This window comes from Paraburkholderia sp. Cpub6 (assembly GCF_014201065.1).
Lineage (GTDB): Bacteria > Pseudomonadota > Gammaproteobacteria > Burkholderiales > Burkholderiaceae > Paraburkholderia > Paraburkholderia tuberum.
Window position 1 is genome coordinate 1 of record NZ_JACHDM010000034.1, and the last position, 57,671, is coordinate 57,671.

Annotated in this window: 49 protein-coding genes and 2 pseudogenes; 26 read left to right on the forward strand and 25 right to left on the reverse strand. The window is 60.7% G+C overall.

What is annotated here, in order from left to right; translation table 11 throughout:
- The first annotated feature begins 428 nt into the window (after positions 1–428).
- Positions 429–653, forward strand: coding sequence for a hypothetical protein (locus HDG33_RS32875; RefSeq protein ID WP_184039398.1), 225 nt, complete (start codon positions 429–431; stop codon positions 651–653).
- Positions 654–1,214: 561 nt separating this feature from the next.
- Here HDG33_RS32875 and HDG33_RS32880 read toward each other — a convergent pair.
- From HDG33_RS32880 to HDG33_RS32910, 8 genes and pseudogenes are all read right to left on the reverse strand, one after another.
- Complete coding sequence (locus tag HDG33_RS32880) at positions 1,215–2,081, reverse strand: hypothetical protein (RefSeq protein WP_260330666.1); 867 nt, start codon at positions 2,079–2,081, stop codon at positions 1,215–1,217.
- Between the two features lie 4 nt (positions 2,082–2,085).
- Positions 2,086–2,868 (reverse strand): hypothetical protein, encoded by a 783-nt coding sequence (locus HDG33_RS32885; RefSeq protein WP_184039401.1) that lies wholly within the window; start codon positions 2,866–2,868, stop codon positions 2,086–2,088.
- A 778-nt stretch (positions 2,869–3,646) separates the two neighbouring features.
- Positions 3,647–4,351, reverse strand: a complete 705-nt coding sequence (locus HDG33_RS32890) for a hypothetical protein (protein ID WP_184039404.1) — start codon at positions 4,349–4,351, stop codon at positions 3,647–3,649.
- Positions 4,352–4,395: 44 nt separating this feature from the next.
- Entirely contained in the window at positions 4,396–6,165 is a 1,770-nt protein-coding gene (locus HDG33_RS32895) for a zinc ribbon domain-containing protein (protein WP_184039407.1), read from the reverse strand.
- Between the two features lie 18 nt (positions 6,166–6,183).
- On the reverse strand, positions 6,184–6,834 hold the full coding sequence (locus tag HDG33_RS37810; RefSeq protein ID WP_260330667.1) for a hypothetical protein: 651 nt from the start codon (positions 6,832–6,834) through the stop codon (positions 6,184–6,186).
- Positions 6,835–7,566: 732 nt separating this feature from the next.
- A pseudogene (locus tag HDG33_RS38505) lies at positions 7,567–7,860 on the reverse strand (zinc-ribbon domain-containing protein); the annotation flags it as partial.
- 9 nt (positions 7,861–7,869) lie between these two features.
- The gene (locus tag HDG33_RS32905) at positions 7,870–9,018 is read right to left on the reverse strand and encodes a zinc-ribbon domain-containing protein (protein ID WP_184039412.1); all 1,149 of its coding nucleotides are present in this window, start codon (positions 9,016–9,018) and stop codon (positions 7,870–7,872) included.
- On the reverse strand, positions 9,018–10,139 hold the full coding sequence (locus tag HDG33_RS32910) for a hypothetical protein (protein WP_184039414.1): 1,122 nt from the start codon (positions 10,137–10,139) through the stop codon (positions 9,018–9,020). The genes HDG33_RS32905 and HDG33_RS32910 overlap by 1 nt, the downstream gene beginning before the upstream one ends.
- 1,121 nt (positions 10,140–11,260) lie before the next feature.
- On the opposite strand from HDG33_RS32910, the gene HDG33_RS32915 reads away from it, so the two are divergent.
- The gene (locus tag HDG33_RS32915; RefSeq protein WP_184039416.1) at positions 11,261–12,064 is read left to right on the forward strand and encodes a hypothetical protein; all 804 of its coding nucleotides are present in this window, start codon (positions 11,261–11,263) and stop codon (positions 12,062–12,064) included.
- A gap of 209 nt (positions 12,065–12,273) precedes the next feature.
- Here HDG33_RS32915 and HDG33_RS32920 read toward each other — a convergent pair whose 3' ends face one another.
- On the reverse strand, positions 12,274–13,152 hold the full coding sequence (locus tag HDG33_RS32920) for an NmrA/HSCARG family protein (protein WP_184039418.1): 879 nt from the start codon (positions 13,150–13,152) through the stop codon (positions 12,274–12,276).
- Positions 13,153–13,267: 115 nt separating this feature from the next.
- On the opposite strand from HDG33_RS32920, the gene HDG33_RS32925 reads away from it, so the two are divergent.
- Both HDG33_RS32925 and HDG33_RS32930 read left to right on the forward strand, forming a co-directional pair.
- Positions 13,268–14,191, forward strand: coding sequence for a LysR family transcriptional regulator (locus HDG33_RS32925; RefSeq protein WP_184039420.1), 924 nt, complete (start codon positions 13,268–13,270; stop codon positions 14,189–14,191).
- A 102-nt stretch (positions 14,192–14,293) separates the two neighbouring features.
- Complete coding sequence (locus HDG33_RS32930) at positions 14,294–14,503, forward strand: hypothetical protein (RefSeq protein WP_184039532.1); 210 nt, start codon at positions 14,294–14,296, stop codon at positions 14,501–14,503.
- A gap of 83 nt (positions 14,504–14,586) precedes the next feature.
- Here the strand turns inward: HDG33_RS32930 and HDG33_RS32935 are convergent, their stop codons facing one another.
- Positions 14,587–16,308 (reverse strand): dihydroxy-acid dehydratase, encoded by a 1,722-nt coding sequence (locus HDG33_RS32935; RefSeq protein WP_184039509.1) that lies wholly within the window; start codon positions 16,306–16,308, stop codon positions 14,587–14,589.
- Positions 16,309–16,513: 205 nt separating this feature from the next.
- On the opposite strand from HDG33_RS32935, the gene HDG33_RS32940 reads away from it, so the two are divergent.
- The 4 genes from HDG33_RS32940 (at position 16,514) to HDG33_RS32955 (ending at position 22,710) form a co-directional block, all read left to right on the forward strand.
- On the forward strand, positions 16,514–19,279 hold the full coding sequence (locus HDG33_RS32940) for an MGH1-like glycoside hydrolase domain-containing protein (RefSeq protein WP_184039422.1): 2,766 nt from the start codon (positions 16,514–16,516) through the stop codon (positions 19,277–19,279).
- Between the two features lie 169 nt (positions 19,280–19,448).
- Positions 19,449–20,771 (forward strand): DUF2254 domain-containing protein, encoded by a 1,323-nt coding sequence (locus tag HDG33_RS32945; protein WP_184039425.1) that lies wholly within the window; start codon positions 19,449–19,451, stop codon positions 20,769–20,771.
- A 10-nt stretch (positions 20,772–20,781) separates the two neighbouring features.
- Entirely contained in the window at positions 20,782–21,459 is a 678-nt protein-coding gene (locus tag HDG33_RS32950; protein ID WP_184039512.1) for a carbonic anhydrase, read from the forward strand.
- Between the two features lie 174 nt (positions 21,460–21,633).
- Positions 21,634–22,710 carry a hypothetical protein gene (locus HDG33_RS32955; protein ID WP_184039428.1) on the forward strand — a complete coding sequence of 359 codons (1,077 nt, stop codon included), beginning with the start codon at positions 21,634–21,636 and terminating at the stop codon, positions 22,708–22,710.
- 460 nt (positions 22,711–23,170) lie between these two features.
- On the opposite strand, the gene HDG33_RS32960 is transcribed toward HDG33_RS32955, so the two are convergent.
- From HDG33_RS32960 to HDG33_RS32975, 4 genes are all read right to left on the reverse strand, one after another.
- Complete coding sequence (locus HDG33_RS32960; RefSeq protein ID WP_184039431.1) at positions 23,171–23,596, reverse strand: glycine zipper 2TM domain-containing protein; 426 nt, start codon at positions 23,594–23,596, stop codon at positions 23,171–23,173.
- A gap of 326 nt (positions 23,597–23,922) precedes the next feature.
- Positions 23,923–24,555: a malonic semialdehyde reductase gene (locus HDG33_RS32965; RefSeq protein ID WP_184039434.1), complete on the reverse strand. Its 633-nt coding sequence runs from the start codon at positions 24,553–24,555 to the stop codon at positions 23,923–23,925.
- Positions 24,556–25,123: 568 nt separating this feature from the next.
- Complete coding sequence (locus HDG33_RS32970) at positions 25,124–25,912, reverse strand: hypothetical protein (RefSeq protein ID WP_184039515.1); 789 nt, start codon at positions 25,910–25,912, stop codon at positions 25,124–25,126.
- Positions 25,913–26,508: 596 nt separating this feature from the next.
- Complete coding sequence (locus HDG33_RS32975) at positions 26,509–27,399, reverse strand: AraC family transcriptional regulator (protein ID WP_184039437.1); 891 nt, start codon at positions 27,397–27,399, stop codon at positions 26,509–26,511.
- 141 nt (positions 27,400–27,540) lie between these two features.
- On the opposite strand from HDG33_RS32975, the gene HDG33_RS32980 reads away from it, so the two are divergent.
- Both HDG33_RS32980 and HDG33_RS32985 read left to right on the forward strand, forming a co-directional pair.
- Positions 27,541–28,317, forward strand: coding sequence for an SDR family NAD(P)-dependent oxidoreductase (locus tag HDG33_RS32980; protein WP_184039439.1), 777 nt, complete (start codon positions 27,541–27,543; stop codon positions 28,315–28,317).
- A 354-nt stretch (positions 28,318–28,671) separates the two neighbouring features.
- Positions 28,672–29,079, forward strand: a complete 408-nt coding sequence (locus HDG33_RS32985) for an NUDIX domain-containing protein (protein WP_260330668.1) — start codon at positions 28,672–28,674, stop codon at positions 29,077–29,079.
- Between the two features lie 9 nt (positions 29,080–29,088).
- On the opposite strand, the gene HDG33_RS32990 is transcribed toward HDG33_RS32985, so the two are convergent.
- The gene (locus HDG33_RS32990; RefSeq protein WP_184039442.1) at positions 29,089–30,108 is read right to left on the reverse strand and encodes a radical SAM protein; all 1,020 of its coding nucleotides are present in this window, start codon (positions 30,106–30,108) and stop codon (positions 29,089–29,091) included.
- Positions 30,089–30,487: a hypothetical protein gene (locus HDG33_RS32995; protein ID WP_184039446.1), complete on the reverse strand. Its 399-nt coding sequence runs from the start codon at positions 30,485–30,487 to the stop codon at positions 30,089–30,091. Before HDG33_RS32995 ends, HDG33_RS32990 begins: the two co-directional genes overlap by 20 nt.
- 735 nt (positions 30,488–31,222) lie before the next feature.
- Here HDG33_RS32995 and HDG33_RS33000 point away from each other — a divergent pair.
- Positions 31,223–32,206: a hypothetical protein gene (locus tag HDG33_RS33000; RefSeq protein ID WP_184039449.1), complete on the forward strand. Its 984-nt coding sequence runs from the start codon at positions 31,223–31,225 to the stop codon at positions 32,204–32,206.
- Positions 32,207–34,189: 1,983 nt separating this feature from the next.
- On the opposite strand, the gene HDG33_RS33005 is transcribed toward HDG33_RS33000, so the two are convergent.
- Complete coding sequence (locus HDG33_RS33005; protein ID WP_184039452.1) at positions 34,190–35,503, reverse strand: hypothetical protein; 1,314 nt, start codon at positions 35,501–35,503, stop codon at positions 34,190–34,192.
- Between the two features lie 156 nt (positions 35,504–35,659).
- On the reverse strand, positions 35,660–37,210 hold the full coding sequence (locus HDG33_RS33010; protein ID WP_184039455.1) for an alpha/beta hydrolase: 1,551 nt from the start codon (positions 37,208–37,210) through the stop codon (positions 35,660–35,662).
- 119 nt (positions 37,211–37,329) lie between these two features.
- Between HDG33_RS33010 and HDG33_RS33015 the strand changes: the two genes are divergently transcribed.
- The gene (locus HDG33_RS33015; RefSeq protein WP_184039458.1) at positions 37,330–38,721 is read left to right on the forward strand and encodes an NAD(P)/FAD-dependent oxidoreductase; all 1,392 of its coding nucleotides are present in this window, start codon (positions 37,330–37,332) and stop codon (positions 38,719–38,721) included.
- Positions 38,722–38,833: 112 nt separating this feature from the next.
- Positions 38,834–39,130 carry a YdhR family protein gene (locus tag HDG33_RS33020; protein ID WP_018422424.1) on the forward strand — a complete coding sequence of 99 codons (297 nt, stop codon included), beginning with the start codon at positions 38,834–38,836 and terminating at the stop codon, positions 39,128–39,130.
- Between the two features lie 38 nt (positions 39,131–39,168).
- Here the strand turns inward: HDG33_RS33020 and HDG33_RS33025 are convergent, their stop codons facing one another.
- The 3 genes from HDG33_RS33025 to HDG33_RS33035 all read right to left on the reverse strand — a co-directional run bounded on the left by HDG33_RS33025 (position 39,169) and on the right by HDG33_RS33035 (position 41,212).
- On the reverse strand, positions 39,169–39,837 hold the full coding sequence (locus HDG33_RS33025) for a response regulator transcription factor (RefSeq protein WP_184039460.1): 669 nt from the start codon (positions 39,835–39,837) through the stop codon (positions 39,169–39,171).
- 18 nt (positions 39,838–39,855) lie between these two features.
- Positions 39,856–40,761: a S1C family serine protease gene (locus HDG33_RS33030; protein ID WP_184039521.1), complete on the reverse strand. Its 906-nt coding sequence runs from the start codon at positions 40,759–40,761 to the stop codon at positions 39,856–39,858.
- Between the two features lie 241 nt (positions 40,762–41,002).
- Positions 41,003–41,212 carry a hypothetical protein gene (locus HDG33_RS33035; protein WP_084754273.1) on the reverse strand — a complete coding sequence of 70 codons (210 nt, stop codon included), beginning with the start codon at positions 41,210–41,212 and terminating at the stop codon, positions 41,003–41,005.
- A 163-nt stretch (positions 41,213–41,375) separates the two neighbouring features.
- Between HDG33_RS33035 and HDG33_RS33040 the strand changes: the two genes are divergently transcribed.
- Together HDG33_RS33040 and HDG33_RS33045 are read left to right on the forward strand one after the other, a co-directional pair.
- Positions 41,376–41,798: an ACT domain-containing protein gene (locus tag HDG33_RS33040; RefSeq protein ID WP_184039462.1), complete on the forward strand. Its 423-nt coding sequence runs from the start codon at positions 41,376–41,378 to the stop codon at positions 41,796–41,798.
- Between the two features lie 183 nt (positions 41,799–41,981).
- Positions 41,982–42,443, forward strand: a complete 462-nt coding sequence (locus tag HDG33_RS33045) for a hypothetical protein (protein WP_184039464.1) — start codon at positions 41,982–41,984, stop codon at positions 42,441–42,443.
- Positions 42,444–42,455: 12 nt separating this feature from the next.
- Here the strand turns inward: HDG33_RS33045 and HDG33_RS33050 are convergent, their stop codons facing one another.
- The gene (locus HDG33_RS33050; RefSeq protein ID WP_184039466.1) at positions 42,456–45,209 is read right to left on the reverse strand and encodes a UPF0182 family protein; all 2,754 of its coding nucleotides are present in this window, start codon (positions 45,207–45,209) and stop codon (positions 42,456–42,458) included.
- Between the two features lie 295 nt (positions 45,210–45,504).
- Between HDG33_RS33050 and HDG33_RS33055 the strand changes: the two genes are divergently transcribed.
- On the forward strand, positions 45,505–46,089 hold the full coding sequence (locus tag HDG33_RS33055) for a glutathione binding-like protein (protein WP_184039470.1): 585 nt from the start codon (positions 45,505–45,507) through the stop codon (positions 46,087–46,089).
- 62 nt (positions 46,090–46,151) lie between these two features.
- Here HDG33_RS33055 and HDG33_RS33060 read toward each other — a convergent pair whose 3' ends face one another.
- Positions 46,152–47,084 carry a hypothetical protein gene (locus HDG33_RS33060; protein WP_184039524.1) on the reverse strand — a complete coding sequence of 311 codons (933 nt, stop codon included), beginning with the start codon at positions 47,082–47,084 and terminating at the stop codon, positions 46,152–46,154.
- Between the two features lie 228 nt (positions 47,085–47,312).
- A complete protein-coding gene (locus HDG33_RS33065) occupies positions 47,313–48,356 on the reverse strand; it encodes an AraC family transcriptional regulator (protein ID WP_184039526.1) in 1,044 nt (347 codons plus the stop codon).
- Between the two features lie 489 nt (positions 48,357–48,845).
- On the opposite strand from HDG33_RS33065, the gene HDG33_RS33070 reads away from it, so the two are divergent.
- Positions 48,846–49,010 carry a hypothetical protein gene (locus HDG33_RS33070; protein ID WP_184039473.1) on the forward strand — a complete coding sequence of 55 codons (165 nt, stop codon included), beginning with the start codon at positions 48,846–48,848 and terminating at the stop codon, positions 49,008–49,010.
- 500 nt (positions 49,011–49,510) lie between these two features.
- Complete coding sequence (locus tag HDG33_RS33075; protein ID WP_184039476.1) at positions 49,511–49,786, forward strand: hypothetical protein; 276 nt, start codon at positions 49,511–49,513, stop codon at positions 49,784–49,786.
- Between the two features lie 604 nt (positions 49,787–50,390).
- Here HDG33_RS33075 and HDG33_RS33080 read toward each other — a convergent pair.
- A complete protein-coding gene (locus tag HDG33_RS33080) occupies positions 50,391–51,275 on the reverse strand; it encodes a LysR family transcriptional regulator (protein WP_184039479.1) in 885 nt (294 codons plus the stop codon).
- A gap of 229 nt (positions 51,276–51,504) precedes the next feature.
- Here HDG33_RS33080 and HDG33_RS33085 point away from each other — a divergent pair, with 229 nt between their 5' ends.
- From HDG33_RS33085 to HDG33_RS33120, 8 genes and pseudogenes are all read left to right on the forward strand, one after another.
- Positions 51,505–52,251, forward strand: a complete 747-nt coding sequence (locus tag HDG33_RS33085) for an SDR family NAD(P)-dependent oxidoreductase (RefSeq protein ID WP_184039482.1) — start codon at positions 51,505–51,507, stop codon at positions 52,249–52,251.
- Between the two features lie 57 nt (positions 52,252–52,308).
- A pseudogene (locus HDG33_RS33090) lies at positions 52,309–53,186 on the forward strand (hypothetical protein).
- A gap of 16 nt (positions 53,187–53,202) precedes the next feature.
- A complete protein-coding gene (locus tag HDG33_RS33095) occupies positions 53,203–53,601 on the forward strand; it encodes a DUF427 domain-containing protein (protein ID WP_184039485.1) in 399 nt (132 codons plus the stop codon).
- A 9-nt stretch (positions 53,602–53,610) separates the two neighbouring features.
- The gene (locus HDG33_RS33100; protein WP_184039488.1) at positions 53,611–54,354 is read left to right on the forward strand and encodes an SDR family NAD(P)-dependent oxidoreductase; all 744 of its coding nucleotides are present in this window, start codon (positions 53,611–53,613) and stop codon (positions 54,352–54,354) included.
- 205 nt (positions 54,355–54,559) lie between these two features.
- Positions 54,560–55,426 (forward strand): alpha/beta fold hydrolase, encoded by an 867-nt coding sequence (locus HDG33_RS33105; protein WP_184039491.1) that lies wholly within the window; start codon positions 54,560–54,562, stop codon positions 55,424–55,426.
- 34 nt (positions 55,427–55,460) lie between these two features.
- Positions 55,461–56,207, forward strand: coding sequence for an SDR family NAD(P)-dependent oxidoreductase (locus HDG33_RS33110; protein WP_184039494.1), 747 nt, complete (start codon positions 55,461–55,463; stop codon positions 56,205–56,207).
- A gap of 147 nt (positions 56,208–56,354) precedes the next feature.
- Entirely contained in the window at positions 56,355–56,597 is a 243-nt protein-coding gene (locus HDG33_RS33115) for a hypothetical protein (protein WP_184039497.1), read from the forward strand.
- 321 nt (positions 56,598–56,918) lie between these two features.
- Entirely contained in the window at positions 56,919–57,665 is a 747-nt protein-coding gene (locus tag HDG33_RS33120; protein ID WP_184039500.1) for an SDR family NAD(P)-dependent oxidoreductase, read from the forward strand.
- The last annotated feature ends 6 nt before the right edge of the window (positions 57,666–57,671 follow it).

Here is a 57,671-nt window from a genome sequence, read left to right on the forward strand (position 1 = left end):
TTCCGCTCATCGCCACGTCCTCATACCAGTGCTACACAAGACACTTTAGTACGCAGCGAACATATTTCAATGAATTTTTAACTCACGACACTAGCGATTCACGGAAACAGAGGATCTGGGCAAGTTTTGCAATTCCACCCGTGCAACCATTGAGGTCGCACGGGCGATCGAACGAAGGGCGGCGACGCTCTTTCTCAAGCACGGGGTAGGCGACGCGCCCAGTTGCGGATCGTCAACAGCGGCACGATCGACTGGTCGAAGAGCAGAGGCATCGTCAGCGTGCTCTACGATATGAACGGCAGCCACAGCGCAGGCACTTAGATCGGCAACATGTCGTGGACCGTCCCGGGCTATAGCGGCCTGATCACGCAATCACTGGCTATCAATTCGTCAATTCGGTGACTGACCTGCAGAACGTCGGGAACAACATGACCGGCAACTATGCGCTCGGTAAAAACATCGACGCGAGCAACGCAGCCTTTACCACGCTCGGCTTCAATCCCGCGACGCCGTTCACCGGTCAGTTCGACGGTAGGTTCTTTACGATTGCGGATCTCTTTCCGAGCGCCGACCCGGTATTCGCCCATATAGGCTCAACGGGTGTCGTCCGTAATCTGAACCTGGAAGATAGCGTTACGACAGCGGTGGCCTGAAGCACTGACACTGGGATATTGGCCGCCTCCAATTGTGGCACGATTGCGAATGTCTTCACGTCCGGGTCAATAATCTCGGCCTCCACTGATTCCAGGTTGATGCCGAGCGGGGCCGCGCACCGGTTCTGCGCTGGCAAGTCAACGTGCACTGACTGATGGTGCCCGCCGCGCGCCGGGCGCCTTAGGCTCTCTTTCGATGAGTTTGAAGAGCCTCGCAAGCAGAGACGATCGCTTCCATTGACCGGATGATCACCACGCTCAGGACGATCTTCTATTGCATGCGCCTCCCCTTCGACACCGGTAGTCCAAACGACTGTTCGTGCGCTTCCTGAGCCGATTGCATCAACCGGTTGAATCCGCCGCCTCAAGGCGACGTTCAGTTGCGGCATAGAGCCAACATGCCAACATGCAGGTGTAGGCTTCACATAAGTTACGCGCCGTTCGGGCGGTGATGATGCATCGAACTGAATGAACCGTTGCGGCCGACCGAAGAGCCTATAGCGGGTGCTGACATCTAAACGTAACGGTCTATCTCGCACTCACTCTTTAACCGTGAATAAGTTAAAAACGATATTTCACCTTTATACCAATCGCTTTACGTACGTGCTCAGGTTGCACGACTGTCCCGACTGGAGAGCCGCCTTTACTCAATATTGCCTCGTCACTGCGACCAATACGCATCCATTCGAAATCACTCTCGACACTGATGTGGGAGCTTGCTTTTGGCCGTACTTCGAGTGCCAACCGTGCGCCGATTGCAGCTTTAGTCGATAGGTTTGCCTGGTCAAATAGCTGATTATCGAAATTCACTTCGAGATGCTCGGGGGAAGATACGACGAGCAAGCCCGTCAGATAGATGTCCGACCATGACGCTTGCAGAACACGTGTTTGTGCTCCAGCCAGAAATCGCCAGGAGTTGTATTCTTCCTGCAGTCCCAATGTGGCGCCTTGCCCCAGAATATCCCGCTTCCAATAATCCCATTCGGCGCCCGCAAGGAGTAACACTGCATCGGAGAGATATCGCCCCACCTCAGTCGTCATACGAAACTGTGTGGTTCTCGTGTCCGTTGAAAATGCCGTTCCGCTTTGCATTTGGCCGTCATAGGCAAGATTGCCTCCATAAATTTCACCGCCCAAGTTGACCAGCCAGTCTCCTCTTCTGTAGTTCGCCTTTAATTCAACGCCCGGAAGGAAGCCGTGTTCTTCTACTAGCTGCTTTCCGTTGGTGTCAACTTCATCGTTGGTTACGTATCGAACTCCCCCTGCACCGGAAAATTCCCACTGTGCAAAGGCCGAAGTACCACTAACCAATCCCGTGGTCAGAACGACAAATAGAACTAATTGCCTCATGGAATGCAAGAAATATGTTTTTATCTGGCGAGGCCAATAAAAAATGGGCGCGCAAACGCGCCCATTAGCCAATAACATTCCCTTAAATTCGGCTAATCAAATCGGCCCAGGTGGTGTTGATGGTTTGATTAACGCCGTGGTTATCGATATCGATTTTGACATTGATGCTGTCAATTGCGGTAAGCGTTGCACTGCTCCCGTCTGCCGCAGTTACCGTCATCGATCCAACCGATGGATTCGCTGCGCCAATGGCATTGAACGGTGTGTTGGTCTTCACGGTGAAGGTGACGTTGCCAAGCGCCGGCGAACTGCCAGTCAACGTAAAGTTTGAACTGAAGGTATTGCTGCTACCATTGATTGAGCTGCTAAAATTATAGGCCGTCAGCTTACGGCTAATGACCGTTCCATTGCTCTCCGTCAAGTTCATCTGGAGCGACGATCCGCTGACAGTAGCAGTGGCCACTGCGGAACTGGATTGGCTGTAGCTTAGTGTCATATCACCGTTCGCACCGATAGTGACGCCGCCGCTTTCCAGAGTCATATTGGCGTAATTGAGGGTGAGCGTAGCACCCCATGCCGTGCTCGAACCAATTGCGCCGGAAATGTTGCTAAATCCATAAGTGATCGCGCCGTTCATTACCTCGCCATTTTCCGCGCAGTTATTGGCGGTAATCACCATACTGTCGCCGTTGCTGACTGTCCCCGCAACCGCTTCGGTAACAGATACCGAAATTGTCCCGCCAGTTGTGCAAGCAGATGTGGTCGAGGCCGTTACACCGGTCACGAGGTTCACTGGTTGTACATCAAGGCCTTTATAAAGCTGCGTAAGCGAGGCTGTGATCAGGCCGGCGGTTGGGACGTTCACGGACACACCAGTTGCGAGGGATGCCCCCGTATTACTTTGGGTGCTTAAACCCTGTACCCCGGAATACGCATATGCCACAGCATCCGGAGCGTTAGCGGAGGTAATAACACCGACAGGAGTGGGATTTGAACTTGAATTCGAATTTGACGCCGAAGTGCCACTGTCCCCGCCGCCTCCGCCGCCACACGCCGCCAATATGCAAGCACTGAACAAACCAGCGAAGACGCTTTTCGTAAAGCCCACTGACATAGTTTTATCCTTTTATTCGTAGATTATTGTGGTACTGCGGCCACCAACCAACCCCTCGGGTGACTATCGTGATTCTATCAGCCGGCCTGAGAGTTTGTAACAGTTTGTAAGCAATTGCCTCAATCTTAGAAGAAAACCTCGCATCGTCATCTCGTATCGCAATGCGGCGCTGCGCGAGAAACAGGATTTTGGTAACGGTGGTTAGCCGGCTGTTGTCGCTTCAACAGCCTAGGCCGCTGCAAATAGATGATTGTTGTACTGCTCAAAGCGATCCACAGATCGCGCGGTGTTCTACGTCGCTGGTGGATCGAAAGTGTGAGTTCGCTGATGCGGCGGCGGAACACCATCACGAGCGCGCTCTTCGAGCCACCGCAGGTTGCCGTCGACGACTGGTCCACTTGAACTAGCCAGTAGCCTTCGGCAGCCATGCGGTTGGCGTGACGCTCGCAGGCGCCGGTGTCGTAAGGTTTGCCGCAAGCGCCTTAAACAGTGACGAACTTGTACATGGGAATGCCCTCGGTCGAGAAGATCAATTGACGGTCCGCGTTGCGTTCATCGCGTAGGTTCGATTGTCGGGGCTGCCCGCGACGACCTGCAGATCGACCTTGCGTTCGGCGATCTGGACGCCGTTGACGTACAGCGTCGACTTGACCGGATAGGAACCCTGCGGCACTCCCTGCGGCATCGGGATCGTGAAGCTGCTGGTGAATGCGCCGGCGCTTGCCGTCTGGTTGACCGGCTTGCGCACGGACTTTGCGACCGAGCCGTCGGGTTTGTAGATGGTGGCTTCTTCCTCGATCGTTGGATCGACGGTGTCGCGCTTGCCCTTGACGACTTCGATATACGAATGCAACGTCGCTTTCTCGCCAGCCGAAATCGACGCGGGCTCGAACGATGTTGTGTACCAGACCACCGACGCCTGCTCAGGCATCCGGCCACCGTGCCCGGCCTGATAGTCGGCTTGGGCCTGCTGGGCGGTCTTGATCTGTTTTGCCTCATAGTCCACCGCGGCGCATACGATCGCCGCGATACCCGCGCCGATCGCGGCGCCTGCCGCACGGTTGCCGCCCGCCACGATCGCGCCGATCGCGGCACCGCCAACGCCAGCGATCAGTGGATTGCACGAAACACTGGCGAATTTGGCTTTGGCGTCGTTCATGTCGGCGCAACCGGCCAGCACGGTGGCGAGCGTGACGCCCGCGATCACCCGCTTCGAAACGTAGATCACATCCATTGCTTCCTCGGAGATTCGGTCAAATAGAAGATATCGAGCGGCCGCTACTGAACTTGCACGCCGCAACTGTCGCAAAACCTGGAATCGGCCTCGAGCATTTCGCCGCACGTGCCGCAAGCCGTCGCACGATGCGGTGCTGCGTGGCCGTCGAACATCTGTCGCGTCTGCGGCGTCAAAAGATGCTCGGCCATGCCATCGCCGGCGCGATTGAGCGCATTCGCCACGGCGATCTTTTCGATATCGCGCTGCGAGGTCGGCGCAACGACCACGGTCTGCTGCTGCGCGCACTGCTCGATAAGCTGGCGAATCTCGCGCGCGTCGTCCGGCAGGCCACGCATGCCGACGATCATGCGACGGTGGTCACGGCCGAACGTGACCGAGTCGATTTCCCCGACCCAGACACGAACCGACATGTCGTGGACGGCGATCACGTCGCTTTCCGTGCGCACGCGGTCGCTGAATTGCGCGCCGAGGTTCATGCGGGAACGCTGGAAATTGCCGTCGAACTGCACCCAGACGAGCTTCGAGAGGAAATCGAAACGGGCCCACAGCATGTGACCCGCGCGCAGGCAGAACGCGCCGACCGCAAGCATCGCGCTGCCGAACGTCGCCCAGCCAAGCGCGGCCGTTTGCACGTCGGTGGGCGCTTTCGCGAACGCCGTCGCGAACCACAACAGGCACAACACGGCGACGGCGACGAGTGCGACGCCGAAAGTGTTCAGGCCGACCAGCCACTGGTAGCGCGGCTCGGTGAAGGCGCGTTTGAGATCGACGCGGCGCATGTCCTCGCGCGGGAGTGGCTGCGTTTCCTCGAACAGCTGGCCAGTGAACTGACCCGACTGACCCGCTACGCTCGGTGTCTGTCGTGCATAGCGCCGGTTCGGGATCTGCTCGACCCAACGCCGTTGCAGATGACGTTCGAGTTCATCGAGGAGCTGCTTGGGCTGGCCGTTCATCGACACCGTGGCAATCTCGCTGCCCATGCTCGTGCGCGGGGTAACCACGGTCTGACGCACCAGCGCGACGAAGAACAGCATGACTGCCGCGATCGCGCAGATCAGCAGCGCGAAGGTTTGGGCGGTCAGCGGCAACCAGCTCAGATCGGGCAGGCGCGTGGATACGAGCGGTATCACGATCGGCGCGAATACTGCAACCAACAATAAGCCGATCAAACCGGCCGGGCTGAGCGACGTACCGGTCTGTTGGTCTTGCGCCATCGGCCTGAGCAGCAGAAAAAACGTGAAGCCGAAGAACAACAACGCGACCCATGCGCGATCGGACGGATTGTCGAAACCGATGGTCGCAATGACGAAGCTCAGGAACGTCGCCACCAGCGCCAGGCCGGACTGGAATTGCAGCTGCGCCAGGCGCCGGATTGGAATCGGCGCATAGATGAGCCCCGGGATCAGCGAATAGAGCAACCCGTTGAGTGCACCTTTGGGCTCCTCGAACCACAGCGCGCCCGAACGCATGCGGTTCTGCAACTCCTGCGCATTGTTCGTGATCGCATCCTGATTGCCAGCCTGGATCTCTTCGCTGAGCCCGAGCGGCTGCCCGCGCCCGAAATAAAAGCGCAACTGCATCATGCCGATGCGGGCGTAGTTGATGCCGCTGCCGAGCAGGAAGATACCCATCGCGAGAGGCAGGAACGCCCATGCCCCGTGGTTTGCCGCGAGGTTGTGACGACTCAACAGCAAGGCTGCCATGCCGCCGAGAAACAGGAGCGCGGCGGCTGCAAAGCGGAACCAGTTTTCGACGCGGAACGGATTCGGCAGGTTCAGGCGATCGCCAGGGGAACTGAATTCAAACGACATCGAGGGCTCCGGGCAACATTATTCGATTGACATGCTGTTCAGCGCGCTCTGCTGGGCAATTTTGGCGCGCTTGCGCAGCGAGAGGGCCTGCGCGTTGCGCGGATCAAGGCGCAACACGGCATCGGCATTCGAGATCGCGCAGTCGAACTTCTTGTTGCCGAAGCAACTCGCACCGTCCAACAGGCTGCCTGCGATGGCCGCGCGGATCGTGGCGTTCTCGCCAGCGTCGCGGTCGGCCGACGCCGTGCTCTTTTTCGGCTTTTCGTGCTGACGCGGCGCGGGTGATGTGGGTTCTTTCGCGTCAGTCTGTGCCGGCATCGGCGAGGTAGCTTGCGGCGTGGGTTGCGCTTGTGGTTGTGGCTGCGGCTGGGCGGGCGCCGGGGCGCTGGCCGCGGTGTCGGGCTGCGAGGTGGCTTGCGTTACCGGTGCATTCGCGGACGCGGCGGTCGTCTCGCTTGCAGTAGGCGGTTGCGTTGGCGTCGCGGCAACGTCCGATGCCGAAGCGGCCAATGCGGGTGCCGGAGCCTCAGCCAGGGCTTGCGAGCTTGGTGAGCTTGGCAAGGCGTTGAATGGTACGGACGCTGCTGTCGGTGCGCTTGCGTCGTCCGTACTGGCGGGCGCGCGATGCGAGCGCATCAGAAGACCCGCGCCAACGGCGATGCCGACCACGACCACCGCCGCGCCGCCGATGACCCACGCCTTTTTCACCCCACCTTTCTCCGGCGCCTGCGCGGCATCGTTGGCGCGTAGGCCCGCATGCGCCGCCTGTCCAGACGAGCACTCGGGACTAGCAGCTGGCGCGACGCCTAGCGGAGTGGTATCCGCGGTCTCGGCCGTCGCGCCGGCGGCCGCACTACGAGTGTCGTCCGCAGGCTGTGACGCTTCGGTATGCGCAGTCTGCGAAGCGGGACTCGTCGTTTCGAACGGTGCTTCATCTGCTTCAGGGAACATCTTCCCAGCTTCTTCAGCCGCCGCGGCCGCCACAGCTTCGTTGGCCTGCTCCCGCACCGCATAGTCGAAGCGGCACGCGCGGCAAAAACGCTTGCCGGGCGTGCGGCCGGTTGCGCATTGCGGGCAAGTCTGAAGGGACTCTGCTTCACTCGCGGTCGCGGCCGCAGGCGCCGCGGATGCCGACATGTCCGTTGCAGGTTCAGCATCGCGGGTGGCGGTCGAAGTCGGGCGGGCGGCGACGTCCGCATCGTACGTGTTTGCCTCGGCGACAGTGTCTTGCGTTGTGCTTTCCATCGTTGCCAGCGCAGGCTCGCGCACAGCATGCACGGTCCGGTCGCTATCGCCAGATGCGGGCTGGACAGGTGCGGACGTTTGGTATTGCCCCGGCCCGGCCTCGAGGGTTTGCGACTTCGGATCGGGCGTCATGAAGTCGAAGCGGCATTGACGGCAAAAACGTTTGCCAGGCACTCGCGAGGTCCCGCATCGCGGACACTCTGATGATCCGGACGTAGCGAGCGCTGCCTCGGAACCGCTTTCGCCCGCTGGCGCCGCAAAGTCCGGGGCGACTTCAACCGGAGTGCTAGTCGCGAACGTGTGCGGTGCCGAGGGGGCGGATGCTGCGGGAGGCGAGACCGCCGCAGTGGACTGCGGGGCAGCGCCCGGGCCGCGTGGTATGCCCGTACCGCACTGCTTGCAAAACTTGGCGGTCGGGCTGTTGGAAAAGCCGCATTTCTGACAGCGCATATTGGGTCTCTATGGTCGTGGCCGGACAATGCGCGTTCGCTCGCCGACGCGATGAAAGCGCGCCGTCCCAAAGCCGAAGGAAATCTGGAGGTGATCGTTATCGATGAGTTCGATCGTGCCGAGGCGCACACCCGCACGCGTCAGGTAGGTGCGTTTGGAGTCGGCGTGGTCGGTTTCGACGGTGACCGGCGCACCGTTACCGCCGAGGATCGCACCGTCGCGCGTGAATTCGATTGAGTCGCCCGAGCCTTGGTCGTCTCGCCACTTGCCGACGAGCCGGGGCCGCGAGCCGAACATTGCCGAGACCGCGCTGGTGATCCTCTGGAAGAGCCCATCGCCCGAACTGGCGTCGATATTGTCCGCGCGGTTTTGCAGCGCGTTCGGCAGGCCGAATCCGCTGCCGATCGGCGTACCGTTGTCCAGCTGCCAGCCGTACTCGTTCTTGACGAGGGCGATGTGAGCGCTTTTGGGCAGATCGGCGAAGCGTTCCGGCTCGGCGCGCTGCGCCTCGGGCGTTTGAATCCAGGCGTCGGCGTGCCGGTATGTGTAGTTGTAGCTGCCTTGTGCGCGCCACCGTTCGTCGATTCTCACGGGCTTCGCGAACTGCACGGTGACGACAGTCAGTCCATCGGCAAAGCAAAGCTTGCCGTCACGAATCTTCTTTTCTCCCAGCGCCGTATGCGAATACTGCTGGCCGCCACCGAACAGAAATCCGTTGGTGACCGGCTTCGGCGGTCCGTAGATGCCGGCTTCGGTAAGGACCTGCAGCAACTGCTTGGTGTTAATGTCGAAGCCGCCAACGACCACTGTGTTTTTTTCGTAGGCGAAATCACTAAGACAGGTTGCGTTGGCGACTGTCGTCTTGTCGGCGTTCAGAAGCTCGCCGAGGTCCGCGGCGGACGGCGTGGAGGGCGGCATCGCGAAGAATGCCGCCACGCCGCCCGCCACCAGCAGCACGGCCACGCCGACGCCGCCCAGCAAGCCGACTCTGCGCCAGTTAATGTCGATGGGCGCGGCGGCAAGCTGAGTTCGCGGTATGGCCGTGGGTGGTTGTGCGGCATGCGCGGGCGTACGGGCGCGCACCGGCGCGCCGCACTCGTCGCAGAAGCGCGCGTCGGAGCCAACGCCGCTGCCGCATTTGACGCAAAAGCGCGCCATCACGCACCTCGCCGCAGATCGGCTCCGCATTCGCCGCAGAAGGTGTCTTCGGGTTCGGAGGGTGCGGCGCAAGCCGCGCAGGTACGCGACGCGCTGTGGGGCGCAACGGCTTGCTCAGCCGGCGCAGCCGGCGGAAGCGGTGAACGCGGCGCGGGATCAACGGGCGCGTCGCTCAGCGTCGGGGCGTCCGGTGCGGCGTGGGTGCCGGCGAGATTCAAAAAGATGTTGCAGGTACCGGCGAGATAGACGAGCAGCGGGAACGTGTAGACAAGCGCGCCAAGAATGCTGGCTCCCACGAGCGTTGCGAGCAGATAGCCGCCCATGCCGCCACCCAGTGCGCCCATGCCGCCGAGGGCAAAACCCGTATAGAGCGAGACGAGACTTCCACCAAAGCCGATGATGCCGCTCGCAACCGTCGCCACGAATGCGGAGCCGCCGAACACGATGGCCGAAGCAATGAAAGCCACAACGCCTACCACGAACAGCAGCACCATCTGTTGAACGAGTGGCGGCAGCAGGCGGCCAATATTGAGTGCGCCGCGATTCATGCCCAGCGTGCTGAGCGCCGCGCCTACACCGTAGCCTTCCCAGAAGGCCGGCGCGGCGAGCGGATTCACGACGAACATGAAGCTGAACCACAAAATGCCGCCGATCACGGAGGCAATCGGATAGACCACTGTGTAGAGCAGCGGACCGAGGAACGGAATCTTGCAGATGAAGAGCACGATCGCGAGCGCGATCATGAAAACCAACAGGATCGCGATCTCGATCAGGAAGATCGCCGCGAGCTTGGGCAGCGTCATCACGCCGGCGACCAGAGCATCGCTCACGCCCAGCGCGGGGCGTCCCTGGATCTGGTCCATCAGCGTTTTGCCTGCCGCCGATACGCCAGTGGCAAAAATGATCGCTGCCGCGAGAGAACCAATGATGGAGAAAAGTCCACCGATAAGAAATGCGCCGTTGCTGGCGAGCGTGCCGGCAATTCCGATGAAGATGCCCGCAATGACAAGAGCGACGATCGCGCAAACGATAAAAAGCAGGAAAGCACGCGTATTGCGCGCCGCGTCCACGGCCTCAAGAACGACAAGCGATCCGCGGATCGCGTCTTTGGATGATGACATTGTTTCCCCGAGAAACGCATTCGAAAGCGGGCTTGATAACCCGTCGGATAAAGCGATAACGCACTTTGAGTGCGGACGCCAAAGCGTGTTAACGGTTCGGCGACAATGAACTTAATAGGTGCTTAATGATTTTCTTATCAATTCGCTCTGCCCTGGCCGAAAACTTGTGCTGTAAATAGAAAGATGTTATTGCCCGGGTCGGACAATCGGCGCAATGACATAGGCATACCGGGCTTCTGAATTTTCGGTTTCCTTTTATGCAATTTGCATATGCGCGTGCACTAAAGAATTCACTGTGATTGGCTTATTCAGTCTTGAATGTGAAGCCGGTTCCTTCGCGCCATTGAATGAAGCGGTCCTGGCGTGATGCATTCATATGGGCCCTACCGACTGTCGCGACCTGCGCGATGGAAGTCTGCAGCGGTTATGAGAGCACGAATGATCGATATCGTTCATTCGTCGGCAAGCCCGATCAAATCGCGCGGCCCCAGACACAGATTCGCGGTGCGTGCTGTCGCTCGACATCTAAGTTCCCATATAGTCATCGCCGCCGTTCATCCCTCAGGAAGGCCGGCTCCCGACAAGACCTGGATATTAATTGACTCCGTTTCCGAGGCCCATGCGTCTGAGCGCAATGCCGCCTTTGTCACCGTCATTCACCGGCACGGCTTGCGAATGCCATCGAAGCGACCTGCAGCGGCAGCACGCGGTCCTATCTGCGATGGTTGGCAACGGCCGAACACGAGTCGATAGATGAAGGCGCAGTATGGCCGTTCCACTCTGATACCTGCCGTTGGAATCGCGGCGACCCGACCGTCGGCAAAGGGTCGCGTGCTGCCGGTCATGACACGACACTTGTCGATCGCACAACGATTGGCAAGGTTCGGCCAATTTGAGACGGTCGCGAACGGCTCTGCGAGGTCGCTGAGCGGCTGCCACAAGCCCTGAGTCCGTCCCCGTCAAGCATTTCGAGGGCGGCCGATCTGGCCAGTCTGTGCCTAGCCAGCGAGACCCAAAGCCTGATTTGAAAAGGCCGATCCACTGGTTAGATTTGATGCCATATCCCTCCCCAACGTAGCAAGCGGTCATGTGGATCTATACTGGGGCACCTGGAGGCTTCGATGGCTAATCAAGACAGACTGCATCCGCTACGTCCGCTCCTGAAGAATTGGGTTTGGGAGCATGGCCGAATCGGTACCCGATATCTGGACTGCACCGATGGCGAAATCAAGTTTGACGAAGGCAAGAAGTCGCGCTTCGCGGCCGAAGAATACATTCACGTGCCGCTCGATAAGAATGCTGACGACGATGCGCCTGTGGAAGGTCCTGCGATCCAGGAAGCGGGGCTCGCCCGGTTTTTGAGGGCAGCGCAGTTAGGCAGGCCCGAGGAGGCCGGCACTATCGTGGAGGTCCAGCGCGCAGTGCAGGACTGCATGGAACTCGGCCTGTTCAGCGCATATCAGTTGAGCGCCCGGCAGGCCGCCGCACGCTATGCGCAAGAACCCATGTTCGAGGATGAAATCCGCGCTGCGGTTGTCGACGATATCCGACGTATCTACGCGGGCATGCGCGAGCAATTGGCGCTGTACGATTTCAGTGTGCTTTACGGCTTGCCCACGCCCCTGCTCATCAGCGAGGCGCCGTTCATCGACTGGCGCGTGCGCGCTAGTCCGGCCCTTCCGTTTGTCTCGCTTCCTCTGGGGCCATACTGCCTGCTGGTGGGTGCGCCGTCGGGCAGGAGCAGCCGAATTGGCCCCGTGGTCTGGAAGTCCGCCGCGGCAATGGGCCCGTTGAAGGACCACAACCGCCAAATCGCGGAGCACGCACGGTTGTGGCTGGTGGCGACCACTGATGACCAACTCGTCGCGGTACAAAGCCGCTTTGCTGATGCCAGGAGCCCCAAGCCAGAGGATGCGAGGCCCTGACCGAAGTCGGCGGGAAACGCGTTGAATCGCTCGTGCTTCTGGAGACGATTTACGGACGACCGCTCCCTGAAGCGACGAGCGTCACGCTGGGTCGATATCCACGCGGCCTTCATAAGCAGCGGAATACACCCGCGAGCAGGGGTCGGCCCCGTCAAGCCCCCCGTCGCGCGTGCCAGCCTCTGAAAGTCGCGATCGCGTATCCTGAGAGGTCAGTCCTTAGCCCACGCCGCAGCCATGGCGACGGCAAAGTCCCGATAGGATCTCGGTTGCCGTCCCAGCAGCGTCGCCAGACGCTCGACCTCCGCGCTGGACGCGACCGCGCCGTCCTGCTGATACCGGCCCATCATGAGCCGCATGTCGTATGCGAGCCAGGCAGGAGCAACCGACCTGAGGCGCTGCTCAAGGACGTCGAGATCGTCGCCACCGTAGCGGACGGGACGTCCCAGCGCCTCGGCCCAGATCGAAACCACGGTCTGCGCATTGATCACGTCAGGACCGACGAGTTCGTACGTCTCGCCCGGCAGCGGGTTGGAGCCACGCTCGCGGCGCAGCAGTTCGCGCGCGGCAGCCTCGCCGATATCACGGACGTCGACCATGGAAATGCCTTTCGCGCCAATTGGCATGCCGTAGACGCCGTGCGAAAGCAGCGGGTCTTTCTGCCGGACGTCGTTCTGGATGAAATACGCGGGGCGCAGCACTGTCACCGGCAGGTCGAGGTGTTCGATCATGCGCTCGACCGTATGTTTGCTGGTGAAGTGCGGCACGTCGACGTATTCGGCGCCCTTGAACACCGACAGATAAACCACGCCTTTCACACCCGCTTCCCGTGCGACGCTCAGGGTCTGCACCGCCTGAGTCAGCTCGTCCGCGACGTTGGGCACAAGCAGGAACAACGTGCTGACGCCGATCATCGCCTGCCGCACCGCGTCGACGTCGGACAGGTTGCCCTTCACTGCGGTGACGCCACCAGAAAATCGCGCTTTCTCCGGTGTGCGGGTCAGCGCGCGTACCTCGGCACCGCTGCCGCCCAGATGCTCGATAACCTGCTTACCGATCACGCCCGTGCTGCCTGTAACGAGGACTGCCATGGGTATCTCCTTGAAGTGGATGGGCTGGGTCCGCCCGTGAGACAAACAATAGTCGTTTCGCTCAATAGTCGAAAGTGCCAGAATTCATACACTTCGTCTCGTAAACGGAACGATCATGGATTTGACGTCGCTCGGCGATTTCAATGCAGTTGCACTGCACGGTGGCTTTGGGCCCGCCAGCCGGGCGCTCGACCGCCCCAAGGCCACCCTCTCGCGGCGCGTGGCCGAGCTCGAGGAAAGCCTCGGCGTCCGGCTGATCGAGCGAGGCTCACGCAGGCTGCGTCTGACAGACGAGGGCGTTGCACTCCATGAACGCACGCGGGGGCTCATGGCTGAGATTCAGGAGGCGGGTGAAGCGCTCGCCTCACGCGCCCCGGTGGCGTGCGGGCGGCTGCGCATCAGTGCGCCTGTCGTTTTCGCGCACGTCGTGCTGTGCCGGATCGCTGCGCGCTTTGCGCTCGCCTATCCGCAGGTCGAACTTGAGGTCATTGCAGAAGACCGCATCGTGGATCCGGTGGAGGACGGCTACGACCTCGTTATCCGTATCGACCCGGCGCATGGCGAGCAGCTCGTGGGACGGCGCATCCTCGGTGACGAGCGCCTCGTGGTCGCGGCGCCGGGCATGTCGATACCTTCGAGACCGGCACCCGATGCAACCGGGTTGGAGGTGCCGGCCGTTATGTCGGCCGCGGCACCATCAGGCGCGTTATGGCACATGCGAACGGAAGACGGTGGTGCGATAGCGATCAGGCCGATGCCCGTGTTGCGGCTGTCATCGTTGCTGATGGTGCGTGACGCGGTGCTCGAGGGCGTAGGCGCGGCGCTCTTGCCCAGATTGCTGGTTGAGCATGATGTGTCGACAGGAAGACTCGCCTGTTGGGGAAAGGCGGGCTCGCCCGTGGAAATCTGGGCCCTTTACAATTCGCGCCGGCTTCTGAGCGCGAAGGTGCGAGCGTTCATGACTATGCTGCAGGAGTTGCCGGGTCGGGAGCGCAAATGGGGTGGCGCTAGCAGCTCCAATGATTCTCCGCGCCGCTAGCTTTCTCTGTGGTAGCGCGGCGACGCAATCCAGCCTTGAACGCCAGCAGGCAGCAGTCGGCCATGAAGCGTCATTCGCCCGCACCGTTGCGCGGACGTTCAGATGTTGAATCCGCCGTCGACACTCGACGATGGCGCCGCCATCGAACAGGCTGCGGCGGATGGTCGGTTGAACCGGCTCGTAGTCCGCAACCCAGCGGGACCCGATACCCCCTACATTTCGCTTCTTTTCCCCGGTGATCTGCTGGGTCGCCCCGAAACACTGTGGCCCAGGCAATCCGCAATCTTCGACGACACCTCCGGTGAGGGATGAACTCTTCGTCGTTTGCGCTTGATCAGGCGCCGAACAGATCGAGTCGCGCGGGCACTTCGGTCAGGGAGTTGAAAAAGCACCCGCTACTTAAGGTCTTCGGAAGGAAACGCGGTGAGGAAATCAAAGTCGCACCCTGCGGCGGCAGAGAGCACGTGATCGTGATAGAGCCGCTGGTAACCGCGCGCATACATCCCTTGCGCCGGACGAATCTCAGCGGCACGACGCGCCAGCTCGACCTCGTCGACCAGTAGATCGATCCGCTTGTCCCGCGCCGAGAGCCGGATCCGATCGCCGTTGCGCACCAGCGCCAGCGGGCCACCGAGCGCCGCTTCTGGCGTCACGTGAAGCACGATGGTCCCGTACGCCGTGCCCGACATGCGCGCATCGGAAATCCTCACCATGTCCTTCACCCCCGCCCGCGCAAGTTTCTGCGGGATCGGCAGATAGCCGGCCTCGGGCATGCCTGAAGCACTGCGCGGCCCCGCGTTCTGCAATACGAGAACGTCGTCCGCGCGAACGTCCAGACCCGGGTCGTCGATGCGCGCGGCCAGATCTTCGAGCGAGGTAAATACCACGGCACGCCCTTCGTGTTCGAGCAGTTCGGGAGTAGCGGCGGCGCGCTTCAGAACCGCACCGCCGGGCGCCAGACTCCCGTTTAGAACAATCAGCCCGCCATCGGGACTGACCGGTTTCTCCGTCGAGCGGATCACGGCCGTATCGATCGGATCGGCAAGCGGCTTGTTCAAACGCTCCTCGAGACTCTGCCCGGCGATATCGCGACAAGTCAGATCGAGTTGGGGCATCAGTCCGCGCAGAACGCCCTCCAGCCCGCCGGCTGCATGGAAATCCTCCATGTAACCGTTGCCTACCGGCTTGAGATCCACGAGTACGGGCGTTTCATCAGACAGCCGGTTGAACTCGTCGTAATCGATCTTCAGTCCGATACGACCAGCAATCGCCGCCAGATGAATCACGGCGTTGGTCGAACCGGAGACCGCGAGCAGCACGCGCAAGGCATTGCGCACCGACGCGGGCGTCACGATCCCGGCCGGTTTCGGTCCGCCATTGAGGGCCATGCGCGCAACCAGCGCTCCGGTTTCTTCGCAATTGCGCAGACGATCCGCGTGCACGGCCGGAATCGCCGCCGAACCGGGCAGCATCATGCCCAGCGTTTCCGCGATCAGCGCCATGGTCGACGCCGTGCCCATGACCGCACACGTTCCCGCCGTGACCGCCAGACGCCCCTCCACTTGCCTGATCTCCTGCGCCGAGACGTTCCCCGCGCGGAAATTCGACCAGAAGCGCCGGCAGTCCGTGCACGCCCCAAGCCGCTCGCCGCGATGTCGCCCGGTCATCATCGGACCGGCCACCACCATTGCGGCGGGCCGCTCCGCGGAGATCGCGCCCATCAACATCGCCGGCACGGTTTTGTCGCATCCGCCGAGCATCACCACCGCATCCATCGGCTGGGCACGAATCATTTCCTCGACGGCCATCGCCATCAGATTGCGATAGACCAGCGAAGTCGGCGAAAGGAAGACCTCGCCAAGCGACATCACCGGAAATACGACCGGCAATGCGCCCGCCGCGAGCACGCCGCGCTCGACCGCCTTGATCATTTCGGGAAAGTGGCGATGGCAGTTATTGAAACCGCTCTCCGAGGTGCAGATCCCGACGATCGGCTTGTCGAGCGATTCGCCGGTGTAGCCCATCGATTTGGCAAACGACCGGCGCAGATAGCGCGCGAAGTCTTGATCACCGTAGTTCGTCAGGCCATTGTCGAGGCCACGCGGTTTTTGATTCATTTCCAGTTCCTTACGATCAGGCGATGCAGCGCGGATACAGCGAAAGAAAACGTCAGATGAAACCAGGAACGAGACGGCTTCCGACCTCGATAAGTCTAAACGACGCCTATCATCCAGATACCGCCCGGCGCCGCACGCGTGACGGGATGGGCGGGGACTCACGCACTGAACGTGTTCGACGGTCGATCCCGGTTTGGGAGGTCACATGTCATCGCTACGCGCAAACGATCTGCTCCATTCGCAGGAAGGATTCCGTCTGCATGGCCAGGACCTCGACTGCTGGCGCCGCTGGGGGCCTTATCTGAGCGACCGGCAATGGGGCACCGTTCGCGAAGACTACAGCGACTACGGAACCGCATGGGAGTATTTCCCCCACGAGCATGCGCGCAGCCGCATGTACCGCTGGGGCGAGGACGGCATTGCCGGATTCGGCAACGACCCACTCGACTGGTGCGTGTCGCTCGCGCTCTGGAACGGGCGCGACCCCATCCTGAAGGAGCGGCTGTTTGGCTTGACCAATGCGCAAGGCAATCACGGCGAGGACGTGAAGGAGCTTTACTTCTACGTCGATGGCACGCCGACGCACTCGTACATGAAGATGCTGTACAAATACCCCCACGATGCGTACCCGTATCAGGACCTGATCGAGGAAAACGGCCGGCGCGGCGCCGATCAGCCCGAATACGAAATCCTCGATACGGGCGTGTTCGACGACGATCGCTATTTCGACGTCTGGGTCGAGTACGCGAAGCACACACCCGACGACATCGTGATGCGCGTAACCGTCGAAAATCGCGCGGATCAGCACGCGCCACTCCATCTGCTGCCGCTCTTCTGGGCGCGCAACCGCTGGGCGTGGTCAGGCAAGCCCGGCAAGCCGTCGCTCACGTTCGAGCCGGAGTCCGCCGAGGGCGCGCGCGTGCTCGCGCACAATCCCGCGCTGGGCACGATGATCGTCACGGCCTCGGCGCCGCAGCCGATCGAATGGCTGTTCTGCGAAAACGAAACCAACGTCCGCCGCCTTTTCGGCATCGCCGGCGCAGGCCCGTTCAAGGATGGCTTCAACGATTACCTCGTCGATGGCGAGGAGCACGCGATACGCCGCGACGCGGGCACCCGCGCCGCCGCACATGTGGCCCTGTCGCTCGCGCCGCACGAGCGCGCGGTGCTGTATCTGCGCTGGCGTCCGGCGGCACTACCGGGCATCACGCGCGACGACGTGCCGCTCGACTTCGAAGCGCTGTTCGCGCGCCGGATCGCGGAGGCCGATGAGTTCTACGCCGCGCTCCAGCACGACATCAGCGACGCCGATGCGCGGCTCGTGCAACGCCAGGCGCTCGCCGGCATGCTATGGACGAAGCAGTATTACCAGTTCGACGTGACGCGCTGGCACGACGGCGACCCCGGTCAGCCGAAGCCCCCGAAAGGACGCCGGCACGGGCGCAATGCCGACTGGCGGCATATGTGCAACGGCGACGTCGTATCGATGCCGGACAAGTGGGAGTACCCGTGGTACGCGTCCTGGGATCTCGCGTTTCATGCCGCCGCGTTCGCCATGATGGACCCCGACTTCGCGAAGAAACAGCTGCTGTTGCTCGTGAAGGAACGGTACATGCATCCGAACGGGCAGTTGCCCGCCTACGAATGGGCATTCGGCGACGCGAATCCGCCCGTTCATGCATGGGCGACGTGGCGCGTGTACGAACTCGACCGTGAAGTCACGGGCGTCGGTGACCATAAGTTTCTCGAGGTGATGTTCCACAAGTTGCTGCTGAACTTTTCGTGGTGGGTCAACCGCAAGGATGCAGAGGACCGCAACATCTTCCAGGGCGGCTTTCTCGGGCTCGACAACGTCGGCATCTTCGACCGCTCTTCCCCGCTGCCGACGGGCGGCCGCATCGACCAGGCGGACGGCACCGCCTGGATGGCCTCGTATGCGCTCGACCTGATGCAGATCGGACTCGAACTCGCGATGACGAACAACGCGTACGTCGAAATCGCGGTGAAGTTTTTCGAGCATTTCCTGTATATCGCAGAAGCCGTCGGTTGCAGCGAAGGTTGCAGAACGGGGCTATGGGACGGTCACGACGAATTCTTTTATGACGTACTGCATCTTCCAGACGGAACCCGTGTGCCGATGCGCGTTCGCTCGATCGTCGGCCTGATTCCGTTGTTCGCCGTGCATGTGCTCGAAGAACGCATATACGGCCACCTGCCCGGCCTGCGAGAACGGCTCGCGTGGTTTCTCGATCACCGGCCCAATCTGGCCAAACTCGTATCGCGTTGGACCGAACCCGGCAAAGGCAACACCACGCTGCTCTCGCTGCTGCGCGGATACCGGATGACGGCACTGCTGCGCCGCGCGCTCGACGAAGACGAATTTCTGTCCGATCACGGCGTGCGCGCGCTGTCACGCGTGCATCGCGACACACCATACGAGTTCGATCATGGCGGCGCGCATGTCTGCATCGCATATCAGCCGGCCGAATCGGACTCGCGCGTATTCGGCGGCAATTCGAACTGGCGCGGGCCTGTGTGGATGCCCGTCAACTATCTGCTGATCGAATCGCTATATGAATTCCATCGCTACTACGGCGACGAGTTCCGCATCGAATATCCAACTGGATCGGGCAACCGGTGCTCGCTCAGCGAGATCGCCGACGGTCTCGCGGGGCGTGTCACTACCCTCTTTCTCAAGGACGAGCACGGCGTGCGGCCCGTGATGGCGGCTTATCCGCAGTTGCAGGCCGACCCGCGCTCGTCTGATCTCGTGCTGTTCCACGAGTACTTTCACGGCGACAGCGGACGTGGCGTCGGCGCTTCGCACCAGACCGGCTGGAGCGGTCTCGTCGCGCTGCTGCTTCAGCCGCGTCTGATGAAGCTGGCCCACGTGGCGGCCGATGTCACTGCCGAAAACGTGCCGGCAGGCGCGCCCGTCGCCGAAGACGCGCTGCCCGCGATGGCGCGATAGACGGGCTCGAAAATCCGGAATCGATCGAGACGCGATTCCCGAGACTCTATGTCCTCGACCTATCGGACCAAAGTCTGATTGACCGACCTGAAGGTCACGTGCATCGTCAAAGGCGAACCGCGAACGTTTCGGCCCCCGCTGCCGCATGAATCGTAGGAAGAGCGCAAACATGGACTGGAACCGCTGGTACAGCTTGAAGAGTTACCTCAGATCTTCCCTGTGGACGGTACCGCTCGTCGCGGTGGCGATCTATGCCGTGGTAAAGCCGCTCACTGAAATGCTGGGAAGGTGGATGATCGGACACGACATCCTCGATCCGAAAACCGGCCTTTTTGCGCTGTCCATGACTGGAGCGCGGTCACTTGTCGGCGACATCGTTTCCGCAGACCTGGCGTTTCTGGTGTTTACCTTCGGTTCGCTGCTCGTCGCAATCCAGGTCGCTGGCGGTCAATATACCCCGCGGATCATCGCGACGACCTTGCTGCGCGATAACGTGATCCGCAGCATCTCGGGATTGTTCGTATTCACGCTTCTGTTCGCCAACAGAACCCTGGGCTGGATGGGTGATAGCGAGGTGCACCAGCTTCAGGTATTCATTGCAGCGCTATTCGGATTCGCTTCTGTCGTCGCATTCCTTTTCCTGATTGATTATGCGGCGAAATGCCTGCGTCCAGTAAGCCTCGTGGCTCGGGTTGGGGAGCACGGGATCGCGGTCATCGAAAGCGTCTATCCCGACCCAGCGACGGGCCGGACCACCCCGCCGAGACTTGACCACGAGCGAGGCGTCCCTGGCCGCATTGTTCGCCATAGCGGTACATCCGGCATCGTTCTGGCCGTGAATCTCGAAAGACTTGTCGCCAAGGCGAGGCGCACTAACTCGGTTATCGAATTCGTGCCGCAAGTCGGCGACTTTGTCGCGGTGGACGAACCCTTGTTTTATTTGTACGGAGACTCTGACGCAATCGATGAAAACCGGCTGCGTACACTGGTTGCTTTCGGGACTGAACGCGCGATGGAACAGGATCCTATGTTCGCGTTTCGCATCCTTGTTGATATTGCGCTGAAAGCGTTGTCGGCTGCGATCAACGATCCAACAACGGCCGTGTTGGCCATCGATCAGTTGCAGCGGCTATTGCGTGTAGTCGGAAAACGGTCTTTGTACTCCGAAGAGATGACGGATAAGTCCGGACTTGTGCGCGTCATCTATCGAACGCCGAACTGGGAAGATTTCGTGCATATCAGTTTCCGTGAGATACGTCAGTACGGCGCGGGCAGCATTCAGATCGCGCGGCGTCAGCGCGCGGCGATAGAGAATCTCCTTCAGTGCTTGCCGGAGCATCGTCACGACGCCTTGCGTGTCGAGCTGACCCTGCTGGACCGTGCGATCGGCTCGAAGCATCCATTTCCGGAGGACCTGGCGCTGGCCCGTATCCCCGACTCGCAAGGGCTTGGAGGCTCGGAAAGCTCGACAGCAAGGCAACCGGTCCTTTGAGAGGCAAACCATGCGAAAACTCATCATGGGCATCGTTGAATTCCGGGAGAAATTGCTGCCGCAATACGCGCAGCAGTTCAGCAAACTCGCGCTCGCGCAGACACCTGATGCGCTCTTCATAACGTGCTCGGACAGCCGGGTCGTGCCGGATCTGCTTGCATCGACCCATCCCGGCGATCTCTTTACGATGCGCAACGTGGGCAATCTGATACCACCGGCGACTGCGGAGGGCGTCTCTACCGGAGATCTTTCCGAGGCAAGCGCGATCGAATATGCCGTGCTGGTGTTGAAAGTCGCGAATATCGTCGTGTGTGGACATTCGGAGTGCGGCGCGATGAAGGCCGTATTCTCCAGGCACGCCAAGCTGAAATCACCAAACCTCGATAAATGGCTATGCCACGCCAACAACGCAGCGTTTCGCCTCGAACAGGAAGGTCCGCTCGACGACAGCTTGAAAGCGCACGATCAATTGTCGCAACTCAACGTACTCGTGCAACTCGAGCACCTGATGACCTACCCGATCGTCCGCCAGCAGGTCACGGCCGGGGCACTCGTATTGAGCGGCTGGTGGTTCGACATCGCGACGGGCGCCATGTATGCCTATGAGCGCACGAGCCGCTCATTCGCAGTCATCGATCGCACAATGGCTGATCGGATGATTGCGCGCCTTGCCGCACGGGCGAGATAACGGGTTGCGAAGCCCGCGACGGGACCGGCATGTCGCTAGCGACCAATGCAATCCCTGCTTCGCGATGCAGACGGCAAGTTCTGTTTCAATGTTCGCTTCCGCACACTTGGTTGCCAGAACGTGGCATGCAGCGCCTGTTGGCAACGGCATTGAACTCACACTGACGAGGCCTACATGACCGATTTGAACACGCTGTGGACATACATCAAAAAGCACGCGCCACCCGGCGGCATCGAGGGCATTGACGGCAGTCCCGGAAAATTTCGTGACTTGCAGCAGTACCACGAAAAAAAGGTCTCCCGATGGGAAAACGCGGGGGGCGCATCAGTCAGGAAGGCGGGTGAGTTGATTACCGATCCTCTGGCGGTTTGCGGTCTACGGCGCGAAAGCACGCTGCTTTCTACACCGGACAATCCTAAGAGAATCGCCGTCGCGGCCATGCTGCTGGCGATGTCGATCGTCCTGAATCTCGATGAGGATACGCTCAGAAAGGCTAAACCCATTCTGGAAAGGCGCGATATTCTCGACCTCGAGATGCGGTTGAAAATTCTTCTGTCGACGGGCGATGTCTTCCAGTCGAAGCGATTTCCGAGTCTGCAGTTGAAGAACTTCAACAGTGTGTCGATCGGCTTCGAAAGTGTTCAAACGACTTTCCTCCTCGGCGCGGAAAATGCCTTCGAGAGCGCCACCGATCTGCTGACGTTGATGCATCAGCGGCTTTTGCACGCTTCGTCCGGCATACCGGAACAGTACAAGGAAACATTCACCAGCTATTTCGGTAATCCAGACGACAAAGTGGATGTCGCGGCGCTTGGATTCCAAGGCGGCTCAGAACTGGGGTTGTCCGGTAGTCAAACCAGAAGCGCGTTGGTGCGCGCGGTGCTGCAATGCGTCTGGAAGGGCATCCGGATGAGGCCAGTGCGCCTCTATTACGGTGGCGGCAGCGTTATCCCCAATGTCCGGGCCTATGCCCCCGACCTCAAGACAGTTCGCCGTGACGGGAAAATAAACATACACCTGGCGATCGACTTCTTCGGTCTCGAACAACAGGTGATTCATGACGGAACGAGCATTAGCCGTGGCGCGGGCCTTATTCACGAGTTCACTCATGCACTGGCCGGGACGATAGACGTCGACCAGGCATTTATGCCGGGCCGATGCCGGGCGCTCGCAAAGGATAGGGATTTCGGACCGCGCGTGCTCGCCAATGCGCAGAGTTATGCATCGTTCGTTGAGGACGCATTCGGCTGACGGTTGCGCAGTCGACCGCATTCAGCCGCCCGCTGTTTGGATGGCCGAGAAGGGGCCCTTATGCAGTTTTGAGCGGCGCATCGAGCGGGTCTCCCGCCTTCAGGCGATCAAGCGAACGGCCAGCGCTTAGGCGCACCTTCCGTTCCATTGATCGCAAGCCCCTCACTGTTACAGCAAAGGCGTAAGCACCTGGTCAGATAGAACGAGGCTTCGGCGTCGTTCAGCACAACGCTGCGATATCGCGAATTGGGTGCAGTGCCAGACTATTCGTCATCGTTCCCGTGATGGATGATGGTGCTCCCAGCCCCTGTGCCAACCATGGTCATGGTGCCAGTGCCTGTCACGGTCGTCGTTGTATTCGTACCCATAGCCATATGTGTAGCTCTAGTTGGCAGATAAACGTGAAGTGTCAACCTGGTAACCGTTTGTAAGGCGCTGTGCCCTCCGGTTCTCTGCGTGCTTACGAAGCACTCAGCGAATCGCCATAGACACGCACACGCTCACCAACCTGAACGGTAGGCTGCGTGTCGTAGTTGAAGTTTCGATAACTGCCACCCTGCATTCTGACTTGCACCTGGTAGGTGGCATCTTTGCGTACGGCATGTTCGATACCGTTACCGGCAAGGCCGCCGCCAACCGCACCCGCTATCGTCGCCAGAACACGGCCGCGCCCTTGAGCAACCTGGTTGCCCAGCAGCCCGCCTGCCACCGCACCGCCTACTGCGCCGAGCCCGGTGGTCGGCGTTACCGCTCGGGATGTCGGAAGCAGACCGGTCATTGCGGCGACGCCGGTGCCGCCGGCGAGAATCACAGCAACGGCAGCTCCGGCGACCAGAGGATGAATGCGGCTGTGCGGGGACGAATCGGAAGGCAGGTTTGTGTTCATTGCTGGCTCCATGGTATGTGCCTGCAAGAACGCCAATGCCATCAAACCGGTGGACCCTGCTATTGTGAGATTTGTAAGCGGTTGTCGCTCGCCGGGACGCGTTGGCATCACCCGCTCCAACGGGCCACGATGCGTCACGCGCCTGCAAGCGATCCACGTGCGGTGCGCGCCTCCGGTAGAGTCGTGAAAAGGAAAAGTGCTTCGGCTACTGTGGACCGCATTCGGCGGTAGCCGGCCACAAGCCGACGTTCGAATGCGTCGTCGGTCGGACGTTCAGGCGTCGGCTCCGCTTTAGTCAACGGACGGCGAAGCCGGGTTCCTGCTGGTCAGAGCAATTTGCAGACCTCGTCAAAATCTAGGCGTGGGCTGCGCGGGAACAGCCCTGCCGGATCACCATAGCCCAGATTGCAGAGGAAATTCGACTTGATGTGGCTGTCGGGAAAGTACTCCTGCTGGATGGTGCCCTCCTGTGCGCTCGCAGGAAAAAATTCATGGTCAACTTTTGCATGATCGAACCCGGACATCGGACCACAATCCAGTCCGAGCGAGCGGGCAGCCAGGACGAAATAGGCCCCTTGTAGCGAGCTATTGCGCCGTGCCGTGACCTCGGCCAGTTCCGGTGTGTCGGCGAACCAGGCTCGCGCATCTGCGTGCGGGAAGAGTTTGGGCAGCTTGTCATAGAACTTGCCGTCATAAGCGATGATGGCTGTCACCGGTGCGCTCATCGTCTTGTCGATATTGCCTGGTGCCAATGCCGGCACAAGTCGTTGCTTCGCATCCTGAGTGCGCAGGAACAGAATACGTGCTGGGCTGCAGTTTGCGCTCGTTGGGCACCACTTCATCAGCTCGTAGAGTTCGCGCAATGTGTCATCACTGACCGGCTTAGGCAGCCAGCTATTGTGGGTTCGAGCCTGACGGAACGGCAGATCCATCCCTTCTCCATTCAATCGTTTCTCCATATTTGCCTCCCAGCGGAAACGGACGTTGCAAGTTGCCTTCCTGCATCAACAACCACGAATTGTTGGAGGGCCGTACGCCGTCCAAGCGTTTCGTGAACATCACGCAGCAGATCATCGATGATCTGAGCGCAGCCCCGTTCGGGTGTTATAGACGTACCACGCGTCGTCCATGGAAAAATTTGCGCGGTCGGGTACCAGTGACGCTTCGGGGAGCACCCTGCTGGACTATAAGGAAGTCGGCATTTCCGAGCAGATCAGTCTGACTCCGATCACTTTCGAACGAGAGAAGGTGTAGCGACGCGTTGCCCGCCTCAATTAACCGTTGCAAAGGGTCACAGCTTACGCGCGACCATCACGGCGCCGCGATCCAGCTCCGTGCGAGCAGAGTATGTCAGATGTCCCTGCGCTGTCTCACGCTAACGTTCAATGCCGCTATTCCAGGTAGCGGCGTCTCCCGCGCACAATCCGGCTTGGTGACACTCAGAAGCTGCGGCTTCCTCTGTCTGATTCGAAACCGGCACCCCGAGAGAGGTTGTGTCGAAAAACAATCCAGGGGTTTTTTACTTCTTTACTTCGACAGATGCAGCTTCTTCGATAGCACAATACCCCGCTGCGGGCTCACCAGCCAGATGGCGTGAATGTTGGTGTACAGCGTCGAGGTTCTTGTTGTGATGTCTGTGGGCTCGTCGTCGCTGGGATCGCTATGTTCGCGTCGGTCGGTCAGGTAAGGCGGCGCCATGCTACACATCAGCACAATCGCGAAGTCTCCATTCGCTTCGTAGAACGCCGACTGCGAGAGTGTCACGCGTCCGTGAACCCTGGTTTTGCTCCGTTCGCCGGACTTGAGCTCAATCAGATCGATATGTTGGATGTACCCCTTGGCCTTCGCCTCCGGCGCCACCACAAGCCCTCGACCGCGTGGTCCGGTTATGGTCTTCTTGAGCAGGATCACTCCCGGATTGTCGTCATCGGATAGATCTACGTTTACCGTCAACAGGTGCGTCTTTGACTGATATCGTACTCCGTAGGGCGCCGGTACGACGAAAGCCAGGTCGCGGTCGAGACTGGCTTTCGGCAAGTCGAGATCGCTTGGCGCCTTAAGGACAGGGACGTGGATCAGGTTCCTGATGCGATCGCTCAACGAAGGCGAGTTGGCATTGAAGCTCTGGTCCGCCAAGGCGTCCCTGATGGCAACCGGGTCGTCGCCCACGAAAGGCCGAGTCGACAGGACATCTGCAGAGGCAGAAATTTCAGGCTCAGTCGCACGGGTAACAGTGGCTGAGTCTGCCGACGTCCCGGCGTGCGCCAGCAGCGACATGCAAATCAGGGCGCAAGCGGCGTTCGAACGGACCAACATGGTTTTAAGATCAGCCACGACAAACCCCTCTAGGATCAAGGCAGTCTATCGCAAAGCCTTCCACGGTCAACTCGACCGCGCGACAGCGGCCGTAGGCACCCGCTTGATCCGTTCTTCGTCAGCTCAGCAATCCCAACGGCAGGTATAAAGGCCGAGAACTTCCCGGCTAAGACGGCTGCTCGAATGGCTGTTCCACTTTGGAAGCTGCCGTAGCGATCGCGTCGGGTCGAAGGGCAGATGTGGGTCGCGTGCTGCCGATCGCAGCTCGTGCGAAGTTCAGGCAGCGTATGCTCATTGCATGAGACTGCAACCGGCCATGAAGAGTCACTGGCGCTTTCCATTCAATCGTCCGCTCGCGAGTTCTCAGCAGCCGCCTGAACCGACGCGCAAGTGCCAGGAAGTCGCCAAGCCATAACAGATTCGCAGGCGTCGACGGGTCGCAGCGACGGGCAACACCAAGCTGCCGCCGCTTCGGCACGAATGCGCCGTTCTGAAGCGTCTCAAGGCGAGTCGCCGCGCTCCCCCGCGCCCGAAATCGATCGAACGTCAACTGCGCAGTTATGTATCAAGTCGGCGACATACGCGTCACCCGTTCACTACGCCTCAAATATCGCCCGTGTATGCTTTGTATCACGCTTGGGCGGAGCACCAAACATGCGGGCATATTCGCGGCTGAATTGCGACGCGCTCTCATAGCCGACCGCAAATGCGGCAGCTTCGGCCCCTAGCGACTGAGACAACATCAACCGCCGGGCTTCGAGAAGACGAAGCTGCTTCTGATACTGAACCGGTGTCAGCGAAGTCAGTGCCTTGAACTGGCGGTGAAACGCGGAACGGCTAAGCTGCGCGACCGACGCAAGCTCGTCGATGTGAACCGGGTCGGCATAGCGCTGCCGCAGGGACTGGATGGCTTGCAACACACGATGAGATGGACCGTCTGTGAGGGCCAATCGCGCCATTTCGCTACCATGAGCGCCGGCGAAAAGCCAGTAGCACATCTCGCGGATGATCAAAGGGGCAATCGTCCGAATCGCGTCTGGCGTGTCGAGCAGACGAACGAGTCGCAAAGCGCAGTCGGCCAGCGCCCCACCGAAATCGGTCACGAGAACACCGCGACCGTTCCCCGCAGCGGCTTTGGGCGGATTCGTCATCTGCTCAATGACACTGCGCATCACGCCCAGATCGAACTCGACAATCAGCACGAGGCACGGCTTGTCAGGGCGCGCTTCGAAGACTCGCCCGAGCGAAGGCGTCTCCACACCGACGACAAGCGCCTGACCTGCTCTGTATTCGAGCCGGCTTCTGCCGAATGTCGCCCACTTTGCGCCTTGAGCAACGATACACAGCGCTGGGCTGGCGAGTCGGTACGACGGTGGCTTGGGATTGTCGGAGCGAAGGATGTAGACGCCGTCGATCACCGTCTCGTATGGACTCGTCCCTGGCTGACGTTGTGTGTAACGCAGAATCGCTTTGGCCAGATCCGACATCGATTGACGACTTCCAAAATGAACTCAGGCGAGCATACTCCGCCGAAGCACAATTAGGCAAAAACCAGACTAGTTTTGGCATTCAACACGCCTGCCTCATATCCCTACAATCGGTTCACACCCAAGTTGTGAGAGGAAAACATGTCACAAACCACAAAGGACGCTGCCGGCAGGGTAGCGATTGTCACCGGCGGAAGTCGCGGTATTGGTCGCGATACCGTGTTGCGACTGGCAGCGCGAGGCGTACGCACAATCTTCACCTTCAAATCGAACCGGGCAGAAGCCGATGCGGTTGTCGCCCTGACGAACGGGGCGGGTGCGCCCGGCATCGGGCTTGAACTCGACACAGGCGTAGCCAGTTCGTTCGATGGCTTTGTTGCGCGTGTACACGACGCACTCGGCACGATGGGCGTCGATCGTTTTGACTTTCTGGTCAACAACGCTGGGATCTCGTCCACCGCCAGCTTCGCGGAGGGTACGGAAGACGAACTCGACGCCCAGTTTGCCGTGCATTTCAAGGGAACTTTTCTGCTGTCGCAGAAACTGCTTCCGCTTATCCGCGACGGTGGACGGATTGTGAATGTCTCGTCCGGGCTTGCCCGATTTGCCTTCCCTAACAGAGCAGTCTATGGTCCGATGAAGGCCGCCGTCGAAGCACTCACGCGTTATATGGCGCTCGAGTTGGGACCTCGCGGCATCTCGGTCAATGTTGTCGCACCCGGTGCGATCGCCACGGATTTCAGCGGCGGTATTGTCCGCGACAATTCACAGGTCAACAAGGCGGTCGCTGACCACACGGCGCTCGGTCGTGCCGGCCTTCCTCAAGACGTGGGTCCCGTCATCGCCGGACTGCTTTCGGACGAGTTCGGATGGGTCAACGCGCAGCGCATCGAGGTCGCAGGTGGTATCCACATCTGATGCGCGGCATCGCGAAGCCCAGTCCTCCAGGACTGGGTAGGCGACAACACCGTCGGTAGCGCGGATGCTGCGCCTATCTCGCTCTGATGGCGGTCGAGAAAGGCTTTTCGATACTGCGCGATCTCTGAAATCGATTCGCGGTCGGCTAAACTGGATTCAAGTTGCCACGAGCGTCCGAATTGCTTTCCTGAACGGTCCTTCTCTTTCAGATGTTGAAGGTCCCCAGTGGGTCGTCAACTGTCCTCCGCAGTCCGCGGTAACGGTTATCGGTGTAGAGAACAACAGTTGGGAAGACCAGGGGCAGCGCAACGCGAAGACCCTGATGCAGATCCTCGGCGGCGACGCAATCCAGCCTTGAACGCCAGCAGGCGGCAGTCGGCCACTTTCGGCCGTTCGACAAGGCCGTTCAGATCCGCGACAATCGCCTCCGATGCCGAGGTTCGGTTTTCCAACTCAACGGTTCGACTTTCCTATGCGGGTGGCATTTTGAATGACGAGAGCTACATCGGTTGGTTAAGACAGAAGGTCGGTAGTGGTTTGATACTGAGCCCGTCGGTTGGGGCCGTGATTCACGATCACGAGGGCCGACTTCTCTTGCAAGAGAAATCTTCGGATGAGGCTTGGAGTTTGCCAGCTGGGGGAATTGAACTGGGTGAAAGCCCCCAAGAAGCAATTGCCCGGGAGGTGATGGAAGAAACCGGATACCAGAAGCCATACTCCCAGCTTCCGGGAACCACCGGAAAAGCGCGGAAGACCATCTAGCAAAGGATTCTAGGTTGCCAACGCAGGCGAATATGTCCGCGCTGCGACTTCATCGAACCAATACACCGCAGGCGTGCCAGACTCTACAGTTCCTGCCCACGTTCGTGCACAAGCGTCGACCAGTTTGTCTGCTAAGCCCGAGCCCAACCAGCTTTGGGCAAGACAGGCAAGGGAGCGCTCATTGAGTGTTCCGAGCCAGAATGCTGGATTGATGTCGTGTGTCAGGGGAAGTACATAGGCGTCTGATCTCACGATGAGCACGGGTAAAACGTTCGTCAAGCTCGTCACAGGCAGCGACGGAATAATCAGATGCCGGTGTTGGAGTAGCTGTTCCATTGTGAGTACATCGACATGGACCGCAACTCCGCAAGTCTCGCCGAGGCGGGTTACCTCACATAGCGCGGCTATCAATTCAACGTCGTCAGGCCTAGACTCAGGAAGCTCGCCGATGGCCCTGCCTTGCAACGAGAGTGGGTGGACCTGCACGCTACGTGCACCCACTGTCGCGGCCAACCTCACGACGAAGTCGAGACTATCAACGTTGTGCTGGGTGAGCGTAAACAGGATTCCAAAAGGAATGCCCGACGCCCGAATAGTTTCAAAATTTGAAACAGTGATATCGAATGCCCCTCGTCTTCTCCTGATTGCGTCATGCTCTTCGGGACGTCCGTCGACTGATATCGCTGCAAAATCGAGGTAGGGTGTGATTCGTTCCCAACGTTCACCATTAGCTAACATACCGTTCGATACAAGGGTCGTTAGCATCCCAAGATCACGTGCCCCTATCAACACTTCACGCAGATGTCCGTATAGCAGCGGCTCGCCGCCTGAGATGGCAACTTGCCGATACCCGAGCTGGAAGGCATCTTTAAGGCAAGCCACGAGCAGGTCAATGGGCAGTTCGCCCTTCGCGTGCGGTCCTGACGAGGAGTAGCAGTGCGCACACGCGAGGTTGCAAAGGCGCAGTGGATGCACGTGCAAAACAGGTGCAAGTCCCGTCAAACCGTCGCTAACCACCTGCCGGTCCACGGTTTAGATCTTGTGGGACAGACACGCCTTCCGTGGGGACGGGACTCGCGTGGCCGAACTCCAATTCAAGGAGCACCGAATCCGGAAAGGGGATCCCGTTGATAATGATTTTCGGAGGAGTGATCACACCGCCATGAATGATGTGCCACTTTAGCCAGAAAGCGATGTCGTTGCCACAGATTGGTATGTCGTCGCCGTCGTAACTCAAAGCGACGCGAACACTCGTTGCATTTTCGCCGCCGAGTACATTTGCACTTTGGACTGTCGCCGGGGACTTCTCGAATGCGTCAGAAATTTCTTTTACGGATTCTTCGGTGAGCATCCGGGCCTTCCACGCGTCGAGCAGTTTAGTTGACCCACGCTTCTGTTTCGGTGCCATGGCTGTTCCTTTGACGAAAACGGACAAGATTCCACTGAGTTGGCCGTTGAGATAACAGTAGGCGATGAGGTTGACGAATTCAATCCAAGGATTTCGATTGCGCAGAGACTGGCGCCATGGATATTCCTTTAGTTTATTTCTCGACGCCGCGCTATTTGCTTGTTGACCACAATTGGAGACTATCCGTCCACAAATGTCGTCTGACGAGGGTCCGCCGCGCTTTGCGAGGGGACTCTAATACCTCGGCTGAACGAGAGTCCAAGGAAGACCCTGGATTACGAAACACCGGCTGAACGATTCCATCGAACTATTGCATCGACCGGTTGAATCCGCCTTTGCAAGAGGTCGTCACACTGGCGCAGACGCGTATAACCGGAGAGGGTCGCTTTATGCGGGTCGCATATCGGCATCGAGCGGCGGTAGACTGAGGCCGCATCGGGCTGGGTTCGGCCAGATGCTGCCGGTCGCCCGACCACGAGCCTGTCATTGGAGTGGCTGGGCTTACTCTGGAACCTGCCGGATGCCAGTGGAGCGATCGCGCAATGCATGGCGGCCCTAGCACGTAGATTGGCCGCCGCAATGCTTCAGGGTTAACTACCTTTGTGTGAGTCGGCCTGCTCCCTAGCCGAAGGAACGCTTCACGTACCAGCGCAGTTGTCCCAGCCCTGCGGATCATTGGGAGTGTGATACGTGACGGCAGAAAGGCGTATGGTCGCGCATTCTGTGAGCATCCCCATGGCTACTGTATACGAGCCCTTCAAACTGTCCGATTTCGAGGTGCAGCGCGCGCAGATCAAGCCGCTCATCAGCTCGCTTCGGTTCGCCAATACGCTCATTGATATGGTCTTCTATGACGTCACTGCTTTTCAACGCGCGATGAAACTCGACGGTTTGGACGTGACCATCCACGGCCCCTGTGACTTCTGCGCGCAGTTTGCTCGAGCGCTTCAAGAGGTCGACCTGAGCGCGTTAGCAAACCCAGAGGGTGCCATTGTTATCGTTGACGCCAGCACGACTCCTCACATCCAGTGCTTCTTCGATGTCTCCGAGTTCCTCCGCGCCAAAGACGGCGTGAGCCGTATTGACTCAATCTCGGTCAGTGGCGTGGGAAGCTCCGCCCTCGGATCTGCGGCCTTGGCGTGGAATGTTTCCCGCGCAATGGGAAAGCCCGTGGCAGGCATTGTTCCCGGCTACGGATTAGCTGACGTCGTCCAGCAGGCACTGGGTGGTTTCCTCGGGTTCGGAATTTTTACGTACTGGATGAAGCAGCCTCTTCAGAACACACTGGCGGTGTTGTTGCCGGGAGCCGCATCTGTAGGAAGGAGTCTGGTCGCGACCGTGCCGGGAGCGAAAACGGCCCCAACCGAGGCTCCAGTGTTCCAGCATGGCAGCGGCTCTTCTGACGTACTTCACTCCGTTCTGAAACACACCGACCACATCAGGACGCTGGTTGGACACAGTAAAGGAGCGCTCGTCATCGAGAACGCTATCGCGCACCTGGAGGAGGAAAAGCTGAGCCGTCTCAGGGTTCTGACCTTTGCATGCAGCATCGCTGAGCAGCCAGCTGTCGGCGAATATGAGCAATTCCTTGGCACCATCGACGCGCTGGGGCTGCTGGGCTCCGTCGGCAACCGCCCGGAGCACGCGGTCCCGACGTGGCATAGTACGAATACCGAAATGCCCTTCACGATGCACGTCGCAACGCTGGCGCAGCCTTAAGGACTCCCTTTTTGCTGCCGTCCGTTGTCGCACACTTTGTGGGCGGCCTAGGAATTCCACGGTTTGAAAAGCCCGCGTGGGAGTCAGGTAGCGAGCGCAATAGCGGCAAGCCGTGTCGAGCCCTAGCGCTCGCCGCGGCCTCACCCTGATGGTTAGCTGTCAGCATGAGCTCCATGCGACCTTCTAAGGATTCTCCACAGACACCATGGGCCAGGCCCGGTGTACGGGCTCACAGCGGTTGGCGGTAAGTTAGCATCCGGCGCAGCGAGCGGCTGTTGTACCCCTGTGAGCAGCCGTAGACCTAGCGCCTAGCTAGTCGACAGAGCCGGGTGGCCCTATGCCCTTGCGCTAGAGGCCGCGCCCGCGGCGATCGCCGCGCTCGGTCAGGATGCGCTAGCCGGTCAATTGCTGACGTTGCCCGCAGCCGGATCGCGGACATTCGAATGTCGGCTTCCTGGCAGACGATGGCTTGGTCCCCTGTCGAGTTGCGCGATGCACCGACTACATATACCGCAGTACCTCCCGAACGCGAAGCACTCTATCACCCTGCCGTTGGTGGCGTCGCCAATAGTGCGAACGTGCTGAATGCTCCTAGGTCGGCGACTTTTCTCTGCTCGCGTAAGCCAAGTAGGAGTGGTCCAAGCGGCTGGATCTTCTCCAGGATCGACCGACTGCTCTGCCGCAGTCGCCAAGATGACCCTGTTGCCGACGCGTCAGCGGTCCGTGTGGCGAAATACGACGACTAAAGCAAAGCCAGGAGGTCGTTGCGCGTTGGGCTGGCAGGGCTAACGCCACGCTGCAATTATTCAAGTGGTTGTGAGCGGCATTATTGCCACATCTTTTGTACAGGTCAATGTCAATAAAGGATTGGTATCGACGCTGGGAGTTTCCGTTCTCGCCGCGACACTGATAAGCCAACAATTCAGACCGGACATCAAAGATCGCAATGCTCAGGAGTGGTCCGATGAATTGTCGGGGCTTCTTCTAAGGACTAAAACGGCCGTAGATTTCATGCGGCGTACCAACACATTCACGACCAACGATGTCCAGAGGCCAGAGGCTTGCAGGAATCGTGGACAATGAGCTTGCGAAGTTCGCTCGCTGGATCATAAGCGACGCTCCGGGCCAGTCCGGTATCCGGCGAGCGACGACGAAAGCCGACGATGACGTGGATGCTTTGACGGAGGAAATCCACAACCGTAAAGTGCAGGATACTTCCGCGACCATTAGGCCCGGGGCGACTGAACAGAGATTCCGGCCACGGCAGATTTAGGCGATCTCGAAAGCAAAACTGGGGATGGTGCTTCGAAACAATAGGACGCGCAGATATGAATGGCATTGGTACGTAAGCAAACATACGTTTTCACGTCGGGCGTGTGGGCTATTTGCTTTAGCTAACTTGGTTTTCGCGAATCGACACACGAGCCAACTACTGTTGCTATGGGCTGCTTGGGTATGGGAAGCAGTCGCTGCGGAAAAAGCCGGCCGAACGGCGTCTTTGGGTCGAGAGTGTGAGTTCGCGATGCCGGAAGCTGTCGCCCGGCTGCTCGACGCCGCTACCGTCGGCAATCCATCACATTGCCGACGTAGAATCCAGCCCACCCCAAGGTCGGCATTGGCCGAGGAGTCCGCGTTGAGTATCCGGCGGGTCACAAACTGGAGCAGTCGTTCGAATGAGCGCTCGAAAATGCGGTCGAGCGGCAGAAACTGGGCCGGCTTCTGCCACAGCGTGGTCTATGGTTAGCACAACCCCACATACAACGCCCGCGCAATAGGTAGCGCGGTGAAAAGCGAACGTGTACGTCGATCCCAACGCAGGTCTTTCAGTATTCGCAGACATTTCTTCGGTCGAGAATCTGCGAGCGCAAGGTGGGATCAGCAAGGTGCTACGTGCCCGGCGAGTGATCTTCGCGTTGCGGTACATCCGCGATGTACCGCGGCACGGTCTGGGTGGCTCGCAAGGAAGAACCGACATCTTCGACGTCAGCTCGTCGCGCCGAAGTACACGGGTTGGCCGAAATGCTGATTGCGTGGCTCGTCGATTACCTGGCGGAACTGCTCATAGCTGAGCGCCCACTGGTCGATCGACTGGATCTGGACCACGTTGCCGTCAACCAGACGTTCGCCTTCGATGCGCCCGACCTGTATCTGCGCTTCGAGCGGATCAAGCACGGCATCGGCAGCCTGCCTGTCACTGTCGAAATGACGCTGGGCATACAGAGCGCGCTCGACGTTCTCGTGCCAGTCGCCGCCCATCTGGTAGCGCACCTGTTCGATAAAGGCGATCACGCCATGTCCGCGCGTCGGGCCGAGATGAATCCGGCGCAGCTTCAGACCGAACAGAAAATCTTGCAGCGCCACCTCGCGCACGCCGCGCTCGATGCACTGGTCCTGCACGCCGCCCATTTCGTTTTCGAGAAAGTCCTGGGTGTGCACCGCGTCGCCTGGCACCTTGAATGAATAGGCGTACGACTGCGTGGCCAGGAACACGCCGGTGCGCTGCGTGCCGTTGACCGTGCAGGTGACGCGAGCCAGCAACACGTCGTTAGCGCGTGCCTGTTCCAGTTGGCTTCGAGTCCAGTGCATGATCAGAGCAGACGGGAATTTGAAGATCTGCTCGTCCTCGATCAGCGGAAAACCGACCGAAAGCTTCATGGTCTCCGCGACGCTCAGCACCGAGAACAGGCAGTTGTCACCCGACGCGACCCGAAAGTACATCCGGTCCTTGTGCGGTGCATGGCTGAATGGATGCCACGGCTGTCCCATGTTGTTGAGGCCAAGATCGACTCGGTTGAGCGCGCCGCCGTGCTCCCTGACCGTCGCGAAGTCGCGCCCTTCGCCCCGGCATCCGATCGGTAGGATCAGGCGGCCACCGCCCGCCGTCCTCAGCCGCAGCTTGTTGCGGAAGTAGCGCCGCACCTCGAGGCCACGCGGAATGCCCCCGGTTGCCGGGCCGCCCGGCATGTCTTTGAAGCCGATCTCGAGGGCGAGTTCCAGGACCGCCCGTTTGTCGGCATCGGTGTCGGGCCAGGATGCGGCCTGCTGGACCACGATGGTCGCGCCGGCCGCCTTGCGCTGAACGAAGTTCATTGTCGGCAGTGTCGGATCGCGATAGACCCTGACAAACAACGCCTTGAGTTTCTCGTCACCCGGATCTAGCCGGCCGCCCGACGCACGCGCTTCCTTCCAGAAATATGCACACCACCAGCCGAAATCGAAATCCTGGTTGCTGGCATACAGTCGTTGCAGTCCCTTGAACTGATCGAGCTGCTGCTTGGTGATCCAGTCATGAGCCATTCCGGGTGCCTCCGGCAGGCCGTACGTGGTCGGGCGGCGCGATAAAGGATCGGTGCTGCCCGAAAACGCCGGTTGGCAAAATCGTGCGCGGTATCCATGAGGTCGCGCGTGATGAGGCTCGACGCATTGCGGCAAACCCAGCATGTTTATTTTCAGTCATGCGGCGAGACTGCCGACAAATTGTCTGACGCTGGCGAGGACGGCTCTCTGGTCGCCCGCGAAAAACCAGTGATCGACGCCGTCGAGTTCGACGTATCGCGCCTGTGCGATGTGGCTGGCAAGATGCCGGCCAGCGCCAATTCGAACGGCGTGGTCGTCGTGACGGTGCAGCACCAGAGCCGGAGTTGAAATCCGACCCAACAGGTCCCGCACATCCGTATCGCGCAACGCCTCGAGCACGCCCTTGATGGCTCCCGGGCTCGACGCGGCCCGCAGCAAGCCCGCCCACCAGGCTCTCGCCTGAGGATCGCGAGATAGGCTCGGCGCGAACGTTTCGATGCCCGCAGGCCCGCCCCAAACCGCGACGAGTTGCTGGAGCCACACGTCATACTGACTAGCCTGCAGCGCGTGCGGATAGTCTGGCGTCGCACTTCCCTTGGCCAGCGAGCCGAACAGGACGAGGCCAGTGACTCGATCAGGGTGATCAGCGGCAAATTTGATGCATGCCGGTCCGCCCTCGGACGCACCGAACAGCACCACCCGGCGGCTCGCGGCGGCGTCGAGCACCGTGCCGATGTCCTGCGCGGTTGCGTCGACGCCAGGGTTGAACCCGACACGGTCGGAAAGCCCGATGCCGCGACGATCGAGCAGGATGAGCCGGCCCATCTCAGCGAGAGAGGACAGGAACGTCCGGCAGCGGGGTTCCTCCCAGACCCGTTCGACGTGGGACACGAATCCAGGCAGCAGCAGGATATCGATGCGGCCGGTGCCGTAGGTCTGGAACGCGAGATGGACGCCGCCGCCCGAGACATAGCGCGTCGGCGGCGGGGCCTCGATCGGCAGCGTAGTGGCGGCGTTCAGTAGCTCACGGGTCTCGGTTTCGGGCGCCACATCGAGCGCGTCGCGAAGGCGCTGGGTCAAGGCATCGAAGTGGCGCTCGGCCGTAGCCCGGTCCCCGGCGAGCAGGAGATTGCGGATGAGGTGCCGCGCATACGCTTCGCTGAATGGGTCCAGCTGAACGAGACGGCCGGCGTGCACAGCCGCAGCCGCGTAGTCGCCGGCCGCATGCCTGTCCTGCACCACCCGTTCCAGCGCGTGGATCGCCCTACCCCGCAAGGCCTCACGGCGAAAGAAAGCCCACTCGTCGAACTGCGGGCAATCGCCAGGCGAAAAACCCTCGAGAAAGTCGCCGGGATAGTGACGGCATGCCCGCTCGAACTCGCCGACGTCACAGGCTTGCTCGAACAGTTGCGAATCAATTTGCAGGTCGGTCGCTGATGACCATCGAAGCGTCGACCGGTCGGTGGTCAGGACGTCGTCGCCCAGCGTGAGCTGGAGGCGGTACATGAGGCGCCGCAGCCGAACGCGAACGACATCTTCGCCACTATCCGGCCACAACATGGTCGCGACGACGTCGCGCCCGACTGGGCCCTTCGCTTCCGCCAGATAGACCAGCAGGGCCAGACCTTTGCGCAAGCCTATCGGACACGGCTGGTCGTCCCGACGGATCTCCGGAAAACCAAGCGTCCGCACGCTGAATAGAGCCATCGTAGTGCGACCCTCCATGACGGCGTCCAGGGGACGCTCAGGGGACGCGTCGATCCTACCATGCACGGCAGACGATCATCGCTGCACTCATTGCAGCGGATCGCACTGGAGGCTTTGCCATGAAGAACCTGGGTAAGCATGCGATCGTGATAGGCGCCGGAATGGGTGGGCTGCTGGCCGCACGCGCGCTATCGGATTTCTATTCCACCGTGACCGTGCTCGAACGCGATGCGTTTCCGGCAGCGGACACCTGGCGCAAAGGCGTCCCGCAGGGTCGTCACACTCATGGGCTTCTTGCCCGCGGCAGCGCGGTGCTCGAGGAATTCTTTCCCGGATATAACAGTGAGGTCGTCGCGGAGAGCGGCGGGTTGCTCGGCGATGTCGCTAACGATCTGCTCTGGATCGGACGCAACGTCACGCTTGCCAATGGCAAGAGCGACCTGACCGGTCTGCTTGCGAGCCGTCCCGTGCTCGAAGGCCATCTGCGACGGCGGCTCCTGGACCTGCCGAACGTGCGCGCCATCGAGAATTGCGCAGTGCGAGGGCTCGCCAGCGACTCCGCCCGCGAGCGCGTGACAGGTGTGCGCATACGTGCCGAAGGCAGGCCCGAAGAGACCGTCGACGCGGACCTTGTCGTCGATGCGACTGGACGCGGCTCGTCCAGCGCGATGTGGCTCGAAGAGCTCGGCTACCGAGCTCCCGTCAGCGAGAAGGTCGAGGTCGGCATCGGCTACACCACCCGGACCTATCGACGTCGGCCGACTGATCTTGACGGCAAGCTCGGCATCATCGTCGCCGGGAGTGAGCCGAACTGGCGCAACGGCGTCATCCTCGCACAGGAGAGCGACAGCTGGATCGTCAGTACCGGGGGTTTTCTCGGCGACGAGGCACCCGACAACGATGAGGGCTTTCTCGCGTATCTGGCGACGCTGCCGACCATGGAAATTCATGACATTGTCGCCACAGCGGAGCCGATGAGCGGCTATAGGCGCTACCGCTACGTCTCCAGTCTGCGCCGCCGGTACGAGACGCTTGCACGCTTTCCCGGGAATTACCTGGTTTTCGGTGACGCTATCTGCAGCTTCAACCCGGTCTACGGACAGGGCATGACGGTCGCGGCGCAAGAGGCGCTGACGCTGCAGCGGTGTCTGCGTTGCGCGGGCTCGAACGATCTTGCGCGGCGGTTCTTCAGGCAGGCCGCGAAAATCGTCGACATCGCGTGGGACATCGCGGTTGGCAACGACCTTCGCAATCCGCTCGTCAAGGGCTCGCGGCCGCCGATGCTGCGTTTCATCAACTGGTACATCGGCTGGCTTCACGTTGCCGCAACCCGCGACAGCACCCTGGCAACCGCGTTTCTGAAGGTAGTCAACCTGATGATCCCGCCGCCGTCGCTGCTGAGCCCGGCCATTGCCTGGCGCGTCTGGCGAGGCAACCGGAGGTCTGCGCTACCGCTTTCTCGCCCGCGATCGAGCGAGCCGCCTGACAACAAGCGTATTGAACTGACGTAACCCAGTAAGAGCGGCCACACCTGCATTCGCGAGTCCGAGCGCGTGCAGTTCTCGTCGAGACGGACTCTTCCGTCGAAGCTAATGTTGATAACAGCCTCCAAAGGAGTACGACATGATCGGTGTATTCGTTACGTTTCGCTACGGCGACAATTTCGATGAACGAGCCGTGCGGACGATTGCCGAGACCGCACGTGCAAGGTTTGAAGGAATGCCAGGGCTACGTTCAAAGGCTTTCACGCTCAATTCCGCCAAGCGTGAAGCCACGAACTTCTACGTTTGGGAATCAGAGGACGCAGCCAAGGCGTTCTTCACCGATGAGTTGCTCGACCGGGTCACCGGTCTCTACGGGGTACGCCCTGATGTCGAGTTCGTGCAGATTGCCACGTTGGTGGAAAACGTTCGAGCATGACGTCGTCTGGTGTCGTGGGTAGAGAAACGCGAGCTTGTCTACACCATGATGAATCCGTGCCGCATGCCGAGCATCACCGCTTCGGTGCGGTTGGTCGCACCGAGTTTGCCGAAGATTGACGAGAGGTGGAATTTCACCGTGTTGTCCGAGATGTCGAGGTGCCGCGCGATCTCCTTGTTGCCGAGTCCGTCGGCGAGCATCGCCAGCACTTCGATCTCTCGTAACGTCAAGGCTTCGAATGGTTCGCCGGATCCCTTCTGGCGCGACGGTCTTGTTTCGGCCAGTAGCCTTGCGAGGATGTCGGGCGTCAGCACGCAAAGACCTGCGGCGACGGCTTCGATGGACACGACGATTTCAGCTGGCACCGCGTTGCGCGGCAGGATAGCCACCGCATCGGCGGCCAACGCATCGAAGATCCAGTCGCTGTCCGGGTCGTCGCTCAACAGGACGAGCGACGGTGACGCGGGCGAGAGTTCGAGTAGCGTCTTGAGCGCATCGCTCGCCTCCGGCGCGATGTCGGTGACGACCACATCCGGCACCGATCCGGCGAGGCAATCGACGAGCTTTTCGGCGTCGGGCGCGCTACCCAGGAACTCAAGTGCCGGGTTCGCCTCGACAAGCGCTTGCAGGCTTGCGCGCTCTTGCCACGATGCCGCAATCACTACGACCCGTAAAGGCGCCCTCCGTATCGTCTGTCCATCCGACATTTGGTCGCTTCCCGGACGTCACCTGCACGAATTCCGTTGGGGCCGTTCGCCCACCGTTACCGAACACGCGTGGCGTTCGCCGCCTCGGATCAAGGCGATGTGCAACTGCTGCCCAATGCTTGCGGAGCCCAGCGCCGCACTCACGTCACCCATGTCGCGGCAAGGCTTGCCGTCCAGTTCGATCAGTACATCGCCTATCAGCACGCCCGCCTGCTCCGCAGGGCCGCCCGGCGCAAGCGAATTGATCAGCAATCCACTGCTGAACGACAGGTTCATTTTATTGACCCAGGCGTCCAGCAGGCCGACCCGCTGCGTGCCGACACCAAGGTAGCCCCGCGAGACGCGCCCTTTAGCCAACAGTTCATCGGTGACGCGCTCCACGGTCATCCCCGGAATCACGATGCCGGCGCCGCGCATCAGTGCCGAGGTGCAGATGCCGATGACCTGCCCGCGCATGTCCGCGAGGGCCGCCCCGGAGAAACCCGGGCGCAGACCGCCGTCCAGTCGCACGAACGCATCGAGTTGTCCGCCTTTCCATGTGCGCCAGGGACCACCTATGCTGCCGATCACGCCAAAATCAGCGCTGACGCCGGAATCGTCCGCACGTGCGACGGCGAGCGCAAGATGACCCGGCTTCAGTGAGTGGGCGTCGCCAGAACCGATCGGGTCGAGGTCCACGCCGTCCAGTTTCAGCACGCCGACGTCGGACCCCAGATCCAGGCCCGCGAGGACTGCGGCGACCGTACGGCCGTCGGTCAATGTGACTTCGATGCCGTCCTCACGCCTGAGCGTGTGTGCAGCCGTCACGACGACGCCACGTCGCCAGATTACGCCACTAGACGGCATGCGATGTCGGCCGTGTACTGCGACGACACTGCGCCCGACTCGCGCGACGATGTCTGCCAGATTATCCGAGAGATCCATCAAAGGATTTCCGCTCGAGGATGTGGTTTCCATTTCAAGCCCCCTGTCAATTGCGTGCGACCTGCCAGTGCTTCGCGTCGACGTTTGCTCGCCTGTCCAGCTAACGTTATGACGACGGGTTCACAATGACAGAACGACGCGGGGCGCACACCACCCAAATGGGTAGCCGGGTAGATGCAATGCGGACTTCACGATGCAACGAGTCTGGTCTGCGACCAGCACGTCCCTGATCACACTGCGGTTAGCGCCGCCCGCTACGGCCCCATACATAGCGAACCCACCGCTGCCAGCGGCTTTGCGGTGGAGCGGGCGCGTGGCGCGCAGTCTGCGCTTCGCAGTCGCGCTGGACGGACTTCTGCACCTGTTCGTGGATCTGCCTCAAACTCATGCCGCCTGGGCCTTTCAGTTTGTCGGGATCGGTAGCAGGATCGCCATCGGGATCGTCTGTCATGAGAGTCGCCTGTTTGTGATGAGGCGACTTGATCTTGATACAGATGCTCAGTAGCAGCAAGTTGGACACGGATCGCCGACCGGCGCGTAGTCCGACAGTCCTTGCCGGCATGGCGTTCGTGAAGTAGATTTTTCTAATGAGGTTCGAGCCGGGAGGGACGGCCATGGAACTGAGCGTGGAACGGGTCGAGGTTTGGGCAGCTACCATCGACGATAAACCGGGAGGCCTTGCGAAGGTCTTAAGCGTCTTGCGGGATGCTGGTGTCGACTTGCAGTTCGTCGTGGCACGTCGAACGCCAGAGGCAGCGGGTAAGGGAGTAGTGTTTGTCGCTCCGCTAGAGGGAGAAAGTGCGATCCGTGCCGCCACACAGGCGGGGTTCAGCGTCAGCCCGAGCCTTCACTCCGTCCGTGTAATGGGTCTGGACCAGTTGGGCATCATCGCACAATTGACCCAGATGTTGGCGGATGGGGGGATCAACCTTCGCGGCGTCTCGGCCGCTGTACTTGGCACGCAGTTCATTGCGTATCTAGCGGTCGACTCGTTGGACGATGCCGAAAAGGCGATTGACCTTCTACAAAGGGCCTGAAGTACCCGTACCGGACCGCGAACCGGCTTGGCTCTTGCTGACGAGGCAAGGGGGCCGCTCTGTCTGACACGACTGCCGTCGACCATCTCAAATCCGTTGCGACAAAGCCGAGCGGCCATTTGAATGGCGAACGAAGCGCCGGGCATGGCGGCGAATCCCGTTGCCGGTAGGAGGTCGACAGTGATGAAGACACCGACGACCAGACGGCGGGTGCTTTGGGCGCTCTCGCTTTGCATTATCGCGACTTGCATGGCAGTTGGCGGGGCATTGCTGTTCGAGCTGTCGGTGGTCGGCCGTGCAGTGAGCGATTTCCGCCGGGACGCGGCCCTGGCGCAAGCGGACATCGCGCGTGGCGAGCCGGCTACGCCCGACGAGCGCATCAACCCGCCCTATCTGAAGCGATACGGGTTGGACCGTAACCTGTACAAGGACATTCACGGAAACTTTTCGCCAACGGGTGCTGACTGGCGCCAATGGGGGCTGCGAACCAAGGTCGCAGCCACTGTGTTGTGGCTGGGTCACGATCCACCGGGAACGTGGTGGACCTACGTTCAGATCAAGTGCGTTGACCGGTTTCCTCAAGCTCACGCCGACAGCGAGCCGATCGTCGATGTTGCCGACGCTTGCCTCGGCGAGCCGCATTGATCGTCCCGTCGGTCACTTCCGATCATCGGAACGGCCAGCGCCGAGTGCCTCGAGCAACGGCCGGAGGGCATCCAGTTCCGCGCCGAAGCCGCTCCAGTCTCCCGCCTTCAGTCGCTCGATGGCGCGGTCATAGTGGACAAGTGCCTCTCTCGCGCGAGCGTCCACGGTGCCTCGGGCTGGCGATGCCGCTTGTGCGGTCTCACTGAAAAGCGCCGCCAGCGCCTCATCCAGAGTGTTCTCCATCACCACACGGTCCCCATAGGCGGCAATCACCCGCTTCAACTCCGGCAACTGACCGGACGCCGCGCGCAAATAGAGCGGCGAAACGTAGAGGATCGAGTTCTCGATCGGCACGACCACGAGATGACCGCGAATGACGCGTGAGCCCATCTGGTTCCACAACGAGATCTGCTGCGAGATCTCGGTATTCTGCTGAATCCGCGCTTCGATCTGAAACGGCCCATAGATCAGCTTGTCCTTGGGAAAGGTGTACACGACGAGCTTGCCGTACCCGGGTGGATCGCAACGCGCCGCCAGCCAGGCAATCATGTTCTCCCGCTGGCTCGGCACCATCGGCAGCATGAGGATGAACTCGGCGCGTGCGTCGCCGGGGAGTCGCATGATCGTGTAATACGGCGGCATCGTGCTGGCGGTGCTTCCGCCATCCATTCCGACCAGCTCCCGGGGAAACTGCCACAGATCCTCGCGGTTGTAGAAGATCTCCGGCGCAGCCATATGATAGGCGCGGTAGAGCTGCGCCTGGATCAGGAACAGATCTTCGGGATAGCGGATATGCTTTCGCAGCTCCGGTGGCATCGCGTCCAAAGGCTTGAACGAACCCGGGAAGATGCGCTCGTATGTGCGCAGGAGCGGATCGGCGGGATCGCTGACGTAGAAATCGACCGTGCCGTTATATGCATCGACCACGACCTTGACGGCGTTTCGGATGTAATTGGCGCCGTCGCCGAAACCCGGCCGGGAGTAAGGAAACCACTGGCTGACGGTGTAGGCGTCCTGGATCCAGAACAGGCGCCCATTGCTTGCGACGACATAGGGGTCATGATCGAGAGTCAGGAATGGCGCGATCGTACGCACGCGGTCCTGAATGTTGCGATGAAGCAGGATCCGGCTCTTGTCTGTGATATAGCCGCTCAGCAGGATGTTCGGATCGTCGAGCTGCCAGGCGAACAGACTCCGGCGTGCCACACTGCCGATGCTGACGCCATCGCTCCCGCTATATGTCGTGTAGGCATTAGTCGGCCGTTGGGGATAGTCGAACTCAGCTACGTTGCCGTTCACGATGACGTAGTCCTGGCCGCCTTCGCTGAAATAAAGACGTGGTTCGCGAATGGCCGGGCCGCCGTTGGAGACTGGCGGAATATCGTGCAGATAGAAAAACGGTAAGCCTTCGGTGGACTTCTCGGTGACTGGCGACATCACGACGCCGATGCCGTGAGTAAAGATAAGGCGCAGGTTCACCCAGGTTTGGGCGTTGGTCGGAAGCATGGCCGGTTCCAGTTCACGCGCCGACAGCATTACCTGTCTGTATCCGGCGTCAAGCTGATAGCGGTCGATGTCCACCGAAATAAATTTGTAGTAAGTCCTGATCTCCTGCAACTGTGCATAGGTATCCATCAGCGGTTGCACATCCCATAGCCGGATGTTGTCGATGGTCGCCCGATTGGCCTGCAGCGAGTCGAGAGTCAGTCCCTGCTCTGCCTCAAACGGTTTAACCTCGATCTTTGCGAGGCCGTAAGCCTGTCGCGTTAGCGCGATGGTGTGCTCGATATAGGGTGTTTCCAGTTTCAGCTCGCTCGGTTTGACATAGAAGCGCTGAAACAGCGACGGATAGATCACAGCGAATACAAGCGAACTGCCGAATACGAGCAGCGCGAGAACGACGGGTTGCAGATGGCTCCGTCGGCGCATGTTGATCCAAAGGGCAACGGATGAGGCCGCGGCAAGGCCGACAAGCATCCACAGGACCGGCAACTCGACGTGGACATCGGTATAGCTGGCGCCGACCACGACGCCGTTGTCGCCATAGAGCAGCAGAAAGCGGTCGAGCCACCACGACCAGGCCTTCACCGCAAAGAACAAACCGAGCAGTGCCGAACCATGAGTGAGGGGGGCGGCCGAGAGCGTGCGTGGTGGCCGCTCCAGCGCGATGTCACCGCGCAACCCGTAGACAGCACCTGCCACGATCGCGCTCCAGAAGATTAGCTGCAGCAGCCAGTTCTTGAGTGCGACATACGCGGGGAGCGAGAACAGATAAAAGCCGATATCCCTGTCAAAGATCGGATCGCGTTCGCCAACAGGGACCTGATAAATGAAGCGAAGCGCGAGGTCCCAGCTCGAGACTTCGCTAGCGGCAATGACCAACCCCAGGACAACTGCGGCGCAGGCAATACTGGAGCGCCAGGGAACGTGCGGCGCGATCAGTTCAGACAGTTCAACGGCAACTTCCGTCGGACCCGATCGATCAACAGATTGCGCTCGCAAGACATCGACGCGCCTCGCGTAACGATGCGCCAAAATCCCAGACAGCCATATCGCGCACGCCGAAACTGCGAACACCGCGGCAAACAGCAGCGCTCTCGCGGAGAGGATGGTCCAGAAAACGCCACCATAGCCGATCGAAGAGAACCAGAGCCAGTTGACCAGGATGCCGGTGATGCGTCCGACGACAAGCAGGCCAACGATGACGGCCGTCACCGTGATTGCATAACGTCTCAGGCGCACGCCGGACTTCACTTCCGACCGCATGGTCTCTCCTGTGCTGGCCGTCGCCCTGCCCTGCTGCGATTGCGATCCGGGTTCGGATGGCTACATTAATTCAAGCTATCTGAAGCCGCTCCACGAACCATGACGAAAGACCCTTGTGGACGTGGCGCGAGTCAAAACGGACAGTGCCCGGCGCAGCGATGCGGCAATTATGCCAAAGTTCATCCATCGCAATCGACGCTCGACGTCGAACTTTCGTTCCAGGTGTCGACGGCGGCGGCACGCCCTTTGCTGCGTTGAAACGGTTCAGTTCATCTCACGAAAAGGGCCCCCTGTCATGAAGCTCTACTATTCGCCTGGTGCCTGCAGCCTCGCCGACCATATCGCAATGCATGAGGCCGATCTCACTTTCGAAAGGATTCGCGTCGACTTGAAGTCCAAGGAGACCGAGACTGGGGAGCAGTTCAATCGGATCAATCCAAAGAGTTACGTCCCAACCCTCGAAATGGATGATGGTCAACGGCTTACCGAGAATATCGCGATTCTTTCGTGGGTCGCACAGCGCAAGCCTGCCCTTGCGCCGAATAGCGAAACCGGCAGCCTGCGCCTGCTCGAGATGCTCGCGTTCATTTCGACGGAAATCCACAAACAGTTCAGCCGTGTTTTCAAGCCCACTTCGGATGCTGAAGCAACGGCAGCGCGCGAGAAGCTCGGTCAACGCTTCCAGTTGATCGCCACCATGTTCAAGGGCGAATACCTGTTCGGCAGCGAAGCGAGCGTGGCGGACGCCTATCTGTTCACGATGCTGCTCTGGGCCAAAAAGGTAGGCATCGAAGTGCCGGAGAAATTGCGAAACTTTGCCGAACTGATGCGCGCGCGTCCGGCCGTCCAGCTTGCCATGAAGCACGAGGGACTCGACTGATGAAACGCAGATCCTCGCCGCGCGCACCTTTAGCTGGATGATTCGTGTGCGTTCGGGCTCGCTCAATGGAGTGTGGCAAGTGCGGCCCGGATACGCATCCCCTGCTCTTCGGAGACGAGCCGATCGAGCACTTCCGCGAAATGGGGGTGATGCATACCGGAATGGAGGTACTGCCACCGGTAGGCATGATGGAAATTCGCTTCGATCGACATGGCTTCTGCCTCGACGACGGCACGCCCGCAGTTCGCGATGAAATACCGCGAGTCCGCTGTCGCCTGCCCGCGCAAAATGCCATCGATCGCAATCATCAGGTCGATGAACTCGTTGACCGCGTTGTCGCGCGCCGCATCTGTCAGCGTGGCGTCGTGCCGCTTCCATTCCAGCTCATCGAGAATGGCGTGCTGACTTTCTTCCTTCCAGTGGTACAGAAATACATCCTTGAACAGCTCGGATAACTGATCGTCAGGATGAATGCTCTGGCGGTAGTGAATTTGCGAAAAGAGTTCAATATGCAGCGTCATGGCCAGCACCGCCCAGGTGCCCTTGCCGAGGACCACGGCGGCAAGCGCATCGGGATCGACGTCGAAGCGGTAACCCGCGGGCAGCGTTTCGCCGATCATTTTTTCGATGCGGCGAAACAGCGCCTGGTGTTTAAGCTCTTCGTCGCTGAAACGCACGAGCGCTTCGAGCGCCACCTGATCGCCGAGCCAGTAGTCGCGGCTCACTTCCAGCACCTTGGCGTTAATGAAGCGCTCGACGAGCCCGAACACGTTCGCGTATGTACGCCCCTGAATCTGGCTGACGAACCGCTTCTCAGCCTCCGAGAGCATGATGAAATCCGGCACCAGCGACAGCCCGTCCGGCAAATACTTCTGGGACATGTCGAAGGTACGGCCTCCAATCACGTCACGGTCGATGTCCCAACTGACCATCTTCGAAGCGCGAATGCATCGGGCGTAGCGATCGCGATCGGACAGCCGCAATATTGCGTTCATGGAAGTTCTCCCAATATGGACCGCCACGCGGTCTAGCGTTGAGTGTCGATTCACCGGGCAGAGCCAGTCGGATGATCTGGCTTTCCGGCACGCTCAATTTACGATTGGGAGTCTTGAAGTTCTATGATCGAGTCGCCGGACGATATGACTGAAACGCCGTTTCGTCACGTTGGTCGCACAGGTCGACAATTGAGTGGGTAGAGACAGCGCGGCGCGTCACGGCAGGCATCACTGATCCCGCAGTGCGGCAACGCCATGCGTAGGTTGCGCGTGCTGCGCTGATGTGGCCACGCCGTTCGACTTTCCTTTGCTCTTGCGCCAGCCGGCCGGCGGCATGCCGAACTCGCGTCTGAACGCGCGACTGAATGCGGCTTCCGACTCATAGCCAATCTGTTCCGCAACGGCGTTGAGCGGCTTGCTACCGATCAGAAGTTCGTGCGCCGCAATCTGCATGCGCCATCTCGCGAGGTATTGCATGGGCGGCTGTCCCAGAAGATCGGTAAAGCGTTGCGCCAACGCGGAACGCGACAGGCCCACTTTGCGCGCAAGTTCCTCGACGGTCCACGCATGCGCCGCCTGCGCATGAAGCAGCGAGAGCGCGCGTCCAACGTAGCGGTCACGCACGCCGGCGAGCCACCCGGTCTGGTTATCAGGTAGCGCTTCAATACAGCTACGGATTGCTTCGACAAACAGCAGTTCCGATAGTCTGGCAAGCACAATCGTGCCGCCCGCGCGTGAGTCGGCCGCTTCCGCGGCAGCAAGTTTGAGAGACGACTCGAGCCATGCCGCACGCGGATCCTGGCGCATGTCGATCTTGAACAGTCGCGGCAGTGATGAGAGCAGCGGATTGCTCAAAGTATCGTCGCAGGCCAGAAAGCCGCACACGATGCGTGTCACAGCGCCCCCGCCGCCATAGGACAGCGTCATCACTTCACCGGGTACTGTCGCCATCTGCCCGGCCAGTAGCGAGTCCGACGGCACAGGGGAGATATCGATCGCGCTGCCGATGATGTGCGTTTCACCCTGAGGCACCACGATCAGTTCGCCGGCATGGACGTGAATGGCCGAACCGGGATCGTCGGCCAGCTTCGCCCAGCAACTCCCCTCTATGATCAGATGATAAGAAACGACGCGCTCGGAAGGCGGCAAGTAAGCGCCGCAGAGCGATGCATCGGTGCGACCGATCAGACACCACGGCGCGGTGAGTGTCCCGTTCAGAAACACGGCGCCGCTCAGACGAACAGCGCGCAGAACATCAGAGACTGCATCCATGGATAGCTCGCGTGAAATGCGATTTCCCGGGCGAGAAACCTGGCCGCCGTTCATTCTTCAGGATGGCCAAGGGCTCCATGTTATACCCGCAACCTCACTTGACGACAATTCCCTTACTGACGTTTTTCGCGAGGCTTATGAAACGCTTTGCGGGTCCGTTGAAGACTCGCGCCTGGCAAAAAAGCGCACCACGGAACGTGCGCTTCGCCAGGATGACAGGACGATCTTTGTGGACGCCCGCACTACGCACGCGATGCATCGGCAAGAAGTGGACGATCGGACAAGAAAGATCGACGCACGGGCAGGACGGCAATGGCTTGCCGCGGGCAGAGTTCATGACAGGAAGGAACATCACGGATCGGCGTCATCCGTACTTCGCCAACAAGCCTTCCTCGGACTCTGGAAGCCTGGCGCGTCACCCAACTTGCACGAATCGGTTCAAGCACAGCAACTGACCGCTTCGCGCAAACACAGTAGCGTGAGACACCGATGAAACGCCTGATAAGCCGTGCGATGTACCACCCGATCATTGCGCTATCCGTTTTCTATTTGACCGAAGTTATGCATCACGTCGATTACAGCATCGCTGGTGCGTTGCTGGTTCTGGCCGCGAAAACTATCTCGCGGGTTTCAAGTCTGTTCGACAAGGGATAGAACTGCGATGCGAAGCGTTCGTCGATGAACTTCCGAGCGCGGCGCTGCAATTCAGCTTTGGCATAAGAGACACTGGCCGCGATCGGCAAATTGACGAACAGAGGCCATAAAAAAGGCCTGTTCGTGATGCAGATGCACGAACATGATCGATAGAATTTCCTCCGGCACGTTACACACGGTCCCGCGTCCGATATCTGTCGGACCGCTTTCTCACATCGGATCTCCGGTTAATTCAGCATGGCACGGCTTGCACGGCACTACGTCCCGTGCACTATGCGGCATAAAAACAGTACTAGTTAACGCGTGAGTGAGCGCCGACAGTCACTTGCGCCGCTTTTGTGTTTAGTAAGAATGCTAATTGCCGCGCAGCCACGAAATACCCGAGTCGGCGGCCTCTGCTTGGGGGGCGGTGGTCGCTAGCTAGAGTCGTAGCTGGATGCTAAAAGCAAAATATGGCCGCAGCGGTATCCGTCGGACCAGCAAGACACCCATCTTGATCGGTGACCGTGAGGGCTGGTTGTGCCGAACGTACGGCAAAAAAACGAGGGGCAGGAGGCGCCCCGCCGAACGGTCCTCACGTCGACCACCTGTTCGATGGCGGGTGGATTACTTTCGACGAAACAGGAAAGCTGATTACCTCGCCCTTTCTGCCCGAGGAAGCGCTGCGACTCTGCAACCTGCCTGAAAACGTTGAGACGGGGCCGTTCAACGAAGCGCAGATCGAATATTTGCGTTACCACCACGTCCATGTCTTCAAGCGACCGGTCACGGAGTGACCCGGGACACTCGGGGGGAATGGTCAGCACTAGGGCGGCGGACATAGGTGCCCTCGGGTGACCGTCGGACCACTGGTCGATGTCTTCTTGACCAGGACCGGTTTGCTAACTGCACGCGCCCGACATCCGTCAAAGACATACGCCGTCTCCACAGCTCCCGGTCGCGCGACCGACCATCCAACGAGAGTGAACAGAGTGGTCCAATCATCTGGCCGCTGCCGCCTCCGGGACGTAGTTTGGCCATTGCCGACGGTCAGCTATTGGCTGTGGTCAGTGGGCTTCACGACACTCTCCGGCCGCTCACACCCTCAGCGGTCGTGAGCGACGCGTCTCGCCATCCCCAACGCGTACTTACGACTCTTTGCCGACGTTCACCGCCGCTTAAGTCGAACGACCGGTTCCCGAGGTGGAGCAGCCAACGGGCTCCTCGACGCCGCGATGGCGAATGGCGAATGGCGGGAAGCAGTCAAAACGTCCCTCGGACCTATCCCGGTCTGGAACGAGCCATATTCCTTTCCGCCAGTTCCCGCGCTGGTTGCGAATGGATACATTGCACAGCAACGATCTCGATCGCCGCGAGGCGGTCCATGCGATTCTCCCTCACTCAGTTGGCGGCAATCAGTTCATCCGCTCTCGACAGAAACATCTTAAGCACAGGCGATGCATTCGAACGACTGTAGCCGATCGCGAGATCGACGGTCGGCGCTTCGCCTTCCAGCGGCCGGCTCACCACCGACCACGGCAACAGGTTAATCGCATACTCGGGCATCAGCGACAGCCCGCGCGTCGAAGCGACGAGCGACATGGCCATCGCCAGGTTGTCGACGCCGTGCTCCGGCTTGGGGTCGAGCCCGTTCTCGTGCAGATAGCCCGCGACCACATCGTGCAGCACGCGCGCCTTGTTCGACGCCATCACAAACGTCTCGCCTTGCAGGTCCGACGGATGAATGGCTTGCTTCGCCGTCAGCCGATGATCGCTCGGCATCAGCACGACAAGTTTCTCGCGATAGACAACGCGATAGTCGAGATCCAGCCCCGGCTCCATGCGCACGAATGCAAGATCGAGCTTGCCGCGCGCCACGGCGTCGGCGAGATCGGGCGAATAGCCGCTCGACACCGTCACGTCGATGTTCGGCAACTCGTCGCGCAGCACCTGCATCGCGCGCGGCAGCCAGGTCATTTCCTGGCCTGTCAGAAAGCCGAGTGCGAAAACCTGCTTCGCGGGACGCGCCGCACGGCGCGCCGCTTCGATCGCGGCGTCGACCTGCGCTAGCGCAAGCCGTGCATGGTCGAGAAAAGCCTTGCCGGACGCGGTCAACTCGACGCCGCGCGCGCTGCGGCTGAACAGTTCCGCACGAACTTCGTCCTCGAGATCGCGGATCTGTCGGCTCAGCGAAGGCTGCGACGTGTACAACCGCTGTTCTGCGGCGACGGTGAGGCTGCCCGTTTCCGCAACGGCAACGAAATAGCGCAGATGACGTAGCTCCATGCGTTCTCCTGTTTTGCTCCGTTCTATCGCCCCACTTCGGGCCATGCCTCCGGGCCATGCTTCCAAGGCATGCCGGCAAGCCTACAAAGTCTTTTTCCGTTACGCAAGCAATGGCTAGATTATCTGCCAGCAGTCGCATCGAGCAGCGCGGAAGCCGGCGGCCCAGTTTCGCAGCCATACCTGCCTGTTATCGCTGACGGCCCGCCGATCAACCAGACGGAGCTTCGCCATGAATGACCTCGCAGGAAAAACCGCGCTTGTCACGGGCGCATCGCGCGGCATCGGCCGCGCCATCGCACTCTCACTCGGCCGCGCCGGCGCGCAGGTGCTCGTGCACTACAGCAGCAACGAAGCGGCGGCCGATTCGGCCGTCGCCGACATCGTCGCAAGCGGCGGCCACGCGCAGAAAATCGCCGCCGATCTGCGCACCGCCGACGGCCCGCATACGCTTGCCCGACGCGTGCGCGCCGTCGTCGGCGGACGGCTGGACGTGCTCGTCGCCAACGCGGGCATCGCCAGCGCCGCGAGCATCGAAAACACGACGGTCGAAAGCTTCGACGACCTCTTCGCCGTCAACGTGCGCGCGCCCTATTTCCTCGTCCAGCAGCTTCTGCCGATGTTGTGCAAAGGCAGCAGCGTCGTGCTGCTTTCGTCGCTGGCATCGCGTGCATCGGTTGGCGAACTGGCTGCGTACGCCGCAACCAAAGGCGCAGTCGATACGCTCGTGCGCCACTTCGCTTCCGCGCTCGGCGAGCGCGGCGTGCGCGTTAACGCCGTCGCGCCCGGCGTCGTCGCGACCGACATGTCCAGCTTCGTGACAACCGACCAAGGCCGCGATTATGCGCTGAGCCTGCAGGCCTTGAAGCGCGTCGCGCAGCCTGACGACATCGCCGGCGCGGTGAGCTTTCTTGCGTCAGACAGGGCGAACTGGATCACGGGCGACGCCCTGCGCGTCGACGGCGGATCGAAGCTCTGAGCCATCACGGTGGAACCGCAATGGACCCGATCCATTTCAATCGATAAGGCGTCCAGAATGACTGATACAAACTTAAAACTGTTCTCGTCCACCACAGTAGGACGACTGCAACTGCCACATCGCGTCGCACACGCACCGATGACGCGGCTACGTTCCGACTCCGACGACAGCCCGAGCGCGATGATGGTCGAGTACCACCGGCAGCGTCGCAAGGCGGTCTGCTGATTACCGAGAGCGCGCATCCTTCATACGACAGCCGTGGCTATGTCGGCGCGCCGGGCATTTACATGGACCAGCACGTCGAAGCGTGGAAAAACATCACCGACGCCGTTCACGCGAAAGGCGCGCATATCTTCATGCAGATCGCACACGACGGCCGTCAGTCGCACGTCGATCTGAGCCGGGGCAATGCGCCCGTTGCGCCCTCTGTCGTCCCGTACGAAACCACCGTGTTCACGCGAAACGGCTGGGTGCCAAACTCGCCGCACCGTGCGCTGGAGATCGACGAAATTCGGGCCATCGTCGAGTCGTTTCGTCGCGCGGCGGAACGCGCGAAAGCCGCAGGTTTCGACGGCGTCGAGTTGCACAACGCGAACGGCTATCTCGCCGACACGTTCCTGCAGGACGGCACGAACAAACGCACCGACGCCTATGGCGGCACGATCGAAAAGCGCGCGCGTTTTTCGCTGGAACTGGTGGACGCGTTCGCATCCGTGTGGGGCGCGGATCGCGTGGGTGTGCGTGTCTCGCCGAGCGGCCGCTGGTTCTCGTCGAACCCTGATTTGCCCGAGCGCCTGCGCCGCAATTTGCCGCTCACGCCGTATCAGCGCGACGCGTTCTGGGCCGGCGACGAACGCGCCTACACCGACTTTTCCGCGTACGACGCAGCCCGCAGCGACGCTGCCGCCGAAGCGTCGACAGACGAAACCACCTGATTCAAGGAGTCACAGCATGTCGACCAGTAACACCTCCAACACAGCAAAAACCGTCAAGATTCCCGGCCCCGATCATCCGCTCACGATCGAGCGCAATCCTTCGCGCGTCGTGGTCAAGGTCGCCGGCCACACGGTCGCCGACACGCGCGACGCGCTGACGCTGCGTGAAGCGCACTATCCGCGCGTGCTCTATATCCCGAGAAAAGATGTCGACATGACGCTGCTCGAACGTAGCGGCCATTCGACGTACTGCCCGTACAAGGGCGATGCCGCGTACTTCTCGATCCCGTCGGGCGGCGAGCGCGCCGTCAATGCGATCTGGAGTTACGAGTCGCCCTATCCCGCCGTCGAGCCGATCCGTGATCGCCTCGCGTTCTACACCGACCGTGTCGATTCGATCGAAGAACACGCATAAGGAACCGACATGAACGAACAGACAGTGGTGCTCGTCACGGGCGCATTGAGCGGCATTGGCCGCGCGACCGCTCTCGCCTTCGCGCGCTCGAAAGCACGCGTCGTGATCTCAGGCCGGCGAGCAGACGAAGGTCAAGCGCTCGCCGATACGCTCCGCTCGCTCGGTGCTCAGGCGGAGTTCATTGAAGCCGACGTGCGCGTCGAAGACGACGTGCAGGCGCTCGTCGAGCGCACGGTCGCGCGCTTCGGCAGGCTCGATATCGCGGTGAACGCGGCCGGCACGGAAGGCGAATCCGCGCCCGTCGTCGAACAGACGACCGCGCGCTATGCAGCCGTGTTCGACGCGAACGTGCTCGGCACCTTGCTCGCGATGAAGCACGAACTGCGCGCGATGTCGGCGCAGCGCGGCGGCAGCATCGTCAACGTGTCCTCGACGATGGGCGCGCGCGGCGCGGCGGGCGCGTCGCTGTATGTCGCGAGCAAGCACGCCGTCGAAGGGCTGACGAAGTCGACCGCGCTCGAAGCCGCTGCATCCGGCGTGCGCGTCAACGCGGTCGCGCCGGGGCCCGTGCAAACGCCGATGCTCGACAGGCTCACGCAGACGTCCGAGCGCAAGGCAGCGTTTCTCGACACCGTGCCGCGCAAACGCGCCGGCACGCCTGACGAAATCGCGGAAGCAATCGTGTACGTGGCGTCGGCCGGCTTCATGACGGGCGAAGTGCTGCGCGTGAACGGCGGCCGCACGGCGTCGTGAGCCAGCCCCCGTGGCATGCCTTTCAGGCATGCCACACAGCTTATAAAGTCTTTTTCTTCGTGGTTCGACGCGCCTACATTACCTGTCAGTACGGCGCGATAAGAAGCGCAGACGGGCCAGCCCCCCGCAACAAGCCCGACGCACCCATACGTTTCAGCTATACCGCGCCGCATCGACTTCAACCGGTTCTGTAAGGACAACTGCCATGACCCGCCATACTCACCAGACCGCGCCGACCCAGTTCGTCGAGGCCAACGGCATCCGTTTCGCGTATCGCCGCTTCGGCAATCCCGGTGCCGTGCCGCTCGTGATGAACATCCACTTCACAGGCACGATGGATCATTGGGATCCCGCCGTCACCGACGGTCTCGCGCAAAACCGCGAAGTGATCCTGTTCAACAACGCCGGCATTTCGAGCAGCTCGGGCACGGTGCCGGAGTCGATCGAAGAGATGGCCGCCAATGCCGGCGCGTTCATCGAAGCGCTCGGACTGAAGCAGGTCGACGTGCTCGGCTTTTCGATGGGCGGACTGATCGCGCAGGAACTCGCGATCGCGAAGCCTCTGCTCGTGCGCCGCGTCATTCTCGTCGGCACGGGCCCACGCAGCGGCGAAGGCATGGCGACGCTCACACCGGAAGCACAGGAGATATTCGGCGCCTCGTATGCGAATCCCGACGACCTGTGGCTGCGCGCGCACTTTTCGCCTTCGGAAGCGAGTCAGGCGGCAGGCCGTGGCTTTGTCGGACGGTTCCGTCTGCGCGCCGACAACCGCGATCCCGAAGCCAGCGACAAGGTCGCGCCCGCGCAACTCGCCGCGCTCGCGAAGTGGGGCGCGCCGCGCGAGAACCCGTACGACTATCTGAACGCGCTGAAGCAGCCGACGCTCGTCGTCAACGGCGACAACGACGTGATCATCTACTCGATCAACTCGTGGCACTTGCAGCAGCACATCCCCAACGCGCAGCTGATCCTCTATCCGGACGCCAATCACGGCTCGCTGTACCAGTACCCGGAGCGCTTCGCCGCGCACGTCGATCAGTTCCTCTCGGAAGTGGACGCGCCGCAGGCGTAACGCCCTCTCACACGACATCGAACGGAATTTCATCATGACCAACCTGACAGGCAAGACCGCCCTCGTGACGGGCGCATCCCGCGGCATCGGCCGCGCCACGGCGATCGCGCTCGCCAAAGCAGGCGCGCGCGTGCTGGTCCACTACAGCAGCGGCGAGCAGGCCGCCGACTCGGTCGTCGCGGCGATTCGCGCGGCAGGCGGACAGGCCGACAAGGTCGCCGCCGATCTGCGCGACGCGCACGGGCCACATGAACTCGCGAAGCGCGTGCGGTCGCTGACGGGCGAACGGCTCGACATTCTCGTCGCGAACGCGGGCATCTCGAAGGCCGCGCCGATCGAAGAAACGACCGTCGAGGATTTCGACAACCTGTTCGCCGTCAACGTGCGCGCGCCGTTCTTCCTCCTGCAGCAGTTGCTGCCCGTGCTGGGCGACGGCAGCAGCGTCGTGTTGCTGTCGTCGCTCGCGGCGCGCGCCTCCGTGAACAATCTGTCGGCATATGCAGCGACCAAAGGCGCTGTCGACACGCTCGTGCGCCACTTTGCGTCCGCACTCGGCGAACGTGGCATTCGTGTCAACGCGATCGCGCCGGGCGTCGTCGAAACAGACATGTCGAACTTCGCGAAAACGGACGCGGGCCGCGATTTCACGCTGGGCATGCAGGCGCTCAAACGCGTCGCGCAGCCTGACGATATCGCGGGCGCCGCCGTGTTCCTCGCCTCCGACGACGCGCGCTGGGTAACGGGCGACACCTTGCGCGTCGACGGCGGATCGAAGCTCTGAGACGTTCGCAGCCGCGCGCCGCATTCTGGATCGCGGCGCGTGCGATCGTTCAGACGTTGTGGACGAGCGCCGCGCCCGCGGTGAGCGACGCCTGGCGTGCGCGCCTGGCACGCGAGCAACACGACGATCTCCGCGATTGTCTGGGGCATGACCAACCTTCTTTTCAAACGCCTGTGTTACGGAGCAATTCGTGCAGGCGATTGCGCGGCAGCCGTATCGATACTGTTGCTCGCACTCGCCGCGCGCATTCATTCGCTGCCGCTGCTGATCATCTCCGTCCTCGTGGCTGGCATCGGGTACGCGCTTCTCTTCATGGGCGGCCTCGCGTTCGCGATTACGGCGTCCCACGCAGGCCTGCGCGATGCCGTCACGTATTGCGCATCGCGATAGCTGTAGCGTGCGTGCTGACGGCAGCAAGCTCGGGAAGGTTCGGGACCTCTTGTAGCAATTCGTGATGGGCAAGCTGTCTGAGCGAACGGTTGCCCGCTTCGAAAGTACGCACGAGTGCGTGCGCAACAGGTGTTCCCTGCAATATGCCCGAGGTGCTGAAAGACGTGCGGCGCCCTCATCCGTACGACATGCCTCCTAGGCATGCGCTCCAGCCTGGAAAGTCTTTTTCACAGCCGCAAGAGACGCCTAAAGTTAGCTCAGTCATGCTCACCGAGCAGCGCGACACGACCGACGTGTCGTGAAACCCGACAGGAGCCTCAAATGAACCAACCCGTCGTTCTCATCACTGGCGCCCTTACGGGCATCGGCCGCGCAACCGCTTTTGCGTTCGCCCGTTCAGGCGCGCGGCTCGTCGTATCCGGTCGACGCGCTGCGGAAGGCGCAGCGCTTGAAGCAGAGCTTCGCGTAGCTGGCGCCGAAGCACACTTCGTACAGGCTGACGTGCGCCGCGACGACGAAGTCCGCAACCTCGTGGATCAAACCGTCGCCCGCTACGGCCGGCTGGACGTGGCCGTCAACAACGCCGGCACCGAAGGTCGGCCTGGGCCCGTCGTCGAGCAGACCGCCGACAGTTATGCCGACACGTTCGACACCAACGTCCTCGGAACGCTGCTGAGTCTCAAGCACGAACTGCGCGTGATGACCGCGCAAAAGGCCGGCAGCATCGTCAACATCTCGTCGACTTACGGTCACGAAGGCGCTGCGTTTGCATCGGTCTATGCAGGCAGCAAGCACGCCGTCGAAGGCATCACGAAATCGGCCGCGCTTGAAGTTGCATCGACGGGTGTTCGCGTCAACGCAGTCGCGCCGGGGCCGACCGACACGGGAATGCTGGACCGCTTCACCAGCACCGCCGAAAACAAGGCAGCGCTCGCCGCCACGGTGCCGCTCGCGCGCATCGGCAAGCCCGACGACATCGCCGCAGCGGTGCTCTATCTCGCTGCCGACGGCGCCGCGTTCGTCACCGGTCAGATCCTGACGGTCGACGGCGGCAAGACGGCAGGCTAAAGCGAC

Bases quoted from the DNA above. Each gene is read 5' to 3' on its own strand.
- HDG33_RS32935 (WP_184039509.1), bottom strand. From the start codon at position 16,308: ATGAATCAAAAACCGCGTGGCCTCGACAATGGCCTGACGAACTACGGT.
- HDG33_RS33115 (WP_184039497.1), top strand. From the start codon at position 56,355: ATGACCAACCTTCTTTTCAAACGCCTGTGTTACGGAGCAATTCGTGCA.
- HDG33_RS33005 (WP_184039452.1), bottom strand. From the start codon at position 35,503: ATGGCTCATGACTGGATCACCAAGCAGCAGCTCGATCAGTTCAAGGGA.
- HDG33_RS32955 (WP_184039428.1), top strand. From the start codon at position 21,634: ATGACCGATTTGAACACGCTGTGGACATACATCAAAAAGCACGCGCCA.
- HDG33_RS32905 (WP_184039412.1), bottom strand. From the start codon at position 9,018: ATGGCGCGCTTTTGCGTCAAATGCGGCAGCGGCGTTGGCTCCGACGCG.
- HDG33_RS32890 (WP_184039404.1), bottom strand. From the start codon at position 4,351: ATGGATGTGATCTACGTTTCGAAGCGGGTGATCGCGGGCGTCACGCTC.
- HDG33_RS32880 (WP_260330666.1), bottom strand. From the start codon at position 2,081: ATGTTATTGGCTAATGGGCGCGTTTGCGCGCCCATTTTTTATTGGCCT.
- HDG33_RS32995 (WP_184039446.1), bottom strand. From the start codon at position 30,487: ATGGCACCGAAACAGAAGCGTGGGTCAACTAAACTGCTCGACGCGTGG.
- HDG33_RS32970 (WP_184039515.1), bottom strand. From the start codon at position 25,912: ATGTTGGTCCGTTCGAACGCCGCTTGCGCCCTGATTTGCATGTCGCTG.
- HDG33_RS33110 (WP_184039494.1), top strand. From the start codon at position 55,461: ATGACCAACCTGACAGGCAAGACCGCCCTCGTGACGGGCGCATCCCGC.
- HDG33_RS32920 (WP_184039418.1), bottom strand. From the start codon at position 13,152: ATGGCAGTCCTCGTTACAGGCAGCACGGGCGTGATCGGTAAGCAGGTT.
- HDG33_RS33035 (WP_084754273.1), bottom strand. From the start codon at position 41,212: ATGACAGACGATCCCGATGGCGATCCTGCTACCGATCCCGACAAACTG.
- HDG33_RS33060 (WP_184039524.1), bottom strand. From the start codon at position 47,084: ATGAACGCAATATTGCGGCTGTCCGATCGCGATCGCTACGCCCGATGC.
- HDG33_RS32915 (WP_184039416.1), top strand. From the start codon at position 11,261: ATGGCTAATCAAGACAGACTGCATCCGCTACGTCCGCTCCTGAAGAAT.
- HDG33_RS32975 (WP_184039437.1), bottom strand. From the start codon at position 27,399: ATGTCGGATCTGGCCAAAGCGATTCTGCGTTACACACAACGTCAGCCA.
- HDG33_RS32960 (WP_184039431.1), bottom strand. From the start codon at position 23,596: ATGAACACAAACCTGCCTTCCGATTCGTCCCCGCACAGCCGCATTCAT.
- HDG33_RS33080 (WP_184039479.1), bottom strand. From the start codon at position 51,275: ATGGAGCTACGTCATCTGCGCTATTTCGTTGCCGTTGCGGAAACGGGC.
- HDG33_RS32875 (WP_184039398.1), top strand. From the start codon at position 429: ATGACCGGCAACTATGCGCTCGGTAAAAACATCGACGCGAGCAACGCA.
- HDG33_RS32930 (WP_184039532.1), top strand. From the start codon at position 14,294: ATGTTGAATCCGCCGTCGACACTCGACGATGGCGCCGCCATCGAACAG.
- HDG33_RS33085 (WP_184039482.1), top strand. From the start codon at position 51,505: ATGAATGACCTCGCAGGAAAAACCGCGCTTGTCACGGGCGCATCGCGC.
- HDG33_RS33025 (WP_184039460.1), bottom strand. From the start codon at position 39,837: ATGTCGGATGGACAGACGATACGGAGGGCGCCTTTACGGGTCGTAGTG.
- HDG33_RS32980 (WP_184039439.1), top strand. From the start codon at position 27,541: ATGTCACAAACCACAAAGGACGCTGCCGGCAGGGTAGCGATTGTCACC.
- HDG33_RS32895 (WP_184039407.1), bottom strand. From the start codon at position 6,165: ATGTCGTTTGAATTCAGTTCCCCTGGCGATCGCCTGAACCTGCCGAAT.
- HDG33_RS33070 (WP_184039473.1), top strand. From the start codon at position 48,846: ATGAAACGCCTGATAAGCCGTGCGATGTACCACCCGATCATTGCGCTA.
- HDG33_RS33020 (WP_018422424.1), top strand. From the start codon at position 38,834: ATGATCGGTGTATTCGTTACGTTTCGCTACGGCGACAATTTCGATGAA.
- HDG33_RS33100 (WP_184039488.1), top strand. From the start codon at position 53,611: ATGAACGAACAGACAGTGGTGCTCGTCACGGGCGCATTGAGCGGCATT.
- HDG33_RS33015 (WP_184039458.1), top strand. From the start codon at position 37,330: ATGAAGAACCTGGGTAAGCATGCGATCGTGATAGGCGCCGGAATGGGT.
- HDG33_RS32940 (WP_184039422.1), top strand. From the start codon at position 16,514: ATGTCATCGCTACGCGCAAACGATCTGCTCCATTCGCAGGAAGGATTC.
- HDG33_RS32965 (WP_184039434.1), bottom strand. From the start codon at position 24,555: ATGGAGAAACGATTGAATGGAGAAGGGATGGATCTGCCGTTCCGTCAG.
- HDG33_RS33105 (WP_184039491.1), top strand. From the start codon at position 54,560: ATGACCCGCCATACTCACCAGACCGCGCCGACCCAGTTCGTCGAGGCC.
- HDG33_RS33000 (WP_184039449.1), top strand. From the start codon at position 31,223: ATGGCTACTGTATACGAGCCCTTCAAACTGTCCGATTTCGAGGTGCAG.
- HDG33_RS32950 (WP_184039512.1), top strand. From the start codon at position 20,782: ATGCGAAAACTCATCATGGGCATCGTTGAATTCCGGGAGAAATTGCTG.
- HDG33_RS32910 (WP_184039414.1), bottom strand. From the start codon at position 10,139: ATGTCATCATCCAAAGACGCGATCCGCGGATCGCTTGTCGTTCTTGAG.
- HDG33_RS33120 (WP_184039500.1), top strand. From the start codon at position 56,919: ATGAACCAACCCGTCGTTCTCATCACTGGCGCCCTTACGGGCATCGGC.
- HDG33_RS33065 (WP_184039526.1), bottom strand. From the start codon at position 48,356: ATGGATGCAGTCTCTGATGTTCTGCGCGCTGTTCGTCTGAGCGGCGCC.
- HDG33_RS33010 (WP_184039455.1), bottom strand. From the start codon at position 37,210: ATGGCTCTATTCAGCGTGCGGACGCTTGGTTTTCCGGAGATCCGTCGG.
- HDG33_RS33095 (WP_184039485.1), top strand. From the start codon at position 53,203: ATGTCGACCAGTAACACCTCCAACACAGCAAAAACCGTCAAGATTCCC.
- HDG33_RS33050 (WP_184039466.1), bottom strand. From the start codon at position 45,209: ATGCGGTCGGAAGTGAAGTCCGGCGTGCGCCTGAGACGTTATGCAATC.
- HDG33_RS33055 (WP_184039470.1), top strand. From the start codon at position 45,505: ATGAAGCTCTACTATTCGCCTGGTGCCTGCAGCCTCGCCGACCATATC.
- HDG33_RS33045 (WP_184039464.1), top strand. From the start codon at position 41,982: ATGAAGACACCGACGACCAGACGGCGGGTGCTTTGGGCGCTCTCGCTT.
- HDG33_RS33030 (WP_184039521.1), bottom strand. From the start codon at position 40,761: ATGGATCTCTCGGATAATCTGGCAGACATCGTCGCGCGAGTCGGGCGC.
- HDG33_RS33040 (WP_184039462.1), top strand. From the start codon at position 41,376: ATGGAACTGAGCGTGGAACGGGTCGAGGTTTGGGCAGCTACCATCGAC.
- HDG33_RS32925 (WP_184039420.1), top strand. From the start codon at position 13,268: ATGGATTTGACGTCGCTCGGCGATTTCAATGCAGTTGCACTGCACGGT.
- HDG33_RS32945 (WP_184039425.1), top strand. From the start codon at position 19,449: ATGGACTGGAACCGCTGGTACAGCTTGAAGAGTTACCTCAGATCTTCC.